At 36.0% G+C, this 57,671-nt stretch carries 51 protein-coding genes (1 of these 51 running past the window's edge); 32 read left to right on the top strand and 19 right to left on the bottom strand.

All coding sequences use genetic code 11. The features are described from left to right. From rplE to VB796_RS20265, 18 genes are all read left to right on the top strand, one after another. Nucleotides 1-314 carry the 3' portion of a 50S ribosomal protein L5 gene (gene rplE, locus VB796_RS20350; protein ID WP_109741980.1) on the top strand. 241 nt of this gene lie to the left of the window's left edge, so 314 of the gene's 555 nt are visible here — the last part of the coding sequence; the start codon falls outside the window, past its left edge; the stop codon is at nt 312-314. 88 nt (nt 315-402) lie between these two features. Next, entirely contained in the window at nt 403-672 is a 270-nt protein-coding gene (gene rpsN / locus VB796_RS20345; protein ID WP_109741979.1) for a 30S ribosomal protein S14, read from the top strand. A gap of 183 nt (nt 673-855) precedes the next feature. After that, complete coding sequence (rpsH, locus tag VB796_RS20340; protein ID WP_109741978.1) at nt 856-1,251, top strand: 30S ribosomal protein S8; 396 nt, start codon at nt 856-858, stop codon at nt 1,249-1,251. A gap of 87 nt (nt 1,252-1,338) precedes the next feature. Beyond that, complete coding sequence (rplF, locus tag VB796_RS20335) at nt 1,339-1,893, top strand: 50S ribosomal protein L6 (protein ID WP_323348426.1); 555 nt, start codon at nt 1,339-1,341, stop codon at nt 1,891-1,893. 127 nt (nt 1,894-2,020) lie between these two features. After that, complete coding sequence (gene rplR / locus VB796_RS20330; protein ID WP_323348425.1) at nt 2,021-2,368, top strand: 50S ribosomal protein L18; 348 nt, start codon at nt 2,021-2,023, stop codon at nt 2,366-2,368. A gap of 58 nt (nt 2,369-2,426) precedes the next feature. Beyond that, nucleotides 2,427-2,945 (top strand): 30S ribosomal protein S5, encoded by a 519-nt coding sequence (gene rpsE / locus VB796_RS20325; protein WP_323348424.1) that lies wholly within the window; start codon nt 2,427-2,429, stop codon nt 2,943-2,945. A gap of 88 nt (nt 2,946-3,033) precedes the next feature. Next, nucleotides 3,034-3,213 (top strand): 50S ribosomal protein L30, encoded by a 180-nt coding sequence (rpmD, locus tag VB796_RS20320; protein WP_323348423.1) that lies wholly within the window; start codon nt 3,034-3,036, stop codon nt 3,211-3,213. A 103-nt stretch (nt 3,214-3,316) separates the two neighbouring features. Continuing rightward, nucleotides 3,317-3,763 carry a 50S ribosomal protein L15 gene (gene rplO, locus VB796_RS20315; protein WP_323348422.1) on the top strand — a complete coding sequence of 149 codons (447 nt, stop codon included), beginning with the start codon at nt 3,317-3,319 and terminating at the stop codon, nt 3,761-3,763. Between the two features lie 173 nt (nt 3,764-3,936). Next, nucleotides 3,937-5,259 (top strand): preprotein translocase subunit SecY, encoded by a 1,323-nt coding sequence (gene secY, locus VB796_RS20310; protein WP_323348421.1) that lies wholly within the window; start codon nt 3,937-3,939, stop codon nt 5,257-5,259. Between the two features lie 30 nt (nt 5,260-5,289). Beyond that, nucleotides 5,290-6,096, top strand: coding sequence for a type I methionyl aminopeptidase (gene map, locus VB796_RS20305; RefSeq protein WP_323348420.1), 807 nt, complete (start codon nt 5,290-5,292; stop codon nt 6,094-6,096). Nucleotides 6,097-6,098: 2 nt separating this feature from the next. Next, nucleotides 6,099-6,317 carry a translation initiation factor IF-1 gene (gene infA / locus VB796_RS20300; protein WP_095160735.1) on the top strand — a complete coding sequence of 73 codons (219 nt, stop codon included), beginning with the start codon at nt 6,099-6,101 and terminating at the stop codon, nt 6,315-6,317. Between the two features lie 15 nt (nt 6,318-6,332). Continuing rightward, a complete protein-coding gene (gene rpmJ / locus VB796_RS20295) occupies nt 6,333-6,449 on the top strand; it encodes a 50S ribosomal protein L36 (protein WP_109324399.1) in 117 nt (38 codons plus the stop codon). Nucleotides 6,450-6,506: 57 nt separating this feature from the next. Then, complete coding sequence (gene rpsM / locus VB796_RS20290) at nt 6,507-6,884, top strand: 30S ribosomal protein S13 (protein WP_323348419.1); 378 nt, start codon at nt 6,507-6,509, stop codon at nt 6,882-6,884. Between the two features lie 115 nt (nt 6,885-6,999). Then, nucleotides 7,000-7,395, top strand: coding sequence for a 30S ribosomal protein S11 (gene rpsK, locus VB796_RS20285; RefSeq protein WP_323348418.1), 396 nt, complete (start codon nt 7,000-7,002; stop codon nt 7,393-7,395). Between the two features lie 128 nt (nt 7,396-7,523). Beyond that, a complete protein-coding gene (gene rpsD, locus VB796_RS20280; RefSeq protein WP_323348417.1) occupies nt 7,524-8,129 on the top strand; it encodes a 30S ribosomal protein S4 in 606 nt (201 codons plus the stop codon). Nucleotides 8,130-8,436: 307 nt separating this feature from the next. Beyond that, complete coding sequence (locus tag VB796_RS20275; RefSeq protein ID WP_109741968.1) at nt 8,437-9,426, top strand: DNA-directed RNA polymerase subunit alpha; 990 nt, start codon at nt 8,437-8,439, stop codon at nt 9,424-9,426. 161 nt (nt 9,427-9,587) lie between these two features. Further along, a complete protein-coding gene (gene rplQ, locus VB796_RS20270) occupies nt 9,588-10,130 on the top strand; it encodes a 50S ribosomal protein L17 (RefSeq protein ID WP_323348416.1) in 543 nt (180 codons plus the stop codon). A 217-nt stretch (nt 10,131-10,347) separates the two neighbouring features. Next, complete coding sequence (locus tag VB796_RS20265; protein WP_323348415.1) at nt 10,348-12,363, top strand: TonB-dependent receptor; 2,016 nt, start codon at nt 10,348-10,350, stop codon at nt 12,361-12,363. Nucleotides 12,364-12,532: 169 nt separating this feature from the next. Here the strand turns inward: VB796_RS20265 and VB796_RS20260 are convergent, their stop codons facing one another. Next, complete coding sequence (locus tag VB796_RS20260; RefSeq protein ID WP_323348414.1) at nt 12,533-15,004, bottom strand: bifunctional YncE family protein/alkaline phosphatase family protein; 2,472 nt, start codon at nt 15,002-15,004, stop codon at nt 12,533-12,535. Between the two features lie 89 nt (nt 15,005-15,093). After that, on the bottom strand, nt 15,094-18,318 hold the full coding sequence (locus VB796_RS20255) for a carboxypeptidase-like regulatory domain-containing protein (protein ID WP_323348413.1): 3,225 nt from the start codon (nt 18,316-18,318) through the stop codon (nt 15,094-15,096). 335 nt (nt 18,319-18,653) lie between these two features. On the opposite strand from VB796_RS20255, the gene VB796_RS20250 reads away from it, so the two are divergent. Then, complete coding sequence (locus VB796_RS20250) at nt 18,654-19,256, top strand: bifunctional precorrin-2 dehydrogenase/sirohydrochlorin ferrochelatase (RefSeq protein ID WP_323348412.1); 603 nt, start codon at nt 18,654-18,656, stop codon at nt 19,254-19,256. Nucleotide 19,257: 1 nt separating this feature from the next. Here VB796_RS20250 and VB796_RS20245 read toward each other — a convergent pair whose 3' ends face one another. The 3 genes from VB796_RS20245 to VB796_RS20235 form a co-directional block, all read right to left on the bottom strand. Beyond that, a complete protein-coding gene (locus tag VB796_RS20245) occupies nt 19,258-19,929 on the bottom strand; it encodes a TIGR04282 family arsenosugar biosynthesis glycosyltransferase (protein WP_323348411.1) in 672 nt (223 codons plus the stop codon). A gap of 306 nt (nt 19,930-20,235) precedes the next feature. Further along, a complete protein-coding gene (gene feoB, locus VB796_RS20240) occupies nt 20,236-22,356 on the bottom strand; it encodes a ferrous iron transport protein B (RefSeq protein ID WP_323348410.1) in 2,121 nt (706 codons plus the stop codon). A gap of 71 nt (nt 22,357-22,427) precedes the next feature. Further along, nucleotides 22,428-22,646, bottom strand: coding sequence for a FeoA family protein (locus tag VB796_RS20235; RefSeq protein WP_323348409.1), 219 nt, complete (start codon nt 22,644-22,646; stop codon nt 22,428-22,430). A 330-nt stretch (nt 22,647-22,976) separates the two neighbouring features. Here VB796_RS20235 and VB796_RS20230 point away from each other — a divergent pair, with 330 nt between their 5' ends. The 5 genes from VB796_RS20230 to ccsA all read left to right on the top strand — a co-directional run bounded on the left by VB796_RS20230 (nt 22,977) and on the right by ccsA (nt 28,012). Then, nucleotides 22,977-23,642 carry a heme exporter protein CcmB gene (locus tag VB796_RS20230; RefSeq protein ID WP_109741961.1) on the top strand — a complete coding sequence of 222 codons (666 nt, stop codon included), beginning with the start codon at nt 22,977-22,979 and terminating at the stop codon, nt 23,640-23,642. Nucleotides 23,643-23,798: 156 nt separating this feature from the next. Then, nucleotides 23,799-24,461, top strand: a complete 663-nt coding sequence (locus tag VB796_RS20225) for a cytochrome c biogenesis protein (RefSeq protein ID WP_323348408.1) — start codon at nt 23,799-23,801, stop codon at nt 24,459-24,461. 52 nt (nt 24,462-24,513) lie between these two features. After that, nucleotides 24,514-24,735, top strand: coding sequence for a CcmD family protein (locus tag VB796_RS20220; RefSeq protein WP_323348407.1), 222 nt, complete (start codon nt 24,514-24,516; stop codon nt 24,733-24,735). Between the two features lie 87 nt (nt 24,736-24,822). Next, nucleotides 24,823-25,263 (top strand): cytochrome c maturation protein CcmE, encoded by a 441-nt coding sequence (locus VB796_RS20215; RefSeq protein WP_323348406.1) that lies wholly within the window; start codon nt 24,823-24,825, stop codon nt 25,261-25,263. A gap of 178 nt (nt 25,264-25,441) precedes the next feature. Further along, complete coding sequence (gene ccsA, locus VB796_RS20210; protein WP_323348405.1) at nt 25,442-28,012, top strand: cytochrome c biogenesis protein CcsA; 2,571 nt, start codon at nt 25,442-25,444, stop codon at nt 28,010-28,012. A gap of 334 nt (nt 28,013-28,346) precedes the next feature. Here the strand turns inward: ccsA and VB796_RS20205 are convergent, their stop codons facing one another. Both VB796_RS20205 and eno read right to left on the bottom strand, forming a co-directional pair. Then, nucleotides 28,347-29,159 (bottom strand): ion transporter, encoded by an 813-nt coding sequence (locus VB796_RS20205; RefSeq protein WP_323348404.1) that lies wholly within the window; start codon nt 29,157-29,159, stop codon nt 28,347-28,349. A 111-nt stretch (nt 29,160-29,270) separates the two neighbouring features. Then, on the bottom strand, nt 29,271-30,548 hold the full coding sequence (eno, locus tag VB796_RS20200; RefSeq protein ID WP_323348403.1) for a phosphopyruvate hydratase: 1,278 nt from the start codon (nt 30,546-30,548) through the stop codon (nt 29,271-29,273). A gap of 249 nt (nt 30,549-30,797) precedes the next feature. On the opposite strand from eno, the gene VB796_RS20195 reads away from it, so the two are divergent. Beyond that, nucleotides 30,798-31,505: a thioredoxin domain-containing protein gene (locus VB796_RS20195; RefSeq protein ID WP_323348402.1), complete on the top strand. Its 708-nt coding sequence runs from the start codon at nt 30,798-30,800 to the stop codon at nt 31,503-31,505. Between the two features lie 40 nt (nt 31,506-31,545). Then, entirely contained in the window at nt 31,546-32,583 is a 1,038-nt protein-coding gene (locus VB796_RS20190; RefSeq protein ID WP_323348401.1) for an acyltransferase, read from the top strand. Between the two features lie 127 nt (nt 32,584-32,710). Here VB796_RS20190 and thiL read toward each other — a convergent pair whose 3' ends face one another. Then, on the bottom strand, nt 32,711-33,739 hold the full coding sequence (gene thiL / locus VB796_RS20185; RefSeq protein WP_323348400.1) for a thiamine-phosphate kinase: 1,029 nt from the start codon (nt 33,737-33,739) through the stop codon (nt 32,711-32,713). 115 nt (nt 33,740-33,854) lie between these two features. Further along, nucleotides 33,855-34,334 carry a hypothetical protein gene (locus tag VB796_RS20180; protein ID WP_323348399.1) on the bottom strand — a complete coding sequence of 160 codons (480 nt, stop codon included), beginning with the start codon at nt 34,332-34,334 and terminating at the stop codon, nt 33,855-33,857. A 144-nt stretch (nt 34,335-34,478) separates the two neighbouring features. On the opposite strand from VB796_RS20180, the gene VB796_RS20175 reads away from it, so the two are divergent. From VB796_RS20175 to VB796_RS20165, 3 genes are all read left to right on the top strand, one after another. Beyond that, entirely contained in the window at nt 34,479-34,706 is a 228-nt protein-coding gene (locus VB796_RS20175; RefSeq protein WP_323348398.1) for a cytochrome b5 domain-containing protein, read from the top strand. A gap of 103 nt (nt 34,707-34,809) precedes the next feature. Further along, nucleotides 34,810-35,655 carry an N-acetylglucosamine kinase gene (locus VB796_RS20170; protein WP_323348397.1) on the top strand — a complete coding sequence of 282 codons (846 nt, stop codon included), beginning with the start codon at nt 34,810-34,812 and terminating at the stop codon, nt 35,653-35,655. A gap of 142 nt (nt 35,656-35,797) precedes the next feature. Beyond that, the gene (locus tag VB796_RS20165; protein WP_323348396.1) at nt 35,798-37,225 is read left to right on the top strand and encodes a TonB-dependent receptor; all 1,428 of its coding nucleotides are present in this window, start codon (nt 35,798-35,800) and stop codon (nt 37,223-37,225) included. A gap of 60 nt (nt 37,226-37,285) precedes the next feature. On the opposite strand, the gene mnmD is transcribed toward VB796_RS20165, so the two are convergent. The 3 genes from mnmD to VB796_RS20150 form a co-directional block, all read right to left on the bottom strand. Continuing rightward, complete coding sequence (mnmD, locus tag VB796_RS20160; RefSeq protein WP_323348395.1) at nt 37,286-37,939, bottom strand: tRNA (5-methylaminomethyl-2-thiouridine)(34)-methyltransferase MnmD; 654 nt, start codon at nt 37,937-37,939, stop codon at nt 37,286-37,288. 91 nt (nt 37,940-38,030) lie between these two features. Beyond that, nucleotides 38,031-39,128, bottom strand: a complete 1,098-nt coding sequence (carA, locus tag VB796_RS20155; protein ID WP_323348394.1) for a glutamine-hydrolyzing carbamoyl-phosphate synthase small subunit — start codon at nt 39,126-39,128, stop codon at nt 38,031-38,033. A gap of 361 nt (nt 39,129-39,489) precedes the next feature. Beyond that, nucleotides 39,490-41,142 (bottom strand): fatty acid--CoA ligase, encoded by a 1,653-nt coding sequence (locus VB796_RS20150; RefSeq protein WP_323348393.1) that lies wholly within the window; start codon nt 41,140-41,142, stop codon nt 39,490-39,492. Nucleotides 41,143-41,598: 456 nt separating this feature from the next. Here VB796_RS20150 and VB796_RS20145 point away from each other — a divergent pair, with 456 nt between their 5' ends. The 3 genes from VB796_RS20145 to VB796_RS20135 all read left to right on the top strand — a co-directional run bounded on the left by VB796_RS20145 (nt 41,599) and on the right by VB796_RS20135 (nt 45,798). Then, nucleotides 41,599-43,998, top strand: coding sequence for a T9SS type A sorting domain-containing protein (locus tag VB796_RS20145; protein WP_323348392.1), 2,400 nt, complete (start codon nt 41,599-41,601; stop codon nt 43,996-43,998). Between the two features lie 215 nt (nt 43,999-44,213). After that, nucleotides 44,214-44,681 carry a hypothetical protein gene (locus tag VB796_RS20140; RefSeq protein WP_323348391.1) on the top strand — a complete coding sequence of 156 codons (468 nt, stop codon included), beginning with the start codon at nt 44,214-44,216 and terminating at the stop codon, nt 44,679-44,681. A gap of 82 nt (nt 44,682-44,763) precedes the next feature. After that, a complete protein-coding gene (locus VB796_RS20135) occupies nt 44,764-45,798 on the top strand; it encodes an oxidoreductase (RefSeq protein WP_323348390.1) in 1,035 nt (344 codons plus the stop codon). Nucleotide 45,799: 1 nt separating this feature from the next. On the opposite strand, the gene VB796_RS20130 is transcribed toward VB796_RS20135, so the two are convergent. The 7 genes from VB796_RS20130 to VB796_RS20100 all read right to left on the bottom strand — a co-directional run bounded on the left by VB796_RS20130 (nt 45,800) and on the right by VB796_RS20100 (nt 57,475). Next, nucleotides 45,800-48,607 carry a glycosyl hydrolase gene (locus VB796_RS20130; RefSeq protein ID WP_323348389.1) on the bottom strand — a complete coding sequence of 936 codons (2,808 nt, stop codon included), beginning with the start codon at nt 48,605-48,607 and terminating at the stop codon, nt 45,800-45,802. 275 nt (nt 48,608-48,882) lie between these two features. Continuing rightward, nucleotides 48,883-50,349: a RagB/SusD family nutrient uptake outer membrane protein gene (locus VB796_RS20125; RefSeq protein ID WP_323348388.1), complete on the bottom strand. Its 1,467-nt coding sequence runs from the start codon at nt 50,347-50,349 to the stop codon at nt 48,883-48,885. 11 nt (nt 50,350-50,360) lie between these two features. Continuing rightward, nucleotides 50,361-53,855, bottom strand: a complete 3,495-nt coding sequence (locus VB796_RS20120) for a TonB-dependent receptor (RefSeq protein ID WP_323348387.1) — start codon at nt 53,853-53,855, stop codon at nt 50,361-50,363. A 21-nt stretch (nt 53,856-53,876) separates the two neighbouring features. Next, the gene (locus tag VB796_RS20115; protein WP_323348386.1) at nt 53,877-54,869 is read right to left on the bottom strand and encodes a FecR family protein; all 993 of its coding nucleotides are present in this window, start codon (nt 54,867-54,869) and stop codon (nt 53,877-53,879) included. A gap of 87 nt (nt 54,870-54,956) precedes the next feature. Beyond that, entirely contained in the window at nt 54,957-55,634 is a 678-nt protein-coding gene (locus VB796_RS20110; RefSeq protein ID WP_323348385.1) for an RNA polymerase sigma-70 factor, read from the bottom strand. A 382-nt stretch (nt 55,635-56,016) separates the two neighbouring features. Beyond that, nucleotides 56,017-56,928 carry a DMT family transporter gene (locus VB796_RS20105; protein WP_323348384.1) on the bottom strand — a complete coding sequence of 304 codons (912 nt, stop codon included), beginning with the start codon at nt 56,926-56,928 and terminating at the stop codon, nt 56,017-56,019. Nucleotides 56,929-57,055: 127 nt separating this feature from the next. Further along, complete coding sequence (locus VB796_RS20100; protein ID WP_323348383.1) at nt 57,056-57,475, bottom strand: cytochrome c; 420 nt, start codon at nt 57,473-57,475, stop codon at nt 57,056-57,058. Between the last annotated feature and the right edge of the window lie 196 nt (nt 57,476-57,671).

Here is a 57,671-nt window from a genome sequence, read left to right as displayed (position 1 = left end):
TACGTGAAAATATGCCAATTGGTGTAAAAGTAACTCTACGTGGAAATAAAATGTATGAATTCCTTGATCGCTTAATGACAGTTGCTTTACCACGTGTACGTGACTTCAAAGGTGTTTCAGATAAAGGATTCGACGGACGTGGTAACTACACTTTAGGTGTTAAAGAACAAATCATCTTCCCAGAGATTTCAATTGATAAAGTAAGTAAAATCTCTGGTATGGATATTACATTCGTTACCACTGCTGAAACAGATGAAGAAGCAAACGCATTGTTAACAGCAATGGGAATGCCTTTCGCAAATCAGAAGAAATAATTAGGTGTGAAGAGTTAGGAGTTAAGAGTCACAACTTTTTAACTCATAGCTCATAACTCAAAACTCAAAAACATAGATTCTAAACACAATGGCAAAAGAATCAGTCAAAGCAAGAGAAAGAAAAAAAGAAGCAACAGTTGCTAAATACGCTGCAAAACGTGCAGCATTAAAAGCAGCAGGTGATTATTTAGGATTAGATAAATTACCAAAAAATGCTTCTCCAGTACGTTTACACAACCGTTGTAAATTGACAGGTCGTCCAAGAGGTTATATGCGTAAATTCGGTATCAACCGTGTTACCTTCCGCCAAATGGCATCTGATGGTTTAATTCCAGGTGTAACAAAATCAAGTTGGTAGTTTTAAAAAAGTGTGAAATTTAAAGAGTTAAAATCATTGTAGAATTTGTAATAACAAACTCTAATTTATTTGTCCTTATAATTTTCACAACTCTTTAATTCAAAACAACTTGTCTTTATAAATTTAATTCCGTAATTTTGCGAGCCTTTTCAGAAATAAGGCTCGTTTCAAATATCGAAAACAATGACAGATCCAATAGCAGATTACTTAACACGATTGAGAAATGCCATCAAGGCACGTCACAGAATCGTTGAAATCCCTGCTTCTAACATCAAAAAAGAAATTACTAAGGTTCTTTTTGATAAAGGATATATTCAAAACTACAAATTTGACGATACAACTGTACAGGGTACTATCAAAATTGCATTGAAGTATAATCCTACAACTAAGCAGTCGGCAATCGTTAAATTAGAAAGAATCTCTAAGCCAGGTTTACGTAAGTACAAAGGTGCAGGGGAATTACCACGTGTATTAAACGGTTTAGGTATTTCAATTCTTTCGACATCAAAAGGCGTTATCACCGACAAAGAAGCTCGTGTGTTAAACGTAGGTGGTGAAGTTCTTTGCCACGTTTATTAATAATCACATCGCTGAAAGAAGTGACTTTAGTTTAATGATAATTCAGAAAATTAAGTAACCTTCCATTTAAGCACAAAACACAAAGTCATGTCAAGAATTGGCAAAAAAGTTATTACTATTCCTGCTGGCGTAACAGTTACAGTTGATAAGAATAACATATCAGTAAAAGGACCTAAGGGTGCTTTAGCTCGTACGATTGACCCAGATATTACAGTTGAAATTGAAGGTTCAGAAATGACCGTTGTTCGTCCTACTGAGCAAAAACGTCATAAAGCATTACACGGTTTATACCGTTCATTAATCAACAACATGGTTGTTGGTGTAAGTGAAGGTTATAAAGCTGAAATGGAAATCGTTGGGGTTGGTTATAAAGCATCAAATCAAGGAAATATCCTTGAATTAGCTTTAGGTTATTCTCACGGTGTATTTGTTCAGATTCCTAATGAGTTGAAAGTTACAACTGCAATGGAAAAAGGACAAAATCCTAAAGTTACCTTAGAAGGTATTGATAAAGAATTAGTCGGTCAAGTATCAGCAAAAATTCGCTCATTACGTAAAATCGAACCTTACAAAGGTAAAGGTATACGTTTTGTTGGTGAACAAATTCGTAGAAAAGCTGGTAAAACTGGTGGTAAGAAATAATCATAATTTGAAAATTCTTCGATTTGAAAGTTTGAAGATTAATTTGTTTAGTTTTCAAATTTTCAAATTATTTTATTTCCAAATTGAAATCGTGGGTCGGTAATCCACAAAACATATAAACATTACAATGGCTACGCAAAAAGATTCAAGAAGATTACGTATCAAGTTGTCAATCAGAGCAAAGATTTCTGGTACAGCTGAAAAGCCAAGATTATCTGTTTTTCGTTCAAATTCAGGTATCTATGCTCAAGTTATTGATGACGTAAAAGGACATACATTAGCAGCAGCTTCTTCAAAAGAATTAGGATTGACAAACGGAAACGTTGACAATGCTAAATTAGTAGGAGCAAAAGTTGCTGAAAAGGCTTTGGCAGCAGGGGTTTCAACAGTTGTTTTTGACCGTAACGGATATTTATATCATGGACGTGTTCAAGCAGTTGCTGAAGGTGCAAGAGAGGGAGGTCTTAAATTCTAATGAGTTAATTTGAAATTGGAGACAGTTTCAAATCCACAAATTTTCAAATTCAGATAAAATGTCGCAATTAATATCAAAACCAATTAAGGTTAACGAAGGCGAATTAAAAGAAAAAGTTGTTGCTATCAACCGTGTAGCGAAAGTTGTTAAAGGTGGACGTAGATTCAGTTTTTCAGCTATCGTAGTAGTAGGTGATGGTAAAGGTGTTGTTGGATTCGGTTTAGGTAAAGCAAACGAAGTTACTGATGCTATCGCAAAAGGTATTGAAGATGCTAAGAAAAACGTATTCCAAGTAGCTCTTTTAAAAGCAAGTGTACCTCACGAACAAATTGGTAAATTCTCGGGTGGTTTCGTATTGTTAAAGCCTGCAGCTCCTGGTACTGGAGTAATTGCTGGTGGTGCGATGCGTGCTGTATTAGAATCTGCTGGTGTTCATGACGTATTAGCAAAATCAAAAGGTTCTTCTAATCCACACAACGTGGTTAAAGCAACAGTAGACGCTCTTGTGAAAATGAGAAATCCTCATACAGTTGCCTTCCAAAGAGGAGTATCATTAGCAAAAGTATTTAACGGATAGTTACTCTAATTATTAGTTATGAATTATGAGTTATGAGGTCTAATGCCAATACGAATTCATAACTCATAATTTAGAATTCAAATAAGCCATGTCAAAGGTAAAAATTACACAAGTTAAGAGTACAATCAAACGCCCTGAAGTTCAGAAACGTACAATGCAAGCATTGGGTTTAGGTAAAATCAACAGAAGCGTAGAAAAAGAGTTGAACCCTGCAATCGAAGGAATGATTCGTGCGGTAAAACACATGATTGTTATCGAAAAAATCTAATTGCACTCCAGCTCTTAAGCTGTTTAGAAGCCCCATAGGGTTGAGTACAAGCGAGTTACTTCACGGTGAAGTAGCGTTTAGCAAACATTTAACAAATATTACAATGAATCTTTCTTCATTAAAACCCGCACAAGGGTCTACTAAAATTAGAAAAAGAGTAGGTCGTGGTCAGGGTTCTGGTATTGGGGCTACTTCTGCTCGTGGACATAAAGGTGCTAAATCTCGTTCAGGTTATTCACGTAAAAGTGGTTTTGAAGGTGGTCAAATGCCTCTTCAACGTCGTGTTCCTAAATTCGGTTTTAAAAATATTAATCGTGTAGAATACAAGGCTATAAACCTTGATACTTTGCAAGCATTAGCTGAGTCTGTTGGTGTATCGGTAATCAACCATGATGTATTATATCATAATGGTTTAGTTTCTAAGAATGACTTAGTTAAAATTCTTTCTCGTGGTGATGTTAAGTCAGCATTAGAGGTGACAGTAAAAGGTTTTTCAGCATCAGCGAAGGCAGCTATTGAAGCGGCTGGTGGAAAGGCAATTGTTGGATAAAATACTTATTTCCATAAGTCGAAAACCTTCGATTTATGGAAATTTTCAAATTAATCAGGATAGGCAACAGAAATATTTAAGTAATCGTGCGAAAACTGGCAACAGATTTGTATTTAAAGAAAAAGTTGAACAATTTGGATTTTTATTCCTTAACGATTATTTAAACAGATAGCATGAACAAGTTTATTAACACTATCAAAAACATTTTCTCAATAGAGGAATTAAGAGGTAGAATTCTTAATACCCTGTTGTTTATTACCTTTTTTCGCTTAGGTTCATACATTGTATTGCCAGGAGTAGATGCCAATAAATTGGATGCCAAAGGAGATGGAGGTTTATTAGGATTATTAAATATGTTCTCTGGTGGAGCATTTAATAATGCTTCAATATTTGCCTTAGGTATTATGCCTTATATTTCTGCGTCGATTGCTATTCAGTTATTGACAATTGCATTGCCATATTTTCAGAAGATGCAAAAAGATGGAGAGTCAGGACGTAAGAAACTTAATCAGATTACTCGTGTTTTAACAATATTAGTAACTGCAGCTCAAGCAACAGCTTATTTACAAACAACAATTCCAGCAGAAGCCATTATCGTGAGTGCTTGGTCATTTCGTATTTTCTCCGTGATTATTTTAATTGCAGGAACAATGTTTTGTATGTGGTTGGGGGAGAAAATTACTGATAAAGGAATTGGTAATGGTATCTCAATGCTAATTATGATTGGAATTGTGTCTCGTTTTCCAAGTTCAATTATTGGTGAAGCTCAGTCTCGTGGCATGTCAGGTGCTTTATTGTTCGTAATTGAAATGGTTGCTTTATTCTTTGTTGTAATGGGTGCTGTTATGGTAACACAAGCTGTTCGCAGAATTCCAGTACAATATGCCAAACAAGTAGTAGGTAACAGAGCATCTACAGCTGTAGGTGGTGAAAGACAATACATTCCCTTGAAACTTAATGCAGCAGGTGTGATGCCAATTATATTTGCTCAAGCATTAATGTTTGTACCCGGTTTGTTAGCAGGACAATTTGCAGATAAAAGTGAGTTTGCACAATCAGTGGTTCAGAATTTTGGTGATCCAAGTTCATGGGGGTATAATTTACTTTTTGCCTTTTTGATTATTGTGTTTACATTTTTCTATACTGCTATTTCTATTAACCCAACACAGATTTCTGATGATATGAAACGTGGTGGTGGATTCGTTCCAGGTGTTAAGCCAGGAGAAGCTACTTCCAGTTTTATTGCAGATATTTTAGATAGAATTACTCTTCCTGGAGCTATCATGTTAGCAATAATTGCAATTTTGCCAGCAGTTGCAGGTTTATTTGGAATTACACGTGGTTTTGCTTCATTTTTCGGAGGAACTTCATTGTTGATTTTGGTAGGGGTTGTGTTAGATACGCTCCAACAAATTGAAAGCTACTTGTTGATGCGTAAATACGAAGGATTGATGCAATCAGGTAGAGTACAAGGTAGAGCTCAAGCTACCGCATAATTCAAGAGAGTTGAAAGAACTCTTTACAAGATGATTTTTTTAAAAACAAATACTGAGTTAGATATAATCAGAGCAAACGGAATTATCTTGGGTCAAGCTCATGGTGAAGTTGCAAAGATTATAAAACCAGGAATTACAACAAAGGAGTTAGATAAAGTTGCTTACGAATTTATTAAAGATAATAATGGACATCCTTCATTTTTAAATTATAATGTAAGTGGCAATAAGTTTCCAGCCTCACTTTGTATCTCGGTAAATGATATTGTTGTTCACGGAATTCCGGGTAACTATCAGCTAAAAGATGGTGATATAGTTTCGATTGATTGTGGTGTTTATAAAAATGGTTACCATGCTGACAGTGCTTACACTTATGCTATTGGAAACGTAAAAGATGAAACACTAAGATTATTAAGAACTACCAAAGAATCACTTGCACTTGCAATTGAACAAGCTATTTTCGGTAAACGAATTGGCGATATTGGTTTTGCTGTCCAAAATTATTGTGAAAATTTAGGTTTTACAATAGTTAGAGAATTAGTCGGACATGGTGTTGGGAAATCTTTACATGAAAAGCCTGAAGTCGCAAACTATGGTAAACGTGGAGATGGACCAAAGTTAAAAGAGAATATGGTTATTGCTATCGAACCTATGGTAAATCAAGGTAAAAAGAGCATTCACCAAGAAAACGATGGTTGGACAATTAGAACACAAGATAGAAAACCTTCTGCTCATTTTGAACACACCGTTGCGGTTAAAAAGAACAAAGCTGATATATTGACCACTTTTAAATATATTGAAGAAGCAATTAGTAAATCTGAGTATATTGTTAAAATTTAATTATGGCAAAACAATCATCAATAGAGGTAGATGGAATCATCATTGAGGCTCTCTCAAATGCTATGTTTAGAGTAGAGTTAGAGAATACCCATCAAGTGATTGCCCATATTTCAGGAAAGATGCGGATGAATTACATCAAAATCTTACCTGGTGATAAGGTGAAATTAGAAATGTCACCTTATGATTTGAGTAAAGCAAGAATAGTGTATCGTTACAAGTAAAAAATAATTACTAAAATGAAAGTAAAAGCGTCTATAAAGAAGCGTAGTGCTGAATGCAAAGTAATTCGTCGTCACGGAAAACTTTACGTTATTAACAAGAAAAATCCAAAGTTCAAACAAAGACAAGGATGATAATATAGTAGGGTAGTTGTGAAACTTCCTTATTTAAAATCTAAAAGCTAAAAAAGTATGGCTCGTATTGCAGGGGTTGATATTCCCGATAAAAAAAGAGGCGAAATTGCTTTGACATATATTTTTGGTATAGGTCGTAGCACTGCTCAGAAAATTTTAACACAGGCTGAAATTTCTTTCGACAAAAAGGCTGGCGAATGGAACGATGAAGAAGCAAGTGCCATCCGTGCGATTATCGCTGGAGAGTTCAAAACTGAAGGTCAACTTCGTTCTGAAATCCAGTTGAACATCAAACGTTTAATGGACATTGGTTGTTATCGTGGATTACGTCACCGTAAAGGTCTTCCATTACGTGGTCAGAGAACGAAGAATAACTCTCGTACTCGTAAAGGTAAGCGTAAGACTATTGCCAATAAGAAAAAAGCAACTAAGTAAAAATTAAGCTGAGATTGAGGATACAGAGTGATTCCCAATTCGCTAAGATTCTAAGATGAGAAGGTTATTTTTTAAATGTACGTACTCAAAACTGGAATAGAAAACAAAAAAACAGATGGCACAGGCTAAAAGAAAAGACAAAGCAAAGAAGAGAATTGTTGTGATTGAACCAGTTGGTCAAGTTCACATCAAGGCTTCTTTCAACAATATCATTATCTCTATCACGAATACTCAAGGTCAAGTTATCTCTTGGGCATCTGCTGGTAAAATGGGCTTCAAAGGCTCTAAAAAGAATACTCCTTATGCTGCACAAATGGCAGCATCAAACTGTGCAGCAGTGGCAGTTGAGGCAGGTATGAAGAAAGCAGAGGTTTTTGTAAAAGGTCCAGGTGCAGGTCGTGAATCAGCTATTAGAACTGTTTCTAATGCGGGTATCGAAGTATTGTCTATCAAAGATATTACTCCACTTCCTCACAACGGATGTCGTCCTCCAAAACGTCGTAGAGTATAATTTCAGAATTTGTTCTGAATGTAAAAAAATAGCGAAGGGTAATTAGTAATTATTGCCCTTCGTTTCTTTATGTTTCATAATTACTTCATTAGTCAGAAGAGGACTAATGACTCAATTTTTATAAAATAATGGCAAGATACACAGGTCCAAAATCAAAAATTGCTCGTCGTTTCGGTGAGCCAATCTTAGGTCCAAGTAAAGCGTTAGCTCGCAAAAACTATGGTCCAGGTCAACACGGAAAAGGCAAACGTGGTAAAGTTTCAGAATATGCTTTACAATTGAAAGAAAAACAAAAAGTGAAATACACTTATGGTATTCTTGAAAAGCAATTTGAAAATTTATTCCATAAAGCGGCTGTTAGAGAAGGTATCAAAGGTGAAAACTTATTGAAACTTTGTGAAGCACGTTTAGATAATACTGTTTACCGTTTAGGAATTGCTCCAACTCGTCGTGCTGCACGTCAGTTAGTTATTCACAAGCATATCATGGTTGATGGAGAGATTGTAAACATCCCTTCATATTCATTAAAGCCAGGTCAATTAGTAAGTGTTCGTGAGAAGTCAAAATCTTTAGAAGTAGTTACAAACTCATTGACTGGAAAAGCAGGTAAACGTTTTAATTGGTTAGAATGGGATGCACCAACAATGACTGGCGTATTTGTTTCTTACCCTGAGCGTTCAGATATTCCTGAAAACTTTAATGAGCAGGCAATCGTCGAACTTTACTCGAAGTAATCATAATAATATTATTCTTCGGAATTTTATTAGCAATATACATTCTGGAATTAGATTTGACAGCATAGTTTTATGCTGTCAAGTCTGTTTTAAACAATATTTCCCAAGTTGTCAATTCGCTAAATTTATTAGTGAAAAATGAAACTAAAATTTTTTCAAACTTGTAATATAAACGATAAGTTTATGATTGTCAAGTTATTTTTGTAAATATTTTATGGAATATTCGTTGAATCACAGAGTTTATTTGTAAATTGCGAATCGGTTACTCTATTCTTAATACATTCCAAGGTAAATTACGCTACGAAATATGTCAATATTAGCATTCCAAATGCCCGATAAAGTTGTCATGGAAAAAGCCGACGACTTTCACGGGTTATTTGAGTTTAAGCCACTCGAAAAAGGCTATGGCGTTACAATCGGTAATGCACTTCGTAGAATCTTATTGTCTTCGTTAGAAGGCTACGCTATCACAAGCGTTAAGGTTGGAGGAGTTCAGCACGAATTTTCAGCCATTGAAGGCGTGATTGAGGATATGACTGAGATTATCTTGAACTTGAAGAAAGTTCGTTTTAAGAAATCTCAAGAAATTCTCGAAAACAAAATTAACGTTAGAGTTAAAGGTCAGACGACTTTGAAGGCGGGTGATATTTCTAAATTTACTAACTACTTTGATATCTTGAATCCAGATTTAGTTATCTGTAATCTTGATGAATCTAAAGAGTTTGAGATGGAAATCATCGTTGAGAAAGGTCGTGGTTATGTTCCTTCTGACGAAGTTAGAAATTCTGAACCTCCGTTCGGACACATCCCAATTGATGCTATTTATACGCCAATCAAAAACGTAAAATTTAGTATTGAAAACACTCGTGTTGAACAAAAGACAGATTACGAAAAGTTAGTTATTGACATTGAAACGGATGGTTCAATCCACCCAGAAGATGCCTTGAAAGGAGCTGCGTATATCTTGATTCAACACTTCATGTTATTCTCTGACCAAACAATGACTTTCGAGTCGATGAAGGCAGAAGAAGACAATGTTGTGGATGAAGAAATGTTACACATGAGAAAATTGTTGAAAACACCATTGGCAGATTTAGATTTGTCAGTACGTGCTTACAACTGTTTAAAATCAGCAGATGTGAAAACATTGGGTGATTTAGCAAGATTAGAAATTTCAGATATGATGAAATTCCGTAATTTCGGTAAGAAATCATTGACAGAATTAGAGCAATTAATTGAAGATAAAGGACTTCATTTTGGTATGGACGTTGTTCGTTACCGTTTAGATGAGGACTGATTCTGACTTGAAAAGATAAGGTTAATGTAATATTTAACCCTATCTTTTTATTTTTTAACTATAAGTAGTAATAGGTGAGTTGATGTGAATTAACTTAACCGCAGTGATAGGTACTTTTCCGATGGGGAAATTATTAGTCATTTTAAACTTACTCCAACACAATGAGACACGGTAAAAAAAACAACCATTTAGGTAGAACTGCTCCTCACAGAGCGGCTATGTTGTCAAACATGGCAACTTCATTGATTCTTCATAAAAGAATCGAAACTACATTAGCGAAAGCTAAGGAATTAAGAAAATACGCAGAGCCTTTGATTACAAAAGGTAAAACTGATGATACAAACAATCGTCGTGTTGTATTCTCTTATTTACAAAGCAAAGAGGCTGTAAAAGAACTTTTTGGTGTAGTTGCTGAGAAAGTGGCAAATCGCCCAGGTGGTTATACAAGAATTATTAAGTTAGGTAATCGTCTTGGTGATAACGCTGAGATGTGCTTAATGGAATTAGTTGACTTCAATGAGACTATGTTAGCTGCTACTGAAGAGAAAGCTGTTAAAACACGTCGTAGTCGCAGAGGTGGTGCTAAGAAAGAAGAAACTGCTGTTGAAGCTGTTGCTCCTGCTACTGAAGCTCCTTCTGCTGAGGTTGTTGAAGATGAAACTCCAGCTACTGAAACTTCTGAGGAAGAGAAGACTGCTGAGTAATTCTAAGAAAACGCATATTAAAAAGGTCTTGACTTCGGTCGAGACCTTTTTTTTGTCCCAAAATTGGTGGTTGGCATTGTTAACACATATAAATTAATTATTTAGTAAAGCTTATTAATTGGTGTTATGATTAAAATACTGAAAATTTGTGGTTCAAAATTAATTTCCATTTGGTTTTATACCGGGAAATAATCTAAACGCATCAACAAAACGTATAATGAAAATTTTTACTTACCTCATACTGAATCTGACAACTCCGTCTGATTCGGTTCTTAAAATTCATAGTACCTCATTGGATGAAGTAACGGTGATAGCTCAACGAAACGAACAGCAAGTATTTAACACGATGGGTTCAGTATCTGTTATTAATGCAAAAAATCTTAAAAACTATCAAGTTAGAAGCACTCCTGAGAGCTTATTTGGTACAGTTGGTACTTTTATCCAAAAAACAAATCATGGAGGTGGCTCTGTATTTATGCGTGGTTTGACAGGTAATCAAACTTTGTTGTTAATAGATGGAATACGTTTGAATAATAGTACATTTCGATATGGGCCTAACCAATATTTGAATAGTGTTGACCCTTTTTTGATTCAAGGTCTGGATATTTATCGTGGTGGTGGTTCGGTACAATATGGTTCAGATGCTTTGGGAGGGACATTGCAAATAAGGACTGCTGACCCTGTTTTTGCTTGTGATAAACCAATCATTCGTGGAAATGCCTTAGTACGTTATGGAACGTCGAATTTAGAGAAAACATTGCGAACAGAATTAAATTTTGCTACTCAAAAAATGGCAATTAAAGGCGGATTGAGCCTAAAAAAGTTTGGCGATTTAATTGGTGGGGATACAACGGGCGTTCAAACACCTTCAGGATATAACGAGATAGGTTATGATTTTAAGGCTAAATTTATCCTTTCGAGGAGAGTTGATTTGACCGTTGCTCACCAGTCTTTAGAGCAAAAAAACGTTCCTGTTTACCACAAAGTTCGTTTAGAAAATTTTAAGATTAATGAGATGTCTCCGCAGAAAAGAAGTCTTTCTTATGCTCAACTTGATTTTGCTCCTGATAATAAATTGATGAAAAATATTGCTTTGAATTTATCTTACCAAGGCACGGAAGAAGGGAGAAACTCTCAAAAAAATGGCTCAAGTGTTTATAGAATTGAAAATGACCAAGTAAAAACGTTTGGGTCATTTGTAAATGTACAGTCGGATATTTTACCAAATTGGACAGCAAGTTCTGGTATTGAATACTATGCAGATAAAATTAATAGTACCAAAAGTGATATTGACCAAAAGACTAATTTGGCAACTAACGGTAGAGGATTGTATCCAGATGGTTCAAGTTTTCAGAGCTATGCTTTTTATTCGTTGCATGATGTTACTATTAATCAATGGGATTTGGATGTTGGTACTCGATTTAATGCGTATTCAATTGATGTAAATGACCAAACTTTGGGGAAAGTGAATGTTAAACCACAAGCATGGGTTGGGAATTTGGGATTGGGCTATCATATTGCTAATCATTCGCTAACTTATTTGACGTTTAATACAGGTTTTAGAGCTCCTAATATTGATGATATGGGAACATTGGGAATTGTTGATTTTCGTTATGAATTGCCGACTGCTTCGTTGAAACCTGAAAATTCATATAATCTTGAGTTTGGGTATAAATTGAAAACCTCAACATTTGCTTCAACGCTTTCTTTGTATCATAATCAGCTAAGAAATTTGATTACAAGAGTTAAAGTTGAAGGACAAAAAATAAATGATTATCAAGTTTACAGGAAAGAAAATGTTGAAAAGGCTTACATTCAAGGCTTTGAGTGGAGTACAGAATGGTTTGTTAGTGACAATTTGAGAACTTATACAGATTTGACTTATACTTATGGTCAGAATGAAACAAAAAATGAGCCTGTAAGAAGAATTCCACCATTAACAGGACGAATAGGCTTACATTATCAAGCTGGAAAATCATTTTTCGTTAAATTGGAAGATATTTTTGCAGCAAAACAAGACCGTTTGGCACAAGGTGATAAAGATGATAATAGAATTGCAAAGGGTGGAACAAACGGTTGGAATGTCGTAAATATTTATTCGGGATATGAATATGAAAATTTTAGTTTGATTGGCTCATTTCAGAATTTATTTGATGTTGATTATCGAACGCATGGCTCTGGTATTAATGGCGTTGGAAGAAGTTTAATCACGACATTGATGTATAAGTTTTAAAGAAATTCACCTCAATAAAAAATCCCCATAAAGCGATTTATGGGGATTTTTTATTGAGATAAATAGGTTAAAATATATTTTTCAAAAGTAACCAATCTGGTAATTCTGTGAAATGTAATAGATGAGGAATAAGTATTTTACCATTTTCTAATCACCAATAACCACGTAATTAATCGTCATCATCTTCTTTTTCTACTTTCGCAGGGATTTTGACGAAAGCACTTCTTTTAGGAGCAGGCATTTTGCTTTTTTCGCCTCTCATTACCTTCCAAATATCTTCATTAAAAGCTAAGTCTGGAGCAGCATCTTCGTGCGAAAAGTCGAAATTAACTCGTCTTTTTCCTGTGTTGAGGGCTGTGTTTCTTTCATTTATATCCACATTTTCAGCCAATGCAATGTATGGTGTTAAGTCGATATTCTTTGAAAAACACTTAAATAATGGCGTAGCAGCGGCATCATATTGACTCATTGGCGGAATACCTAAAATTAATTCCATTGTTCTCAACATTCCCGAAGTTGAATACATTGTGTGGTCAACAAATTTTCTTTTGGTGTAAGGACTAATGAGATAAGCCGTTGAACGGTGAGCGTCCACATGGTCTGAGCCATTTTGAGCATCATCTTCTAAAATAAATACGGCAGATTCTTTCCATATTTTAGACTTTGAAAGGTGCTCGATGAATTTTCCAACTGCCAAATCATTGTCTGCAATGGCTGCCTCGACGCTAAATGCACCTTTTCGAGAGCCAGAAGTATGGTCATTTCCCATGCGAAGACTATTGAAACGTGGAACGGCATTAATGGCTAGTAATGAATCAAAATCGGCTTCCCACTGTTTTTCACGGTCAGAATCTTTGAAATTCATATCCCAGCCTCGATATTTTTGGCAAACGTTTCCTTTTACGCCTGCATAATTTCCAATTCCACCATCTGCGAATTCACCATAAGTTCTAAACGGAATATTGGCTCTTTGGCAAAAATCCCAAATAAAACCATTTTTAGGATAGGCTATTTCTCTTTGACCTTCGTAGTCGTAAGAACCACCACGACCGCCGTAACTTGTAACCCAGTTTTTTTCAACATAATCATTAGCATAAGCCGCAGTTGACCAGTTATGTCCATCGGCTGAAACTTCTGCGTCTACGTAAAAATTATCCAATAAGACAAAATCTTTCACCAATTTATGTTGATTTGGCGTTAGTTTTTCAGGGAAAATACAAAGCTGAGGGTCGCCATTGCCTTCTTTTATGTCACCCAAAACTTGGTCGTAAGTTCTATTTTCTTTAATGATATAAAAAACGTATTTGATAGGAGATTTATCACCAACTTTCATTGGAATTGGGTTTCCTGCTTCGCCCATTGCCAAAGCCTCTTTTTCTTTGCTATAAGGCGTATTCTGGAAAACAACTTGCGAATAAGTTGCTAATGTTTGCTCGTCGGGCGAATCAATGATAGAAAGTGTCCCTTTGAGTAAACCCGCAATATATTCAACTACTTCTTTATTGGCTTCTGGGTTTGCTCCAACTTCTTGCGGTTTCTTTTTTGCCAATGGATTTGGCCCTTTCGGGTTTGGTTTTGAGCTAAAACCTTTACCATTTGTTACATAAATTTTATTGCCAATTGTTTTCACTGAAGTCGGATACCAACCCGTTGGGATAAATCCTTTTGAAATACTTTTTCCTTTTTGAGAAATATCAAAAACGGCTAAACAATTATTGTCCGCATTGGCAATGTAAAGCGTGTTTTCGTCGGGAGAGAGAGCTACACCATTGGGAGTTGAACCAATAGGAGCGTTTGGAAATAGGGAAGCTGAAATATGCTCAATGGTTGAATGGGAAGCCGTTTCGATAACTGAAACTGTATTATCATTACCATTTGGAACGAATAAATACTTGCCATTTTTCGTGAAAACCATATCGTTGGGGTGACTATTGGTTGGTATTTCAGCCGTTAATTTTTCCTGTTGCAAATCATAAACTACAACTTTTGAACCACCCCAAAGCGTAATATAAAGCTCGTTGCCTTGTGGAGTGAGCATACACGTGTAAGGCTCGGCCGTTAATTTTTCTTCTTTCAAAACCTTACGTTCCTTCAAATCGCAGATGAAAAGAGATTTTGAATCTTTAGCTACAACGTAAAGACGGTTATTTTTTGAATCAACGCATAAACCCGCAGGAGAAATTTTACTTTTAGGGAAAACTTCACCTAATTTGATTTCACCATCTTGGATTAATTTCTGATTTTCAATTTTATAAATCACGATAATATTGTCGTTTCCACCCGAAGCATAAATATATTTTTCATCTTCGCTAAAAGCTAAACCAACCCATGATTTTTTGATAATTACATCGTCAAGTACCTTTTCTGTGGCAACGTCAATTAAGGTAATGCTTTGGATACTTTGCCCGTTGTTGGTTACAGCCATTAATTTCTGAGAAGGCGAAACAACCAAATTTAAAGGTAAGTCGTTGAGTGGAAGGCTCGTTCCCACGGGCGTTAGCGACCAACCGTTGGGTAATGTGACACGTTTTGCTGTTAGATTTGCTAATAAAGGGTCGTTGCCTTTGGATAAATTACTTTGTTTAGGATTACAAGCCCAAAAAAAGCAAGCAATCAGGGAAAGAAATAAAAATTGTTTCATTTGTTGGAAGGGTTCTTTGTTATAGACAATAAACAGCAAAAAACGGCTACCGAAGCAACCGTTTTTTTATATAAAAATTTAAAGAGATTTTAGAATGAATATCTTAAACCTAATTGGATTCTCCAAGGAGTTCCGCCAGCAGTAGAAAGTTTACGACCAGCACCTGTTTCAACATTGTAGTTATAATTTTGTGTTGTTTGGTTAAAACCTGTCATTGAAACTAAGTTAATATTTCCGTGATTATAACTTACACCTTGTTCTTTATTTAGTAGGTTCATAAAGTTAAAACAATCGGCAGAAAGAGCAATATTATGTTTATTGAACAAACGGAAGTCTTTCGTTAAACGTAAGTCAATAGTATAATAGAATGGATTTACACCTCCATTTCTTTGAGCAACTTTACCAATATTTTCACGAATATAAGTTTTCACACTTTGCGTTACGTCTGGATTATCCAATAAACCTTGAATCCCTTTTTTTACTGCTTCTGGAACATTCGCACCATTTGGGTCGAAAACATAAGCTAAATCATTCGTTAAAACAAAGTCTCCGTTGATACTTTTGTTTCCACCTACTAAAAATGAATAACGAGTTCCGCCAACGCCATTAAAAATGGCACCTAATTGAAAACCTTTTACCGTTGGTGTAGCTGCCGAAACGACTAATTTATCAGAAAATTGGTCATCAGAATAAGAAACAGTTTGGTCTCTTGGGTCATCCACAACAGGACGGAAAGTAGAAGTATTAGCAACACAGCAGTTGAATGAAGAATTATCTTTTGTGTCATTTTTAGTATAGCTAATGGTAAAATATCCGTCTCTACCAATTTTCATACTGGCATCAATTACTACCGCCATTTGGTCTAATTTTCCAGACGATTCTAATTCAAGCACACGTCCTAACTCAGTTGTTTTACGTCCTTTTGTCCAGTCTGTTGAACCATTGGCAGGAATTGTATTGGCAGGAACATAAACACCACGATTGGCTTCGTTGCTTAATGTAAAATAAGGTTGGTCAACGATATTTCTGTCGTAATAAACATAATTATTCACTGTTTTCGACCACAATAAATTGATACCTGCTCTGAATCTTGAATTGAAGAAACGGTTATAGGAGAAGTTCAATTTATAAATTGATGGAACTTGGAAATTGTCACTTACCGCATTGGTGGTTGAAATATAACTTGTCCCCGCAGGAATACCTGGCGTTGTAGCAGGATTGTTGCGATATGATACAAAATCAGGAGTTGGTACACCCGTTCCAGATACGTCAATTGAGCCTACAATTGTTCCACTATTTTGGATATTGTTCAACTGTAAATACGAAACTGGCTGAGCTGAAAATATACCCCCACCAAATTTAACTAAGTCTTTTTGACGACCTTCCACATCCCAAGTTAATTGGAATCTTGGTTGAATATTGTTGAAATCAGCTAAAGAATTATTGGTTTTGATTAATAATTTACTTTCGGTAACGGGGTTTTTATCACCTTGTTTAAAGAAAATTGTGGCATCATAACGTAAGCCTGCCATAGCCGTAACATTTTTAAAAGGTTCAAAATCTACTTGAGCAAAAACCGCTAAATCAAGTAAAGATTGTTGAACGGCAGGATTTACCAATGGCACTTCACGAGCGTAACGGCTTGGTTTCATATCAACAAAATCCTTTAAACTCGAAAAGAAGAAACGTCCGTTCATTTCGTTTACAATTTTAGAATCCAAGAATGTCAACATATTATCCGTTCCGAATTTGAAATTAAGATTTCCCTTTCTCCAATAAGTTGTATTGGCTAATTGAAAAGTTTTATCTTTAGCGTATTCTGTACCAAAACGCTGACCTCCAAACTGAACCGTTCTTGTTTGTGTTGCATTGGGATTTGTTGCCGTAGGAATTACCGAACTCACGGTAATAATGGCTCTTGGAATATTTTCAGAAGGTAAATCTGGATTGACAATATAATTACGAGAAACCGTTTGAAATTGAAATTTCAATTCGTTTGTTAAATCAGGGGCTAAATCAGAACGTAAAGAAAGTAATGAACTATTTTCAGTTGATTTAAACCCAATCCAACTTTCTAATAAATTGACATTTGAGTTATCACTTGTTGACAAGGGACTTAACCAAGTAGTTAAGTTGTTACGAAATGTCAATTTATTTTTCTCATTTATCTGCCAATCAATACGAGCAAAAATAGCATTAGCTTCAGTTTGTCGTGAAAAATCTCCGTATTGAGGTGTATTTTTCATGCCGTATTTTTCTCTGGCAACGGCAATCAATTGGTCTAAATTTGCTTTTGAAATTCCAAAATTTTGTTCTTGTAAAGCATTAAAAACAGGAGCAATTTGAAAAGGAATCGTTTCATTTTGACGGTCGAAAGCGACAAAATAATGTAGTTTGTCTTTAATGAAAGCTCCTCCTAAAGAAAAACCGTACTGTTTTTGGTCAATATTAGTTGTTCTTGGCGTACCGTTGGCATTGTATTCACTGTTCAATGGAAATAATTTATTGCCAAATAAAGTAGCTTGGCTGGCACGTTGATAGAAAAACGCTGAACCTTCCATCGTGTTTGTACCGTTTTTGGTAACGGCATTTAACGAACCTCCACCCTGACGACCCTGCGTAACATCATAATTATTAGTTGAAATTTGATATTCACGAATGGCTTCTTGCGAAATGGTGTAAGGGCCATTCCCAACGGCTCCGTTGGTGTACATACTTCTTGCATTTACACCGTCCATAGTAACGTTGGTGGACGAACTTCTTTGTCCACTAAAACTACCATTTTTCCCTTGCAAAGGAGAAAGAGCCGTTAAAGCAGTAAAATTTCTGCCTTCCATCGGTAACTGTTTCATCTGTAAGGAAGTCACGGCAAGAGCCGCTCCTGCACGTTCTGTTTCCTTATTGATGAAAGAATTTGCATTGACCGTTACTTCGGATAATTGGGTATTTCCTTGTAATAATTTGGCATCAACTTTCAGTTTATCGCCTTGATTTAAGGCATAATTTGAGAATTTTTGTGTTTGATAGCCCACAAAAGAAATGGTGATGGAGTAGGGTTTGCCGAGAGGAAGCTGTTGAAGTTGATATTCACCTTGTACATTCGTGACAGTTCCAGTTTGAAAACCAGTCGATTCGTTTTTAACTCGAACCGTGACACCTGGAATAATTTCGCCTTTTTCGTCAGTAATTTTTCCAGAAATGGTTGCATCAGTACCTTGCCCAAAGGATTGACTGCTTAAGAATAATACTAAAATAAGGGGGAGTATTTTCCTTATTGGATTTTTATCAAAGAATAAGAGCGTAAGCGTTTTCATGATATGAAGTTTGTTTTTTGAATAAATGAATGCAAAACTACCTTCGTTATTTTAGATGAAATAGGTATAAATATTATCAAATTATGAAGTGCAAAAACTTTAAATACAGGTAATTTATCTTGTTAAAAAAGCTCAAACGTTAATTTTTAGCTCATAATGAGATTACCTGATGTTAATAATTAAAGTATCGAAAAAGTTAGTATGAGTTTATGATTAAGTAGATAAATGGATTTCTTTTTGGAAAGAATGTTTTAGGAAGCGGATGAGTGATAACTTTACGGCAGGAATTGATTTAAAAAAATCAAACTAAAATATCATTAAAGAGTTTTGGAATAATGCAGACAAATCAAAATATAAAAAACCGTCTTTTTCCCGTCTTTTTGAAGTTGGAAGAACTAAACGTGTTGTTAGTAGGGGGCGGAAATGTTGGCTTGGAAAAGCTATCAGCGATGTTAAATAATAGTCCAGATTCAACTGTGACAGTGGTTGCAGATATGTTTCGAGATGAAATCAGAGAATACGTTAAAGATTATCCAAAGGTAACTTTGGTAGAAAGGAGATTTGATTTTAATGACCTGAATGATAAAGATTTGGTTGTTTTGGCGACAGATAATCCTGATTTACACGCCAGTATCAAACGAGTGACGGCTGAACGTCATATTCTGTGTAATGTAGCAGATACGCCCGATTTATGCGATTTCTATTTGGGTTCAATCGTTCAGAAAGGAGATTTGAAAATCGGGATTTCTACCAACGGAAAATCGCCAACGATGGCAAAACGAATGCGTGAATTTTTAGATGATATTATTCCCGAAAATATTCAACAATTGTTAGATAACCTTCGAGAAATCAGAAAGTCCATTAAAGGTGATTTTCAAGAAAAAATTCGAGTTTTGAATGAAGTAACCGAAAAGATGGTAAATGACCGAAAGCCGTAAGTTATTGTTTTGAATTTTGGTCTTTGATATTGATTAATTCTGTGTCCGACATAATACCAATATCAATCAATAATTTTGAAAACTGGGGCGTAAAATGTTCAATAGAATTAATATCCGAAAGGTATGGGAGTAAATAATATGATTTGCGTAATTCGTGCATTCCGTCACAAGTGGAACGAATAATGTTAGGATTTCCCCAAGTTTTATTTTGAAAAACCTCTTCGATAACGGATTTCATGCCCAATAAATAATAAGTGCCACTATTGGTCGGTCCAAGTACACAATCGTGTGTATTGAGGGCATAATATGATTTTGTAAGATGCCAAAGAGTTAATTCTGTCACATCTCCCCAAATGATACAAGCTTGTTTAATGGGCTGTGTTTCTAAATTAAAGACATACTCAAACGCATTTTTCATACGTTCGCCCATATTTTTACCTTGTTGTAATTGCTTTTCATACTCAGTATTACTCCAATTGTCATTTTGGTCGATGTAGTCAGAATAAAATATGATTTTAGTATGTAATAGTTGGTCAGTAATTGACTGAGTAACCTGTGACAAAACCTTTTGGATAGCCAACGTTTTTTCAATGCCAATCTCTTGAGCAAGGTTACTATTTTCTCTCTTTTGTGAATTGTCAATAAAAATAATTAGAGCGTGTTGATGAGACATTACTTTGTTTAAGGCTTGTTTAACAGAAAATGATTTCTTGTTTTTGTCCTATTTCAAGATAGGTAATGAACATTAATCTCACAAATAATAAAAAATATTTTTGATAAAACAGGGCTTTGAATGAGCTTATGAACAGTATTTTCGAAAAAAAGGATTGAATTTATAAATACAGGTTTAAATATTTAATTATAAATTCTCAAAAAATAAATAGGAGGAGGTGAATTTTGTGGAACTTTCTCTTAGACAAAAATAAAGCCTGTAAGATTTCAAAATCTTACAGGCTTTATTGAGTTATAATCAGAATAACTATTTCAATAATTGATAAACAATGAATGCTGAAACATAAGCTAAAGTAGTCATGTAAAAGAATTGAATGGTTGGATATTTCCAAGATTTGGTTTCTCGATAAGTGGTTGCGAGTGTACTCATGCACTGCATAGCAAAAGCATAGAAAATGAGTAGTGAAAAACCTAAAGCAGTATCGTACAAAGGTTTACCAGTTGCGGGGTTGATTTCTGCCCGCATTCTGTTCATCACAGTGGCGTTTTCGTCTTCAACTTCGCCACCCAAACTATAAATAGTTGACATTGTACCCACAAAAACTTCACGAGCGGCGAAAGATGTTATTAAAGCAATACCAATTTTCCAGTCATATCCTAAAGGTTTGATAGCTGGCTCAATGAACTTACCAAAATGTCCTGCATAAGAATTTTCTAATTTTTGGGCTGCAATTTTATTTTCTAAATCTATTCCAGAAAGAGTTGGATATTGCATTTTGACATTAATTTCAGCCTGTTCGATGGCATCACCTGGGCCATAACTGGCAAAAACCCAAAGAACAATTGAAATGGCAACAATAATTTTTCCTGCTTCAAAAACAAAGGCTTTGGTAGAATTCCAAATGGTAAACAAAACGTGTGAAAAACGTGGACCTTTGTATGAAGGCAATTCCATGATAAAATAACTTCTTTCTTTTACTTTCAGAAGGATTTTCATAACCCAAGCTGAAAACAATGCCATGAAAAATCCTAATAAATACAAAGCAAATAAGGCAACTCCTTGTAAATTGAAAATGCCAAAAAGAGTGCTTTTTTCGGGAACAACTAAAGCAATAAGAACGGTATAAATAGGTAAACGAGCTGAACATGACATCAGGGGCGTTACCATGATGGTGATTAATCGGTCTTTCCAAGAAGTAATACTGCGGGTACTCATAATGGCAGGAACGGCACAGGCAACTCCAGAAATGAGTGGCACTACCGATTTCCCATTTAAGCCAAAACGTCGCATGAGTTTGTCCATAATAAACATTACTCTCGACATATACCCTGTTTCTTCCAAGAGTGAAATAAACAAAAACAAAAAGGCAATTTGAGGAATGAAAATCAAAACACCGCCAATACCTGCAATCAATCCGTCGGTCAATAAATCGGTTAGTTTGGTAGGAGGGAGTTGAGATTTTAAGAAATCATTTAATTGAGCAACTCCGCCATCAATCAAGTCCATTGGGTAGGTTGCCCATGTGAAAATGGCTTGGAACATGATGAATAATATTCCCAAGAAAATAAAATATCCCCAAAAACGGTGTAAGAATATTTTGTCTAAACGGTCAGTCCAAGTGTTAACGACTTCATCTTCAACAGGCATTTGGTGGAGGCAATTATCCACAATTTCGTTGAGTTGAGCGTATCTTGCCATTGTCTCTTTCGACTGTGCATTTTGCGTATTCCAACCGTATTTTTCTTGTAATTTATCAAAGCCTACTCTTTGTTGTGTATTAAATTGCTGTAAATTATCGTGTTCTGAAAGCCATAAAAGAGCGTGATAGTCGTCCGTTTCGCCATATTTCTGCTTAATTTCTGATACCAATTCATCAGAATATTCCATAGGTAGCGAATCATTTGAATTATAGCCAGATTCTAAGGTTTTGTTAACCGCCAAACGCAAACCATTTAAGCCAATTCCTTTTTTAGCATTCACTTCGGCAACTTCTACGTTGAGTTCTCGGGCTAATTTTACAGAATTGATGACAATACCTTGATTTTCAGCAACGTCAATCATGTTTAATGCCAAAACAGTAGGAATCCCTAAATCTCGTACTTGACTAAATAACAAAAGGTTACGTTTAATATTAGACGCATCAACTACCACAATGGCTAAATCTGGATAATCAGGGTGTTGAGGGTTTGCCAAAATATTGATAACCACTTGTTCATCAACTGATTTTGGGTAAATACTATAAATTCCGGGTAAATCCAGAATTTCCGCATCTCCACCATTATCCAAGTGCCACTTGCCAATTAGCATATCCATTGTAACACCAGGGAAATTACCAGTTTTTTGGCGTAAACCCGTTATAGAGTTAAACAGTGAAGATTTTCCTGCGTTTGGATTGCCGATAAGGGCTATTTTAGGTAATTTTTTCAAAATTTTTAATCCGTTTTATTGGCTATCGTTTATAAGTGATTAGTAAAGTGGATAAACCAATAGTTGAAACTCTAAGCTACAATAATTGTTGCGGCTTCGTCCTTTCGCATAGAAAGAACATACCCCGATACTTTGACCGCAATAGGGTCGCCGAAGGGAGCAATGTGCGTCATGGTAACTTGTGTACCGGGTAAACAGCCCATTTCTAATAATTTTAGAGAAAGACCTTCATCGGTAAAATTCACGATGATTCCTCTTTCACCTATTTTCAAATCTGCTATGGTTTTCAAATTCAGTTATCGGTTATCAGTAAACAGTTATCAGTGCTTAAAAGTTATGCGAGTCGTCTCGTTGCTGTATAACTGAAAATACTCTTATTTAGATTTATTCAAAACAAAACAAAATTACCAAAGAGTTCCTTCATTGTAAACTATTCGGGAGGAAAACATTTTCCATTATCAAAATATTATTTTGTTTACGTGCGTGAGGTTTGTTTGTGTCGTAACTTTGTGGGTGAGTTAGGGCTTGAGTTTTAGGGTTTGGGCGTTAGATATTTCCATGAGAGAATTTCTGCCATTTGTTACCTATATCCTAACCCCTAAAACCCAATCCCTAATAAAATGCTAAAAGAAATAAAAGCACTGATTGATAAAGAAATAAGGCTGGAACTTCGGCAGAAATATGCACTTAACGGAATGTTATTGTATATCGTAAGTACCGTTTATGTTTGTTATTTATCATTTAGGTTGAAGTCGAATCAAATAGATAAGCTTACGTGGAATACCTTATTTTGGATTATTTTATTGTTTACAGCGATGAATGCCATTGCAAAGAGTTTTACACAAGAGCGTTTTGGAAGGTTATTATATTATTATACGTTGGCAAGTCCAGTTGGGATAATTCTTTCAAAAATTATTTACAATACAATTTTGATGTTGGTTTTGGCATTAGTCGGCTTTGGCGTTTATGCCGTTGTAATGGGCAATCCTGTGGAAGATATGGGAATTTATCTGTTAAGCATTGTTTTGGGAGCAGTTGGGTTTTCGAGTACGCTAACAATGGTAGCAGGAATTGCCTCAAAAGCAGAAAATAGTGCCACACTCATGGCAATTTTGAGTTTCCCGATTATTATTCCGATGTTAATAATGCTCTTGAAAATCTCCAAAAATGCCCTTGATGGATTAGACAGAGGAAGTAGTTTAGACGAAATCTTGACGCTTTTAGCAATTGATGGAATTGTATTGGTTTTAAGCGTGATTCTGTTCCCGTATTTGTGGAGGAGCTAATTCAGTTTACAATTATCAGTAAACAGTTAATAGAAAATAGAGATTAAAAAGTATAGTGATATAAAATAGACTTATCAATGAATGTTTTAGAGGTTTACAGGCTAACTATTTGCAGTCCGACTGATAACTGATAATTGTTTACTGATAACTGGTATTATGAAAAACAATTGGTATAAATTCTTAGCCGTAGGGCTACTTTACTATGTATTAATTTGGGGATTTCTTGGTAGAATTCCACGTCAGCCTGTTTTGCATGAGACAGCACGTAATTTGTATTTTCACGTACCCATGTGGTTCGGGATGTTTACGATGTTGAGTGTGTCGGTTTGGAATTCAATCAAATACCTACGTAGTCCACAAACGTTATTTGATACAAAAGCTGCTGAATACGCCAGTACAGGAATTTTATTCGGAATTGTTGGGATTGCAACGGGAAGTATTTGGGCAAGATATACGTGGGGAGCTTGGTGGACAAATGATGTAAAACTCAATGGTGCGGCAATCGGATTGTTGATTTATTTCGCTTATATCATCTTGCGTGGTTCATTCAACGATGAACAACAAAGGGCAAGAATTTCTGCCATTTACAATATTTTTGCGGTAGCCTTGTTGATACCTTTATTGATTATTCTTCCAAGAATGACCGATTCTCTTCATCCAGGAAATGGTGGAAATCCAGGTTTTAAACCAATGGATACCGAGCATACCATGAGAATTGTATTTTACCCTGCGTGTCTTGGTTGGATTTGTCTGGGTTATTGGATTACTAATTTGAGATTGAGACTGAAAAAAATTGAACAGAGTTTAGCTGAAAATTAGTCCATATTGAATCAATCTTAAAATAATTTTGAAGACTTTATAATATTTTAAAATGAAAAAATTACTTTCCCTAATCACGTTTTTATTAATCTCGGTAAGTTTGTTCGCCCAAGATAATGCTTCTAATGAAATAGACATGGCAGACAAATTGTATGCTGATGGTAGAATTTATGTAGTTGTAGCTGTCGTTGCAACCATTTTTACGGGCATCATCGTTTATTTAATAAACCTTGATAGTAAAATTTCAAAGTTAGAAAAACAATTAAAAAAATAGGTTTTAGGTGTTGGTTATTAGGTTTTAGTATTTACAAACTTACATACTAAAACCTAATCACTAACCCCTAAATCCTAACAACTAAATATGAAAAAGACACATATTTTTGGACTTATCGTGATTGCTATTGCTGTTGCAATCCTTGTTTCAACGGGTACAGAAGCAAGTACCTATACTGATTTTGCAGATGCAGAAGTGAAGGCTAAAAGCGGTGATGTAAATCAAGTTCATGTGGTAGGTAAACTAAAGAAAAGTGCTACTGGTGATATTGAGGATTTGATTTATAACCCAGCCATTGATGCCAATCACTTAGAATTTACGTTAACTGATAACAAAGGTCGTTCACAAAAAGTAGTATATAATGCTCCTAAACCACAAGATTTAGGTAAGGCAGAACAAATCGTTATTATTGGTAGCATGGAAGGACAGGTTTTCAAGTGTGAGAAAATTTTGTTGAAATGTCCTTCAAAATATCAAGACGGTAATGCTGAATTTAAAGAAGTAGAAAAAACAGCAAAACAGTCATAATTATAAACTCTTAGCAATTATAAGAGACAGTAGTTTGAGGCTACACAGAGAACCACAGAGGTTAGAAATGAGAGCCACAGAGGTTTTTAAAGTATATTTTCTGTGGCTCTCATTTTTCACTGTGGTTCTTTGTGTAGCCTCATTTTCACAAGTATTAAATTAAGTACCCAAAACAAAAATGTTTCATACAACCATCGGAAATATAGGTCATTTGTTTATTATTCTGTCATTTGTGGCATCAGTAATTGCAACTTTTGGCTATTTCAAATCTGTACAAACCACTGATTTAGACCAACAAGAATCTTGGAAACGCTTTTCTCGCTATGCTTTTTATGTGCATGGTGCAGCAGTTGTGGGAGTGATAATTTCTTTATTCTCAATTATTTATAACCATTATTTTGAGTATCATTACGCTTGGTCGCACTCGTCCAAAGCATTGCCTGTTTATTATATTATTTCTTGTTTCTGGGAAGGGCAGGAGGGAAGTTTCCTCCTGTGGATATTTTGGCACGCCGTTTTAGGCATTGTACTTATCAAAACTAATAAACATTGGGAAGCTCCTGTAATGGCAATTTTTGCAGCAGTTCAAACATTCCTTTGTTCGATGATTTTGGGTGTAGTTTTACCTGTAATCGACTTGAAAATTGGTTCATCACCATTCTTGATGATGCGAGAAGCCATGCCTGATTTACCCATTTGGCAAATGAAACCCGATTTTATTGCCGAAGATGGTAGAGGTTTGAATCCTTTGCTTCAAAATTATTGGATGGTAATTCACCCGCCAACGCTTTTTTTAGGTTTTGCGACTACTTTAATTCCTTTTGCCTATGCAATGGCAGGTTTATGGAGACGTGAATATTCAGCATGGATTCGTCCAGCTTTGCCTTGGGCTTTGTTTTCGGGTTTGGTTTTGGGTGTAGGAATTATCATGGGTGGATATTGGGCTTATGAAACTCTAAACTTTGGTGGATATTGGAACTGGGACCCCGTTGAAAATGCGTCGTTTGTGCCTTGGTTGGTATTGGTAGCAACCATTCACTGTATGATTATTTACAAAACGAACCAGACGGCTTTGAGAACCTCATTTATTTTGGTGATAGCCACGTTTATTTTGGTTTTATACTCCACATTCCTGAACAGAAGCGGTATTTTGGGAGAGGCCTCAGTTCACTCATTTACAGATTTAGGACTTTCTGGTCAGTTATTGATTTATTTACTTTTCTTCCTGTTTATCGCCATTGGTTTATTGGTATGGAGGTGGAAAGAAGTACCATCAGACGAAAAAGAAGTGTCAACTTATAGCCGTGAATTTTGGATTTTCATGGGGGCAACGACGCTCTGTCTGTCTGCTTTTCAGATTATTGCGGCAACCTCATTACCTGTTTATAACAAAATTGTGGAAGGGTTAGGCTTTGTTTCAAAATTAGCTCCTCCTGCCGATGCTGCCAATTATTATTCTAAGTTTCAGTTATGGTTTGGCGTTGGAATTGCAGTGTTTTCGGGCATTGGACAATCATTTTGGTGGAAAAAAATCAAGCAAGAAAACTTCGCCAAATACTTTCTTATGCCTTTATTAGCAAGTTTGATTTTGACCTTTGTTGTGATTTTCTTTACAACAAAATCTCAAACAGGCGATTTCTTTGATTCGCCAACATATATCGTTTTATTGTTTGGTGGAATATTCTCCATTTTGACAAACGGCTCAATTTTGTTTGATATTTTCAAAGGGAATTACAAACTTTCGGGCGGTGCAGTTACACATATTGGTGTAGCAATGATGCTTTTGGGAATATTATTTTCTTCGGGATATTCAAAAGTTGTATCAATCAATACCGCAGGTTTTAATATTTCTAACGATAAATCATTCACAGAAAACAACGGAAAAGAAAATAAAGAAAACGTGATGTTGTGGCTGAATACGCCTCAGAAAATGGATAATTATACGCTCACTTACAAGGGTGTGCGTGTAGAAGGACGTGAATTGCCTGATTATCTTCGTCCTGAGCAGGTAGAAATTATTGAAAATGATTTCCATGCTATTGCTTTACAAGACATTGAACAGAAAGGAAAGAAATACTATTCAAAAGGTGATACTTTGCCCGTTTTCCCAGAAAATAAATATTATGAAATTGATTTTAGAGATAAAGACGGACGAGTAACAACGCTTTACCCACGTTTTCAAATTAATAAGAAAATGGGTAATTCTGTGTCTCCAGCTCTCAAACGTAATGTTGGGACGGATTTATACACTTACGTTGCCCTTGCACCAGACTTAGACCAACGTGAATGGAGCAAAACGGAAGATTATACCATTGCAGTAAAAGATACTTTTTTCTTGAACGATTACGTAGCGGTTTTGGATAATGTTACTCGTGTCAATGAATTTGAAGGAAAACCATTAGGACCAAACGATGCAGCGGTTCAGGCTACGATAAAAGTAATGGGTAAGGAGTTTATCCAATATGAAGTGAAACCAACTTTTGTAATTCGTGATGGAATGGTAGCGATGCCACCGATTGAAAATAACGAAGTAGGCATCAGAGCAAAATTTACTAATATTGACCCTAAAACAGGTAAATTTGGTTTTGCCTTCAATACAACACAAAGAGATTATGTAGTTTTAAAAGCAATTGAAAAACCATTAATTAATCTATTATGGATTGGTACTTTGGTATTAATGGTTGGCTTCACAATGGCAATTATCAGACGTTATCGTGAGTTTAAATTGATGAGAGATAAAGGATTATAAGGATTACAATATTATTTGTAGAGACAAGGCACTGCCTTGTCTCTTTTTTGCATTAGGATGTTACTATTTTCGTCCTTTAGAGAAGGCAGTGATTTCAAACATCTGTTAGACTGTTGTCCTATTTTCGTCCTTTAGATAAGGCTGTGCTTTCACAATATCTGTTAGACTGTTGTCCTATTTTCGTCCTTTAGATAAGGCAGTGCTTTCAAACATCTGTTAGACTGTTGGCCTATTTCCGTCCTTTAGACAAGGCAGTGCCTTCAAACATCTGTTAGACTGTTGTCCTATTTCCGTCCTTTAGACAAGGCAGTGCCTTGTCTCTACCAAAAAATAATCAATGTTTATGCTCATGAAAATCTTTTCCACAATGAGGACATTTAATTTTTCTTCTTTCTCCCTGTTCACGAATTTGTTCTGCAAATCCTGATGCTAAAATACCCGTTGGTAAAGCAAAAAATGATACACCCAAAATGGCAATGATTCCACCTAAAACTTTCCCTAATGGCGTGATTGGTTTTAAATCTCCATAACCAGCAGTAGTCATATTATTGACACCCCACCACATCGCTTCTGGAATACTACTAAATGCTTCTGGTTGGGCAGGATGTTCTACATAATACACCAAACTCGAAGAAATAATAAGGGTAAAAAGGATAAAAACCATACTCAAAACTAACTCTTCCTGTTTATCTTTTACTACTCGCTGAATTACAATTAAGGCATGAAAATACTTGCTTACTCTGAATAAACGTAACATTCTCAATAATCTCAATATACGGATAAAGCCTAAATCTTTGATGAAATAAGAAGCAAAAAAAGGTAGAATTGCCAGTAAATCAATAAGTCCCCAAACAGAAAAAATGAATTTTAAACGACCTCTTAGTGGGTGTTTATATTTGTCATTTTCCACACAAGACCAAATCCTAAGTAGATATTCGATGGCAAAAACGGTAACGGAGAATACTTCAAATTCATGAAAAAAACGCTCATATTTTTCTCTGATTGAAGGAACTGTATGCAAAATAATAGAGAGAGTGTTGAGGAAAATAACGACTGTCAAAAAGAGGTTAATGACGAAACTAATGCCGCTTTTTCGTCGGATAGAGATTTCGAGAATATTGTGTACACGTTTTCTAAAAGAAGTCATATAATCAGCTTTTGTACAAAAATAGGGAATTATGTGTGCTGATAAAATTTGTATAACAAAAAACGCCTTGCAGAAAGATTCTACAAGGCGTTTTTAATGTTTCAATCAAGATTACATATTCAATCCTGGGAAGTAAGCGTTTGCTCCTAATTCCTCTTCGATACGAAGTAATTGATTGTATTTTGCCATACGGTCTGAACGTGAAGCCGAACCAGTTTTGATTTGACCTGTGTTCAATGCTACTGCTAAGTCAGCAATGGTAGCATCTTCAGTTTCACCTGAACGGTGAGACATGATGTTTTTGTATGAATTACGTTTTGCTAAGTTGATTGTGTCGATTGTTTCAGTTAAAGAACCAATTTGGTTTACTTTTACCAATACAGCGTTTGCAACGCCTTGCTCGATACCCATTTGTAAACGTTTTACGTTAGTTACAAATAAATCATCACCAACTAATTGACATTTGTTACCAATTAAGTTAGTTTGTTCTTTCCAACCTGCCCAGTCATCTTCAGCCATACCGTCTTCGATAGAAATGATTGGATATTTGTCAGCCCAAGTTTTCCAATAAGCAGCCATTTCCATGTTGTTCAATTGCTTACCATCAGATTTCTTGAATGTATAAAGACCCGTTTTTTCGTCATAGAATTCAGAAGCAGCAGCATCCATAGCGATGAAAATTTCTTCACCTGGTTTGTAGCCTGCTTTTTCGATTGATTGTAAAACGATTTCGATAGCCTCTTCGTTAGACTTGATGTTTGGTGCAAAACCACCTTCATCACCTACGTTAGTTGAATATCCTTTAGATTTCAATACGCCTTTCAAAGCATGGAAAACCTCAGTACCCATACGCAAAGCGTGTGAGAATGATTCAGCTTTCGCTGGCATTACCATAAATTCTTGGAAGTCGATTGAATTATCAGCGTGAGAACCACCATTCAAGATGTTCATCATTGGAACTGGCAACGTGTTAGCATTAACACCACCAATGTAACGATATAATGATAAACCTGACTCCATAGCTGCTGCTTTAGCTACTGCCAAAGAAACACCCAAAATAGCGTTTGCTCCTAATTTGCTTTTGTTCGGAGTTCCGTCCAATTCAATCATCAAACGGTCAATCATGTTTTGTTCAGAAACTTCTAAACCCCACAATTCTTGAGCGATGGTAGTGTTTACGTTTTCAACGGCTTTCAAAACGCCTTTACCCACGTAAGTGCTTTTGTCCTCGTCACGTAATTCAACTGCTTCGTGAATACCTGTTGAAGCTCCAGAAGGCACTGCGGCACGTCCAAAAGCACCGTCTTCGGTACGAATATCTACTTCTACAGTTGGATTACCACGTGAATCCAAAATTTGTCTTGCGTGTACATACTGAATTGCACTCATTTTTCTTAGATTTTGTTTTTGATTATAAATTATTAGCCGAAGACTTTACGCTTTAGGCAATAGGCTATTAACTTACTACTCAAATGGTTTATTTTTGGGTAATTTTATATGCTCATAATTCAAGCATTGCCTAAAGCGTACAGCATATAGCTCATAGCTTAGAAATTCTAAACAAAATTAATTCTTTTTTCAAGATTGTTTGTACTTTTCTAATAGTTTCATGTCATAATTGTTTTAATCCCCTTTAAAATGAAAAATAATATTTGTTCAATCATATTTTTTGCCATAGTATATTTTGCAAATACCTTAATTGGCTTCTCACAAGTTTTGTCAATTGACGATTTTGAGAAAAAATATGCAGAAATGCCCTCCGCACAGTTGGTCGATGTACGTACAACGGGCGAATATGGTGGCGGTCATTTGCCAAAATCCCAAAATATTGACTACCGAAGTACGGATTTTACCCAAAAGATTCAGACTTTAGATAAAACCAAACCCGTTTTTGTCTATTGTCTTTCAGGTGGAAGAAGTTCAGAAGCTGCCAATATAATGAAGCAAAATGGTTTCTCTCAAGTTTATGAAATGGGCGGAGGATACTTGAAATGGACAACCAAAATGAAACCTGTTGAAGGGGTAAAGATAGTTGAGAAATCAAATGCTTTGTCAAAAGAATATATGGATAAATTGCTGAAAGACAATAAGATAGTTGTACTTGATTTTTATGCTACTTGGTGTGGGCCTTGTATTAAGATGATGCCAACCGTGGATAAATTAAAAGCAGAAATGGAAGGGAAAGTAGCTTTTGAAAAAGTTGATTCAGACGCTAATAAAGCATTAGTTGCTGAATATAAAATTGATGAAATTCCTACGTTTTTGATTTATAAAAACGGTAAATTGACAATGCGTGCAGTGGGTTTTCAGACTGAAAAGGGTTTTAGAGAAATGATTGGAGAATAATTTTAAACTAATTTATAGTAATACATTAACCACTGATAAAATGCCCAAAATTTATTGGATAAGCAATCTCAGAGTATTTGCAACCCTAATTGTTGTATTGCTTCATACTGCCAGTAATGGTGTCTATCACTTTGGGAAAATGCCCGTAGATTCTTGGTGGATTTGTAATATAATCAATACTTTTGGGCGTTTTGCTGTTCCTGTTTTTGTGATATTGTCGGGATATTTGTTATTAGACCGTTATGATAATTTAGCAACATTTCTTTCCAAGCGTTTTAGTAGAATCTTCGTTCCTTTCTTGATTTGGCTTTTCATTTACATGATTCACGGAACTTTTAAAGGCATAAAAGCGGAACAAGTAAACTGGTTGTCAGTCGATTGGATTGTGAGAATTTTAACCAATAATGCCAGCGGTTCGGGACAATTATGGTTTGTTTATATGCTTTTGGGTTTGTATTTGTTTACGCCAGTTTTGAGCCGTTGGTTTGTGGCTGCCCCCAAAAATGAAGTGTTATTTTTCTTAGGAATGTGGTTTGTGGCAAATTCTTGTTTTTTAGTTTTAGAAAAAACAATGAATATAAAACCTTATTTCGATTTCCGTTATTTTACGGGTTTTGCGGGATATTTTGTTTTAGGAGCTTATCTGAAAAAATATCCAATTTTGCCTTCTGCTCAAATATTGCTTTTAGCCATTGCTTTATTCCTAATCGGCTGGATTTCAACCATGTTTACCGTAGAATTTTTCTCAAAACAAGCAGGAAAATATATGGATTTATTAGGCTATCATAGTCCTTTGGTAGTCATGATGAGTTTGGGAATTGTGTTGTTTTTTCAACAAATACTCAATAAACCCTTTGCCGAGAAAATAATCGGAGAGATTGATGCGAGTAGCTACGGAATTTTCTTGTTTCACTGGTTAGTGATGAAAATTCTTTCGAGAGATTTTAAAATTAATTTTTCTATGTACCCAAATCCGATTCCAGGAATGTTACTTCATTTTATTCTTACGACGGTTATCTGCATTATTGTCATCGGAATTATTAGACGACTACCGAAAGGACATTGGATTACGGGGTAGAGATGGAGTTTATGAGTTAAGGGTTTATGGCTGAGTTTGTATAGACTCTTAACCGAATAAACTTTTAGGTACTAAATAGGTAACCCCATAACTCATAAACTTTTAACATTACACTCATAAACTCATACTAAAAATGTTCATAACCAGGGGCAGTAATTTTTACTAACGTTCCTGATTTCATCATCATTTGTGGTTCTAAAACTTCATTAGTCATGTAACCAATGATGCTTATATCGTTCATGTTCTTGATTTTTTCATAGTCTTCCTGCTTCACCGTAAAGAGTAGTTCGTAATCTTCACCACCGTTTAGGGCTGCCGTCATTGGGCTAAAATTCAGTTCAGTAGCAGTTAAATAAGTTTGGTCTTCAATCGGAATTTTATCTTCAAAAATCACGGCACCGATATTTGAACTCTTCGAAATATGCAAAAGTTCAGCAGCCAATCCGTCCGAAACATCAATCATCGAAGTGGGTACAACACCCAAATCACGCAATTCATACACTACGTCCATGCGGGCTTGTGGTTTCAACTGACGCTCAATCACATAATCTTTTTCTTTGTCAATTTGTGGTTGCATATCAGGATTTGCCAAGAATACTTGTTTCTCACGCTCAAGCGTTTGTAAGCCCATCAAAGCTGCCCCAAAATCCCCTGAAACACAAATAATATCATTAACTTTTGCCGTATTTCTATAAACGATTTTCTCTTTTTCAGCAAAGCCTAAAGCCGTTATCGAAATGACTAATCCAGAGCGAGAAGCCGAAGTATCGCCACCTACCAAATCTACTTTATATTCATCACAAGCGGCTTTGATTCCTTCGTATAATTCTTCAACAGCTTCTACCGAAATACGATTACTCAATCCTAAACTCACCGTAATTTGTTTCGGAATGGCATTCATGGCTGCAATGTCAGAAATATTAACCGCAACAGCTTTATAACCCAAAAGTTTGAGGGGTGAATACGATAAGTCAAAGTGAATACCTTCAATCAATAAATCAGTTGAAACGACCAATTCTTTTCCTGCCGAATCAATCACAGCGGCATCGTCGCCAATACCTTTAAGTGTTTCTGGATTATTGATTGGAAATTTAGCATTGATTAATCTTATCAAGCCAAATTCTCCAATGGTGCTTAGTTCTGTTCTTTGTTCCATGCTACAAAGTTAGTGAGTGATTGAGTGATTGGGTGAATGAGTGATTGTTTTTTTAGTATACAAAACAAAAAAGCCGTCCTTTTCAGAACGGCTTTCGTAATTATTTATATTTGGTTTACGGATTCACTAATTGTAAATTCACGGTTGTATTACCAGCTTTAAGGTCTGGCTGTGCAGATTCTAATGTTACCGCCGTAGCAGTTACAGTTGAGGTAATATTATAAGCAATAGTGCCAGTTGTTCCAGTTGGTGGAGCACCAGCCGTATTTTTTAAACCTGATAATGTTAAAACTTTGTCACTGCCCGATAACGCCCAAGTACCAGAGAAAGACGTACCATCTTGAGCTGTTAAGCTGGCAGAACCCGAACCATTTGTAATAGCTCCTAATGTAAGTTTGTAGCTACTATATCCAGCTTTAATATTAGAAGTAGCTCCTTTTTGGTAAACTTGAGTGCCATTTTCTTTCGCAATACTAACAGTCCAAGTTTTTGTTAAATTTTCGGCAGCAGTAGGTTCTGGAGTAGATGTTTTACCACAGCTTAAAACCAACATAAAAGCAAATAGAATAGGTAAGTAAAAAAATATTTTTTTCATAATGATTGTACGATTTTTATTTTGAAAGTTAAAAATGATAAATTAATTTGAAACGAGCAAATCTAATTGAAAATTTGAGATTCTAAAATCTACTATTTAGTGTTAAAGTGTTGATTGTCAATTGTTTTGTAAAATTTGTAAAAAATGAAAGAATACACGAAATCTCAATTGTCCTTACGTAATGGTCAAGACCGAGACGAAATTTGGGTGGCTTTTCAAGGACAGATTTATGACGTTACAAAATCTCGTCTTTGGAAAAATGGCAAACATTATGAACATTGGGCAGGGCAAGACCTTACCGAAGAACTCGCCGATGCTCCGCATACAGAAACCGTTTTTACTAAGTTTGAAATCGTAGGGAAATTGCTTTGAACCTTTAGACTTTCATTCTTCACAATGGTTTATTTTCTAATGACAAAGACGCTAAAAACCTGTGAAAAGGTTGCATTATTAAAAAAGATTCTGACATAAAATCATGAAATTAATCGCCGAAAGTGGCTCAACTAAAACCGATTGGCGGACAATTTCTGCCGACGGACAAATTTCTCAATATAAAACGGTTGGTTTTAATCCTTATTACCAAACGGCTGAGAATATTGCTGAAGAATTACGTACAAATCTTTTACCAAATTTACCTAACACAAATATTGACGAAGTATTTTATTACGGAACAGGTATTACTAACTATGAAAAAGCGGAGGTAATTCGTCAGGCAATAAGAATGGTATTTGATAATGTCAAAACCATCGAAGCTCATTCTGATATGCTTGCCGCTGCCCGTTCCTTGTGTGGACGTGAGGCAGGTATTGCGTGTATTTTGGGAACAGGGTCAAATTCTTGTTTTTATGATGGAGAAAGTATTGCCTTTCAAGTACCACCACTTGGTTTTTGGTTGGGCGATGAAGGCTCGGGTGGGTATCTGGGCAAACAACTTATTCTGAGTTATTTACATAAAGAATTGCCCGATGATTTACGAACTAAATTTGATAAGCGTTTTGGTATAAAAGACCGTCTTGACATTATTGACAATGCTTATCAAAAGCCTTTTCCAAATCGGTATTTTGCTTCTTTTTCTAAGTTTATTTTTGATAATCGTCAACATCCATTCATGTATCAATTGGTGAGCAATACTTTTGGTTTATTTTTTGAAAAATACGTCTTGAAATACCCTGAATATCAAAAAAATAAAATTCATTTTACGGGTTCAGTGGCATTTTATTACTCTGATATTCTGCGACGAGTAGTAACTGAAAAGGGTTGTACATTGGGCGTAATTATGGAAAGCCCAATTGCGGGACTTACCCTTTTTCATCGAGATTAGAATTTTATAATTTACTAATTCTATGAAAAAATATTATTTTTTCAATACAATTAAAACAATATGACGTTATGATAGTAAATTGTAAACGCTTACAATAAGTGTACAATTGAATAGGAAATATTAAGACAACTGTTTACCGAATATGATTACTTACGATAGAAACATTGGAACCAAACAGAAGGCTCTACGCATCAATCTCGACCGCCGTATTTATGGTTCATTTGCTGAAATTGGAGCAGGGCAGGATGTAGCCGCAAACTTTTTTAAGTCAGGTGGAGCATCTGGAACTATCGCTAAAACTATTTCTGCCTACGATATGGCTTTTTCAGATGCCATTTATGGAGAGGAGGCATCGGGAAGGTATGTGGTAGAAGCACGTTTGCAGAAAATGCTCAATCGTGAATATAAATTGCTCAATGTTCGCTTGACCGAAATGGCTTCAGAGCGAACATTTTTTGCTTTCGCTGATACGGTTTCTGCCTTAAATTATCAGAAAACAAATGACCCTCATGGTTGGATTGGCTTACGTTTTCAACTTGAACCAAATGGGCAGCCAAATGATGTGGTAATTCACGTTAGAATGAAAGACAATGACAATGTTTTGCAACAACAAGCATTGGGAATTATTGGTGTAAACTTGATGTTTGGCTGTTTTTATTATCACGAGCAACCTGAAATTTTGCTTCAATCATTAATGGATGACCTTTCGTCTGACCGTATTGAGATTGATATGATTCGTTTTAGTGGACCAGATTTCAAGGATGTTGACGACCGAGTAATGTCTTTACACTTAGTGAAAAATGGTTTTACTAATGCTGCACTTTTTGGGCCAGACGGCAATGTGATGCAACCTTCGGAAGCCTTTTATAAAAAGCATATTGTAGCAGTGCGTGGGCGTTTCAGACCTGTTACAAATGTGTCTTTAGATATGATAAAAAAGGGTTTAAAGCAGTTTGAAAGCGAACCTGATGTTGATGATGATAAAGTGGTTTTGTTGGCAGAATTAACACTCAAAAATCTTCAAGCCAGTAGTAATGAACAAATCAATGAAAAAGACTTTTTGGATAGGGTTGATATTTTATGTTCGTTGGGACAAACAGTATTGATTTCTAATTTTCATGAATATTATCGTTTGGTTCAATATTTAGCAGGTTTTACTAAATTAAGAATGGGATTGATTTTGGGAATGCCAAACTTAGACTATATCTTTGAGGATAAGCACTATACAAATATTTCAGGGGGGATTTTGGCAGCTTTTTCAACGCTTTTTGCTCCCAAAATTAAGTTATATTTACACCCAACTATGAATGCTGATGGAGAAACCGTAACAACCAAAGAGTTTACGCCTCCAACACATTTAAAAGGACTTTTCCAATATTTGCAGGATAATGATAAATTTGCTGATATTAAAGATTATGACAAAAGATTATTGAGCATTAAAACAGATGATGTGTTGGCTCAAATTCAGTCAGGAGAAGAAGGTTGGGAAGAATTAGTACCGCCAACAGTTGTGAAATTGGTGAAAGAAAATTGTCTATTTGGGTATCCTTGCGAGGTTACGCCAGTTTAAAATAAAAACGTTGTCAGCGTTCAAAATGCTGACAACGTTAAAATACTTTCCATTTACTCATCACTCATTTATTGCCCTAACAACCTCTCTCTTTCCCCACATTCCTTGGTGTTTTTGAACGATAAAACCAGCCGTTTCCATGGCTTTTCTGACGACTGTTTTAGAACAATAAGTTGTTAAGAAACCACCTTTTTGCATGACTGAAGCCACTTTTGAAAATGTTTCTTCCGTCCAAAGTTCAGGTTGCGAAGATGGTGCAAACGCATCATAATAGACTACATCAAAAAGTTTGCTGGATGAAAAATTCTGTAAAGTTGTGTTGATTTTTGTTAGGTAGAAATTGGGATTTATTTCTACTTCTTCTCCCCATTTTGCTTCGTGAAGATTTTTTAATATTTGCCTGTGCAATTCATCTTGATAATTCAATAATTGAACATCCTCATTTGAAATCGGGAAAGGTTCAAGCGTAGTGTAGTGAATTATTAAATCATGTTTTTGAGCTTCTAAGACCGTTACCAAAGCATTTAATCCTGTACCAAAACCAACGTCCAAAACATTTATCTCCTTGATTTTTTGGGCTTTAGCCAATAATCCCAATTCAATATAAACCAATTGTGTTTCAGCCATTGCTCCACGTACTGAATGATAAAACTGCCCAAATTCAGAGCTATACAACGTGGTAAAACCATCGTCAGTAATTCTTAGTCTTTCCATAGTAAATAAGGGGATGTTTTTTAGGATTTAGTTGTCAAGCAAAATATCTAAGCAATTCAACTAAATCCTAAAACCCAGCCCCTAACCCCTGTTACAACATTCCAACGAAATTATCGAATAAATAACGTGAATCATGTGGGCCTGGAGAAGCCTCTGGGTGATGTTGTACCGAAAATGCAGGTTTATCAGTTCTTCTTAAACCTTCTACCGTTTTATCATTCAAGTTAATATGAGTCAATTCTACGTTTGAGGCTGCTTCCAATTCTTCCATTTTCACGGCAAAACCATGATTTTGAGAAGTGATTTCTGAAAGCCCTGTAATCAAGTTTTTTACAGGATGATTCAAGCCACGGTGTCCGTTTTTCATTTTGTAAGTTGAAAGTCCAGACGCTTGAGCCAAAATTTGGTGTCCCAAACAAATTCCAAACGTTGGATTGTCATTATCCACAATTTGTTTTACCGTTTCAACAGCGTAAGGCATTACGGCAGGGTCGCCAGGGCCATTTGAAACAAAATATCCATCAGGATTCCAAGCTTTCATTTCTTCAAAAGAAGTTTTGGCAGGGAAAACTTTTAAATAACAACCTCTGTCGGTTAAGTTGCTCAAAATGCTTTTCTTAACGCCCAAATCTAAAACCGCTACTTTTTTTTCAGCCTCAGGATTTCCCAAGAAATAAGTTTCCTGTGTACATACCTGAGACGATAATTCCAACCCTTCCATTGGCGGAACTTTTGCCAGTTCTTTTTTCAATTCTTCTACATCTAAAATTTCAGAAGAAATGATGCAGTTCATCACGCCAGCTTCACGGATATGACGTACAATTTGGCGAGTATCAACTCCAGAAATACCTACAATTCCAGCTTTTTCAAAGTAATTTTGAAGAGAGTCATCTGCAGTTTTACGAGAATGAATAGGTGAAAATTCATTACAAACCATTCCCGAAATTTTTACAGATGAAGATTCTGCTTCCAAATCTTCAACAATACCATAATTCCCGATGTGAGAAGTAGTATTAACGACAACTTGCCCAAAATAAGAAGGGTCAGTATAAATTTCCTGATAACCCGTCATACCTGTATTGAAACAAATTTCTCCGCCATGTGTCCCGATTTTGCCGAGTGCATTTCCTTTAAAAACTGTACCGTCTTCCAACAATAAAATAGCTGGTTGGCTTTGTGTTACTTTCATTATATCCTTGCTTTTTATGTAAGTAATAGGTTTTGGGTTTTAGGTTTTGGGTTTTAGAGCAATAGTTATAAGTGATTTTACTTATTTTATTGCTTTCTACCTCATACCTGCTGCCTCATACCTCTAAAAAAAGGAGGTCAATGAACTTGACCTCCTAAAATATTATTAAAAACTGGAAGATACCCTTCTGTGAAGGTAAATCTTCGGTCATTTTCCAGTTTTTGCACATATCAGATTTTAATTTTTTGATTAACGATGCAAAGATAGGGCATAAATGAATTTTTGACAAATTATTCAGTAAACAAAAAACCTTGCTCAGAATCTAAGCAAGGTTTGAGTAATCAAGCATTTATATAAAATTTTACTGAGTCAACAAGGTGGCTCTGATAACTTTTTTGTCAATTTTACCGACAGAAGTCTTTGGAATAGCAACAGCAAACTCTACTGAACTCGGAATGGTCCATGCCGTAATTGTTTTATCATCTACATAACGTTGCATAAAAGTTTTTAAATCGTCTTTTGTCATACTTTTTCCTTCCTTCAATACAATCATGGCGTGTGGGCGTTCACCCCATTTCGCATCTGGAATGCCCACAATGGCAACTTCTTGTATGGCTTCATGTTGTCCGATGATATTCTCTAAATCAATTGAACTTACCCATTCTCCTCCTGTTTTGATGACATCTTTTATTCTATCGGTAATTTTTAGCGAATTATTTTCATTCATCGTAGCTACGTCACCAGTGTGTAACCAGCCATCGTGCCATAGTTCTTCTGATTTTTGTGGCTCATTAAAATATCCTTGTGTAAGCCAAGGCGTACGAGCGGTTACTTCTCCAATAGTTTCTCCATCTTTTGGTGCAACTTTTCCTTCGTCATCTAATAAACGTAAATCCACAAACATAGCAGGCGTGCCAGAGCGTGTACGAGCTTCTACTTGAAAATCAACATCGGGATTCAGTTTATCTTTTGGACTTACATAAACTGTTGATAAAATCGGACAAGTTTCAGACATTCCATAACCCGTAATTACATCAACTCCACGCAAAATGGCTGCTTTTGCCAACGTCTTTGGCAGAGCAGAACCACCAATAACGACTTTCCATTTTGAAAGGTCAATATTTTGTGTGGCAGGATGCGAAACAAACATTTGTAAGATAGTCGGAACACAATGTGAAAATGTCGGTTTTTCTTTAATAAAGCACTTTAAAACCGTTTCAGGCTCAAATTTTCCGATATAAACCTGTTTGGTATTGCATAAAGTTGCTACATACGGAAACCCCCAAGCGTGAACATGAAACATTGGGGTAAGTGGCATATAAACATCCGAATTATTGAATCTACAAGCACCATCAATTGCACTAAAAGTTAATCCAACAGAAAGCGTATGTAAGACCAATTGGCGATGTGTAAAATACACTCCTTTGGGATTGCCAGTTGTGCCAGTTGTATAAAAAGTAGTTGCAACGGCATCTTCATCAAAATCTTCAAAATCGTATTCCTCAGAAGCTTCAGCTAAAAGGTCTTCGTATTCGCCCACAATTGGCAATGACGAATCTTTTGAATATTCTCCTCCATCGGCACAAACAATAATACTTTTTACGGTTTTCATTTCCTTAGATAATGACTCCAATAAAGGTAAAAAGTCTGAATGACAGATAATTACAACATCTTCAGCATGATTGATGGTATAAAGAATTTGAACGGGAGATAAACGCCAATTGATAGTATGAAGAACATTGCCTGTCATTGGCACTCCGAAAAATGCTTCTAAATATCGGTGAGAATCATAGTCTAAAACAGCAATAGTTTGTCCGCCATCTAAACCTAATTTTTTGAAAACATTAGCCTGTTTCCTCACACGACGATTCAGTTCGAAATAGTTGTATCTTATTTGGTCTTTATAAACAATCTCATTCTCAGGCTCTAACATTACTGAATATGCCAAAATACTCTTAATAAGCAGTGGATATTTGAATGCCTTGCTTGCTGATGGCAATCTACGAATATTCATAGAATTATTATAAAAAATATAAAATGATTAATAGTTTTCAAAGATAATACATGAAGATTAATTAAAATGCTTAAAGCTTCGATATTTTTCAAAATGACTAAATCTTAAACAAATCGTACCATTACAAACAACCCTTTTGGATTGATAACCGTCTATGGGATAGTAAGCAATAGAGACAATAAAATGGTATTAAGGTTAAGTGTCTTTATATCAGTCAGTTATGGTTTTTTGAGTTTTTTTTGCTAAATATATTATTCCTAAAAAGAACTGACCGTTTAAAAAGTTTGAACACTTTTGTATGGTTTATAGCCGTTCTTAACTTAAATTTACTTGTCATTTGATAAAGTTTTGATTTAGCCAAAATCCATCTGGTAAAATCAATTTGTATTTTGCCATTTTGCAATAACTTTTGGCATCAATCTTAACCTAAAAATTCTTATCCAAATATTATTAATTATGAACAACCTTACTCATAAGATTTTTTTAGTCCTTTTATTCGTTGCAACGTCCGTATCTGTATGGGCGAAGGAAAACGATACTCCGACTTCTAAAAAAACGACTTCAGTAGCTATTCCTCCCGCAGCACCCGCTGTTGCATATTTAGGTGTGGACAGATGTGGTTATCAAGCGGCTGGGGATGCCAGAATGGTTGCACAACTTCAAGCAAAAGGTTGTGGTAATGGATTTATCCAGTGGTACGATTCTAATGGAGCAAATCTTGGGGTAAACCTACCGCAATCTGATTTAAAATATTTAGATGTAACAAGTGATATAGTTGTTTATGCTACTTGTACAGAATTTGGAGAAGAAAGCCCTCGTTCACAAAGTTTGTTTATTAGATATTTGGCTGCTCCGAGTGCAGTTCCATTTATTACTCAAGATAGCAAAGTGGTTTGTGAAGGACAAGAAATTACTTTAAAATCAAGTCTTACGGATACTAAGCTTATCTATTCTTGGGAAAGAGGTATTACCCAAACAACTTATGGTTATTTGATTGATGAATCAACAAAAGGACAAGGTTCTCCAGAATTAAAAGTTACAAAATCTGGATATTATTTTCTTTCAGTAACATCTCAAGACTGTCCTAATGTTCGTGTATTTGCACAAGGTCAAGTTTATGCAGAGTTCTTTTCTGTTCCAAAACCAAAAGTTACGGCAAGTGATAGTACATTTTGTGAGGACAAATCAATTTCTTTAAAATCAGATTCAACACAATTTGTAACTAAATACGAATGGTATGTAAATGGTACTAAACAAGATAGCTTAGGTTCGAAAAGTTTTATAAAATCCTTCAATAAAACTGCTAAAATTCAGGCATTAGCGATTGGAACAATATTAAGTTGTAAATCACCTTTATCAGATGTTGTTTCTGTAAGAGCGTTAAGAGTTCCTGCAAAACCTGTAATCACTCCTTCAAAAACTGGAGCTGCCATTTGTCAAGGAGATACACTTTCTTTGGTTTCGAGTTTAGGCTTTAAATATAAGTGGAGTAATGGTGCTACTACGCCAAGTATTAAAAATATTTCAGCAGTTGGAAAATATGCTGTACAAGTAATTGATACAAGCGGTTGTGTGTCTAAACCTTCAGATACAACAACAATTACTGTTTTTAGATTGCCTGCTAAACCTGTAATTTCTGCTGATGGTCCACTTGCATTTTGTAGTGGAGGAAATGTTAATTTATCTTCTACTCCAAACACCGTTTATATTTGGAGTACGAAAGCAACAACTCGTGCCATTAATGTTAATACTTCTGGTGATTTTACAGTTGCAGTAAGAGATATTAATAACTGTCTTTCTCCAACTTCAGACCCTGTGAAAGTTACAGTATATGCTTTGCCAGCAAAACCAACAATTACTGCAAGCGGTCCACTTTCATTCTGTGCCGACCAAAGCGTAATTTTGACATCATCTGACTTAATAAATGGAGAAAGAACTCGTTATCGTTGGAGTACAACAGATTCAACAAAATCTTTGACTGTTAAAAATTCTGCAACATTTACTGTACGTGTGCTTGACCCTCGTAATTGCTTATCTCCTGTATCTGAGCCAGTAACTACCATTGCATTGCCTTTACCTCCTGTTCCAACGGTATCGGCTGACGGTCCATTGGCTTTTTGTGCAAGAAGTAATGCGGATTATACAAAACCAAATAGTGTAAATCTTATTGCGATAAGCCAAAATGAAGTAACTTGGAGTACAGGTTTAGTTGCTAAAACATTAACATTAACCGCAATTGGTGCAGATGGTAAGTTTATTGATATTTCTCGTGAATATACAGCCACTGCTAAAGATGCAACAACAGGTTGTATTTCTCCAAAATCACTTCCATTAGCCATTATTGTTAGAAATAACCCAGATGTATCTGCATCAAGTATTGATAAAGATGGAACGTTTACTTTGAAAGCAGTTAACTTCCCTGACGGAACAGATTATGAATGGAAATATGGAACAGAAGTATTGAAATTTACTGAAGGAGTTATCAAAGCGAATCGTTATGGTGATTATACTGCTCGTAAAAAAACAGTATTTACAGTGCCAGCTCCAACAAATACATTAGCTTGTTTCTCTGATTTTGTAAAACCATTTAATTTCAAAGAAGACCCAGATTTCAAAGGTTTATCAATTTATCCAAACCCAAGTAATGGTTTGTTAACTATTGAAACTTTAGCAGATTATGAGAATCCAGAAGTCATTATTTATGACCTTTTAGGAAGATTAATCTATACAGGAACTGTTCCTTCAATTAAAGGTAAATTAATTGTAGATTTAAGAAATCAGCCAGAAGGAGAATATATGCTTCGTTTTAAAGCATCAGGTTTTGATTTAGCAAAACGTATTATTATCAACAGATAAAATATTTCTGTGTATAAAATTTCAAAAGCCTTCTTTAAGAAATTAAAGAAGGCTTTTTGTTTGTATTTTAACGAGTAAAATCTGCTATATACTGTTGATTTCGGCAGTAAAATAAATGTTTTCCATTCCCTATAAATACCGTAAAACTACCTTAAAATGAATTGAATTTTTATTTTACCTTTGACAAGTTTAAAACAATTTAACCATACATACCAATGAAAAAAATATTATTAAGTATCATTTTGCTAATGATTATTAGCATTTCAGCTTCAGCTCAACAGCAGTTTGTTTGGAATTATTACAAAGTAGCAATGACCTTGCACGATGATTTTAAAGTCACTAAAAATACGGATGAAGAGTTTAGAGCAGAAGGTGAAGGTATGGAGGTTTATGTAGATGTTTGGGAGGAAAATATTGCGGTTGACGATATGGATGAAGCGGTGGCAAGCTATGCCTTGAAATTGAAAATGACAGAAGTTGATGCTGCTCACGAAGTGCATATTAATGGATTAGACGGTTTCTATGTTGAAGGATTTAAAGATGGTGACCGTATCATGTTAGCAGGTTTGATTGTCCCAAATTCACACACAAATATTGTAGTAGAAATTAATTTTGATGATAAAGATGCTACTGCTGAAAAAGATGCTTTAGAAATACTCAATAGCATTAAAAAATTAAGATAGAATCGACCTAAAGAAGATTAAAAGGCTCAAAATATTAATTTTGAGCCTTTTTTGTTATTTTCGTAAAAGTAAAATTTATAATATGAAAAAGATTCAAAAGGTTTTATTGGGGATATTCATTACTTTTCAAGTAAATGCTCAATGGCAAAAACAGGCATCAAATACCGAAGTAAGTTTTAGGGCTATTTGTGCTGTTTCAGATAAAATTGTTTGGATAGGAGGGGCAAAAGGAACATTTTTAAAAACAAATGATGGTGGGAAATCTTGGGAGACACATCAAGTTTTAGGTGCTGAAAAGCTTGATTTCAGAGACGTTCATGCTTTTGACGATAAGAATGCCATTTTGATGAGTGCGGGTGAAGCAGAACAAGGAAATGCGAAGTTTTATAGAACAGAAGACGGTGGTAAATCTTGGGAAATTGTTTATGAAACTACTCAAAAAGGCGTATTTTTTGACGGAATAGATTTTTGGGACAAACAAAATGGTATTGCTTTTAGTGACCCCATTGAAGGTAAGTTTTTCATCATAAAAACAAAAGATGGCGGTAAATCTTGGTCGCCAATCAATGCGGTTAATATTCCTAAAAACCAAGAAAATGAAGCGGCTTTTGCTGCCAGTGGAACAAGTTTGATTATAGTTGGAACGAAGCAAGCTTATATCTGTACGGGCGGAGGAGAGTTTGCTCGTATTTTCAGAACCGAAAATCAAGGTGAAACTTGGTCGGTTGTAAAAACCGATATGCCAGCAGGGAAAACCAATGGTTTATTTGGATTGAGATTTTGGGATAATCAGCACGGAATAGCTGTTGGTGGGGATTATCAAGAAGTTGAAAAAGCCATTCCTAATGTTTTATTAACTGCAGACGGTGGGAAAACTTGGCAAAATACAACGCAAACAAATCCTGTTGGATTGAAAGAATGCATTGGTATTTATAAAAAGAAAATCCTGATAGCCGTTGGGCCATCAGGAACTTGTTTTTCAAAGGATTTTGGTAAATCTTGGATAATGATTGACAAAACGCCTTTTCATTCCATCAGTATTGCGGGGAATGGCATTTGGGCAGTTGGTGGTAAAGGGTCAATTGGGAAATTAGCCATTGATATTTTCAAAAAATAGCTTAATCTAACAATCTTACAGGTCCCAAAAGCCCCGAAGGTTGTAATTGCCAATCTGGTTTTACGGTTACATTGGTTTTCGTAAAACGTTCATTTTGTGGTTTTTCACGGTCGCCAATTAAGCGATTTCGCCATGTATTTACGACTTCTATTTCTATAATATTTCCTTTTTCTTTCAATAAACCTGCAACTAAAATTTGATAAGGCGGACACCACAAAATGCCAAAATCTTTCCCATTCACTTTTACTTTGGCAATGCCAACGTCTTTTACTTCGCCCAAATCAAGTATTTTTACGTCTTTTATGGGTGTATTTACATCGAATGTTGTCGTATAAATTGCCTTTCCCGAATAGAATTTAATGCCGTCTTCGGGTCTGTCTGTCCAACTGATTAATTTATCAAACTTAACCGATTTTGGACCTCCCCATTTGGGGTCAAAACTTACGTTCCAAGTATTGTTTATTTCTTGTAATGATTTATAAATCAATGGGTTATTTTTAGATTTTGCGGTTGTGCTATTGGGAATATCTTTTCTAAAAACCACAAAAATTGACCCGTTTGGATTAAAAGATAAATCAACGAAAGTTCTGCCATTTTCTTGGTAAAAATTCTTAGCAGGACTAATTTCACCCGTAACCGCATTCCATAATTCGGGTTGTTTTCCCGTAATTCTGAATGCCGCTGTCAACGAAAGTGATTCTTTTTGTTGGTTACTGATAAAATAATACTCAACGTCTTCAGCGGTGCGGTGAATATAGTCGAATGTCTTGCCTTCGGGTTTGTTGATAAATTGGCAATCGGCTAAAATACCTTTATTTATCAAGGCTTCTTTGGCAGTTAGTGGGCGAATTTGATTCGCCCCCACGCCATTCCATAGTTGTTCAGTAATATTTTTGAGTTCTTTTTCTGCGTCATTTCCGCTTACCAAACTGGCAGTTGCTAAGGGCTTTTCACCGATAACGGTTGCTCCATTTTCTACTAATTCTTTGATTTTGCGTAAGGCTTTCAAAGACATTATTTGATGATTGGGCAAAGCTAAAACCTGATAAGAAACGCCATGCGGAAGATAAATTTTGCCATTTTTTACCGATAAATCCATCAATTTATCTTCATTGATTAAGTCATAATCATAATCGGGCAAGGCTTTGGCGGGGTCATCATCTTTAAATCGTCCGATGTTAGGAATGTGGTCGCCATAATAATATAAAACGTCCGCTTGCGATGTTCCCGTTTGCATTAAATACTGAATTCGGGTTAAATATTGAATAAATCCCGTTGAATAATCCCACCAAGTTACATTGGGATTGAAATGCGTTCCTGCAAAATATTCTTGCCCTGGCAAACCCATTTCTTTGGGCGAACAAGTGAAGGTATGCAAATAAACGAGGTTCAATCCCGCACAAAATTCGTGGTCGGCTGAAGGTTTCATATCCGCCCAAATAACATCATTCCAATGGGGACCAATGGTCGTAAATGATTCTGCTCCGACCAATGTTTTATTGAAGATTTTAGCTGCACTTGCCGCCTGTTTTACAAAAAAGCGGTCAATATCTTTGGAACGGTGAGGCGAAGGCGACCAAAATTCCGACATCATAATTTCTGAATGTCCGTAGTTTTTGAGTCCGTCGAAAGGTCCTGCGTGAGGCCCTGCAGATTCGGGTTGAATACCCATACCGTATTCTCTGGCACGTTTTGCAAATACTCGGTAGTGATTATCGGAAATACAATCACTCAAAGTTTTGCGTAAATCCGTTAAAAAACGGTTACTTGTTTCACGATTTTCAATGATTTTTCCTGCTAAAATGGGCAAATAAGGCGTTGGGTCATAACCACGACGTTTTTTAAATTCGTCTTCAAATTTATCCGACCAATTCATGCCACCCGCTTCAAAACTATCTGTTTGTAGGTATTTCAACGTTTTGCCTGCTTTATCACCAATCATTTTTAATAATGGCTCAACGTTGGTATCCCAATAACGATTAAAATGTTTTTCGCTCGTGTAATCAATCACTCGCCCTTGCCATTTTCCACTGGATGTTGATACTTCCGCACCCGTTGGGGCATAGCCAAAGCGAATTATTGTCCATTCACCTGCGGGAGCCTCCCAGTCTAAAATACCCTCTTTTACGAATTTAGACAGGTTGGAGACCTGTCCTACGCTTGCATCTTCTTCGCCTTCGGTTGCTGGAATATCCGTTAAAAGTGGACGAGTTTCGGGAACAGACCAACCTACTTCTTTGGTAGCTGCTTTGTTCTGAAAATCTCTGATTGACTGACGATTTGGGAAGTTTTTTGTCGGAATTGCCAATACGACAATATCTTGATAAAAACCGTCGTGTCCTTGGGGTTGGGGCAAAATTTGTTGGATTTTAGTACCGCCTTGTACTTTTATTTCTGAAAAAACGACTTGTTTGGCGGCTTCGGCAGGACTAATGTCGGGACCGCCCAAATTCCAACCACTTTGAATACTCAACGACATGACCAAACCCAAACGGTCGGCTTCGTTGATGGCATGGAGGTACAATTCACGCCAAGCGGGCGAACCCCAAAGTGGGCCTTCGGGAACATCGCCATTGCCTCGCTGATTTTGTCCACCTGCATCAAAAATACACGCCCCACTAAATCCTTTGGCTTTCATTTCGTGTAAATCTCGGGTAATTGCTTCTTTGGTTACATTGCCATTGAGCCACCACCACCAACACCGAATCCCGTATTCTGAGGGCGGATTTTGGAAGGTTTTATCTGAGATTTGAGCAAAAATATTGTTCCATAGAAAGAGGAAAAAGAGTATTTTGATGAGTGTTTTCATATTTTGGATACAGAATTATCTTGGAAGATAGACCACAGATTTTACGGATTCAGCAGATTTACACAGATTTTATTTCAGATTTGATGATTTTTATACATCATTTAGGTAGGGATGAATAGCATTCATCCAATTCCCAAATTTAAAAGGGGGAATGCTATTCACCCTTACCTAACAATAAACCACAAATTAGACGAATTTTTAGCTTCAAACAGATAAATTAAAAATCTGTATAAATCCGCTAAATCCGTACAATCTGTGGTCTATTGTAAATTTATCTATTTCGTTATTTGTACCTCTCTATACGGATAAGGAAATTTTAAGTTTATCGTTGCGAAAGAACTTGGTAAAATATAACTTTTCAATGTTTTCTCAGCCGTTGCGTGAGCCGTCATTACTGAAACTGCTTGTCCTGTACGAACCAAATCAAACCAACGGTGATTTTCAAATGCTAATTCAATTCTACGTTCTTGGGCTATTGCCATTCTGAATTCCGCTTGCGAAGAAATTTTCAATTTTGCATCACTATTATCAGCCGTTTTAGCTGAAAGTCCTGCTCTGGTGCGCACACGATTGAGCAAGGTAAACGCATCAGCATTCGGAAAACTTGCTTCATTTAACGCCTCAGCTTGCATCAATAATACATCTGCCAAACGAGAAACGATAAAATTATCACCCGTGTTAAAACGCTCTAAATAAGGTGGATTCGAGTATTTTTGAATAAAAGGTACTATTTTTTTAGTCGTTGGGTCTGTGAAACTCGTATTAATAGAAGCTGCCAAACGTTTATCAACAGGTTCATAAGCATTGATTAAATCTTGCGTAGGAATGTTCCAACCTGCTGCCGCACCCGAACCCAAGGCATAACCCGTAGCCAGTGTTCCAGAATTATAAGGAGCAAAAGAATAGATAAAATTACTAACTTTTCCGCCTACGCCTTCTACAAATTGCACCTCAAATATTGATTCAGAACCGTTTTTCTTTTTGAAATTATCCGCATAATTTGCTACTAATGAATAACCACCTTCGGCTTCAATTCCTTTCAAAACTTCCGTTGCCAAAGTATAATTTTTCTGAGTTAAGTAAACTTCGCCTAACAACGCTTTTGCTGCTCCCGAAGTGGCTCTACCAATGTCCGTTGCCGTATATTTTGCAGGGAGTTTTGTAATCGCAACCTTAAAATCATCAATAATTGCGGCTAACACTTGTGCTTCGGCTACTCTTGGAGCAGTGGCGAAGGCTTCTTCGGGTGAAGTTACTTCTTTCAAAATCAAAGGCACATCGCCAAAAACTCTACTTAAATTAAAGTAATAATAGGCTCTTAAAAAACGGGCTTCGCCTTCAATTTGATTGCGAGAAGCTTGGTCGAAAGTAGCCGATTGAATTTTGGTTAACAGTAAATTACACCGACTAATTCCTAAATAACTGGCATTAAAAAACGACTGAAAATTGGCGTTTTGGTCGTTTTCACGGAATTCGTCCAATTCTTCCCGAATCGTTCCTGAGCGGTCAGCGGTATTTTGTTGGTACGAAGTATTGTCCGAACGCAATTCCGCAAAAAGCCAAATCGTGTTATTATGAATGCCCTGCAAAGGTGAATAAGCAGCGTTGATGGCTTGGATAAATTGGTCTTTGGTTTGGTAAAAACTGCCCGCTGACCCATTGGTGTCGGGTGTCAATTCAAGGAAATTATCCTTGCATGAAACCAACGCAAATGTGAGTAAAAGTATCGTTAATTTTTTCATTTTCGTCTTGATTAAAATTTACAGTTAAGTCCCACAGTGTAAGTGGCGGCAATTGGATAACTTCCGTAGTTTACGCCTGGTGCTAATGAATTATTTCCATTAAATCCAACTTCTGGAAATGCCCCTTTGTATGGCGAAACCGTCAATAAGTTTTGTCCAGAGAAGTACAAACGAAGCCCTTTTACGTATTTTTTAGGTTTGAAATTGTAGCCTAATGTTACATTTCTAACTACCATATACGAGGCATCCTGCACCCAAGCATCGCTGGTATTTCTTGAAAATGAATCACCTGATAATGCCGAACCTGTGCTTTGAACATTGCCATTTCCTTGATTATTAACGTCTTTATAGGCGTTCAATACGTCGGAATGAAGATTGAAAACACCATCTTGATTATAAGTAAAACGCTTGTAAAAATCGAGAATTTGTCCGCCTTGCGAACCATTTACCAAAACAGAAAAATCTAAATTTCCGTAGGTTACTCGGTTGGTCATGCCCCACGTAAAATCTGCGTAAGGACTACCAATTACGGTTTGGTCATTGCCGTCAATTTTGCCATCTCCGTTGATGTCTTCAAAGCGAATACTACCAATTGTTTGCACCGAAGCACGTGGATATTTGGCTAAATCATCGGCAGTATTGAAGAATCCACCTGCTTTTTTATAGCCATAAAATAAGCCCATCGGTTGGTCAACTAAGGTAATACTACCATTATCGCCTGATTGAATACGAGTACGATTTCCCAAATTGATAACTTTATTACGGTTAAACGAAATGTTAAAATCAGTATCCCAGTGGAATTTTTTCGTGCTAATATTTCGGCTACTCAAAGAGATTTCAACGCCTCGGTTACGTACATTTCCTAAATTGGTAATGGCAGTGGTAAAACCAGAAGAAGCGGGAATATCAACGCTTTGGAGCATACTTTGCGTAAAACGCTCATAAAATTCGAGTACCAAACTGAGTTTTCCTTTGAACAAAGACGCATCTAAACCAATATCGGTTTGTTTTGATTGTTCCCAACCTAAATTTGAATTTCCGAGTGAATTAATGGCTTGTCCTGTAACAATTTTTCCACCAATTACGTAGTTATCCAAACTCAATAATTGCAAAGCCGTGAAATTTCCGATGTTATTATTTCCTGCTAAACCATAACTTGCACGAAGTTTTATGTCTTCAACGATGTCATTTTGTGGGAAAAATTTCTCTTCTGAAATTCTCCAACCCACCGAAGCCGAAGGGAATGTTCCCCAACGATTATCCGCTCCAAATTTTGAAGAACCATCACGACGAACTGCCACATTGACCAAATATTTATCTTTGAAAGCATAGGTTGCACGACCAAGATAGGAAAGTAATGAAGCTTTTCCACCGCCTGCACCAGCCGTTACGCCCGTTGCCAAAGCCGAGTTAATCGTTTGAATGACATCATCAGCATAGCCACTACCATTGACAGAAGTATTCGTATTTACTTCTTTTTGAGCCGAATATCCCGCCATTACGGTAAAACGGTGTTCTTTTACACTTTTTGAGTAGGTAAGCGTATTTTCAGATAACCAGTTATAAGTACGAGCCGTAAAGTTATTTCCAGTTGCTAAGGTTGGCGGTGGATTACGGAAACCACCCACATAAGTTGGCGTGAATCTGTCTTGCGTATCAAAAATAATGTCAGCATTAAAAGTTGTTAAAAACTTCAAATTTGGCATAATTTCAACCCCTAAATACACATTGGCAAGGCTACGAATATTATTGGCGTTATTGGTGGTATTTACCAACATATTCACTGGATTGGCATTGACAAATAAGCCTGCTGAGGTAATACTTGGCGTAAAAGTACCGTCTGCCTGATAAACACTTGGTAAAGGACTGTTCAAATACGACTGCGTAATGATGGCATTATTAAAATGCCCTTCGGTTTCGGCTAAATGTCTGATTGAGAATGATGGAGCAACATTTAAGCCCACAGTTACTTTTTTGCCTAAATTGGCATCAATATTTGCTCTTACCGAAAAACGTTGAAAATCTGTATTCATCAATGTTCCTTGTTGGTTGAAATATCCAATTGAAATCATTGAACGGAGGTTTTCAGTTCCTCTACTGATGCTCAAATTATAATTTTGCATCGGAGCGGAACGAGTTAATTCTTTAAACCAATCTGTTCCTGTACCCAAAGCCGACGGATTTCTGTATGCTTCTGCTACACTTGAAAGATTAAAAACCGTACCTCTAATTCCTGCGAGTTGCATTTGTCCATCAATTCTATTTTGAGCAAATTGTTCAGCCGTCATCATTTGTACACGGTTACGGTCTGCAATAACTTGCGTGCCTGTATAAGCACTAAATTCAACATTCGTTACCCCTGATTTCGCTTTTTTAGTAGTAATCAAAATAACGCCATTTGAACCTCTTGAACCATAAATTGCCGTAGAAGACGCATCTTTCAAAATCGAAATAGATTCAATATCATCGGGTGAAAGTGTACTTAATGGATTTGAAAATTTACTGTAATAATTAGTTACAGGGAAACCATCAATGACATACAAAGGGTCGTCGCCTGCCCCTAATGAACCTGCTCCACGAATACGGATAACAGGCCCAGCCCCTGGAGCTCCCGAAACCTGACTCACTTGTACGCCTGCTACTTGTCCTGCCATTTTTTGGTCGATACTTGTAACGGGTAAATCTTTGATATTCTGTGTTTTAATGCTTGAAACTGCCCCTGTAACATCCTTTCTTTCTTGGCTACCATACCCAACCACAACCACTTCCGAAAGCGTTTTGGTATCTAAAACCATTGCCACATTTATTTTGGTACGATTGCCAACGCTCACTTCTTGGTTTAAATATCCCACGTAGCTAAAAACCAATACCGTTTTTTCGTCAGGAATAGACAAACGGAAATTGCCATTGCCATCTGTACTTGTGCCTGTGGTGGTATTTTTAATGCCAATACTTACGCCTGGCAGACCTTGTCCACTTTCAGAATCAGTAACTGTTCCGCTGATTGTTTGAGCAATTGACTCGATTTTCGACGTATTTTTTACTGCCAAAACCTCATTTTCATTAAGTTTTCCGTCATTAAACGACGTGGCTATATTAGTCGTTGTTTGCGAAATGGTTTCTTGAAATCGGGCATCAACATCGGCTGTTTGTTTGGATTTTTTTTCCGCTAAAATTAAATAAGAATCATCCTTTATTTTCTTATAACGTAAGCCTAACGGACGTAAAATACTTCCCAAACTTTTCTCAAATTTTAGGTCATAATGAATAGCATTACTCGAAACATTAAAGCCTTGAATAACTTTGTCTTCAAATAAAATATCAATTTTATAATGAGATTTTAAATTGCGAAGAGCATCTTTTAAGCTAATGCTTGATACACTTTCGGAGTGCGATTTTTGGAGTTTGGCATAAGCCATCATCTGTGCAAAACTGGAATTTTGCCACAAAAATAGGAGAGTGAAGGCAAAAAAAGTTTTGCCAACCATTCGTAGTTTTTGTTTCATAACTAAAAAGTCGGGTTTAAATTATTCAAAAAAAGTAACGTTATTATCTTGTCTATTAAAGTTGATTTCTAACAATTCGGAAATGACTTGGAGGAGTTCATCGGCATTTTCAGCATGAAAAGCACCTGAGATAGTTCTTTGTGATAGGGCTTCATCTCGGAATTCAATTTTTACTCCAAAATTCTCTTGAATCATCGTTGCGACCTCTTTTAAAGGCGTTTGTTCAAAGACAAAGCGGTGTTCTTGCCAAGCAGAATAGTTTTGAGGTTGTTCAATTTGTTGAACTTTTGCCTGTCCAATACGGTTAAACGTAACCAAATCACCAGGTTTCATGGTCAATTGTTTTGCCTTTTTCCCAACGGTGTAATTCAGTTTTACTTTCCCCTTGTTCAAGACAACTTTCGCCTCTTTCTGACGAGCATATACGTTGAATTCGGTTCCTAAAACTTCCACCTCAAAATTCTTATCAGTTTTGACAATAAATCGCTGATTATCAATGGTATGTTTGACTGAGAAACTGGCTTCACCCGTCAAAAATACCTCACGAGTTTTTGTTCCAAAACCAAAACGAGCCACTTTCAAGGCAGAATTGGCATTAAGCGAAACTTGGCTACCATCGGGTAATTGTATCTTTTGAATTTCTCCAAAAGCCGTTTGATAGTTTTTATAAAAAATATAATCTCGGGTGATAAAAACGCCAAAAGAAACCAGCAAAACAACCGCCGCAGCCGCCAACCAACGAAAATTTTGTTGGAAAAAATTAGGTGTAGGCTCAACGAAAATGGGCGTTAAATACGCTTCATTCTGAGCAATTTTTTGCAGCGATTTTTGGAGTGCATCCTCCGTATTTGGTAAAATCTGAATAAACTGGTTTTCCCATTCGTCTAACCATTCGTAGTATAATTCTCGATTTTCGGGTTCGAGAAGCCATTGTTCAATTAATTTTTTTTGTAGCGGAGTTGCTCGCCCCGAAAAAAGCTCAAACAATATATTTTTATTTACCGATTTGTCCATTTTTAGTTTGTTCTACTGTTAATAGTAACACAGACTTTAGTCTGTAATAGAGTAACACAGACTTTAGTCTGTATCCAGTAATTTTACTTACAGACTGAAGTCTGTGTTACTGAAAATTAGAAAAATAAAAAGCGAAACTAAATAGCCATCTAATGATTTTCGCATTTGAGACAAAGCCTTCATAATGTGTGCTTCCACGGTTTTTAGGGCGATTTCTAATTCTTCGGCTATCTCCTTATTTTTCTTATTTTCAAAGCGACTCATCAAAAATACTCGCTGACATTGGGGTGGGAGAGAGGTTATGCTATGTTCTATTTTCAAAAAAAGTTCATCGTATTGAAGCATCGTTTGAGGTGTTTCTTCTAAAACTTGGTTCAGGACGTTTTCTGGAATTTCATCAATGTCAGAATCATTTTTAAACTCCCATTGCAGATAATTGTAGGCTCTATTACGGACGGATGCGTACAAATACGAGCGAAAAGAAGTTGTGATTTTTGTTTGAACTTGATTTTTCCAGAAGGTCAAAAAAACGTCTCCCACAATATCTTCCGCTACTTCTTTGGAATACACAAAGCGAACGGCATGGCTACACAAAGCACGATGATAACGCCTAAAAAGTAGTTCATAGCCTTTTTTTGCATCCTCTTGAAATGCTTGTCTAATAAAAACCTCAGCATCTGCGATTTTCCCCTGAACACTATGTTCATCAACCACTCGAATTTTTGGCAAATTCCCGTTGAATGCGTATGCAACATTTTCTGACATGATAAAAGACTTTTTTGGGAAGTCAATTAATTGATATTGAGATAATTGTCTGTTTTTGGAAAGTAAGCGTAATTAAAACATAAAGACAGTTGTTACGTCGTGTCTAATTATTATGACAAGAATTAATTTTACTACCCTTAGTGTATTTGTAAAAAATGTTCATTTTTTTGTTTAAAAAATTATATTTTGAAAATAGGGGTATTTTATTCAGAAGAAAATGGAAGGATTTTAATACTCGAAGAATGAATTATATGTAAAAACAAAAACGTCATAAGTTTCAAAACCTATGACGTTAAAATAAGGTAGTGCGAATAGCATTCGCCAATTGTAATTCACCAGTTCTAAATTATAGTTGGCGAATACTATTCGCCACTACCTGTTCTTACTTTTTCCCTTTCCAAGAAATCATCAAAACACCACCCAAAACGATGAATGTACCGATAGTTTGCCAAGTAGAGATATGTTCATCCAAGAAAATATTTGCCATAATTATCGTAGCAATTGGTCCAATACTGCCAATAATTGAGGCATTACCAGAGCCAATTCTTTTAATTCCTTCCGAAATCATAAACGACGGAATCACCGTTGTAAAAACCGCCATCGTGATTGATAATCCATAAACTTCGGGTTGGTACGACCATAAACCTCCGCCAATCGACACGGAATAATGGACGATAATCATGGCGGTAGAAATCAGCATGGCGTAGCAAGTAAATCGTAAAGCTCCAATTTTAGGAATCATCTCGCCCGAACCAATCAAGTACAAGGCATACGTGAGCGAACTCAAAAATATCAAAAATGAGCCTGTCACTAAATCCTTTTGCAAACCCATGCGAAGGTCTGGAATAAAGGCGAAAATTACGCCTAAATACGTAATAATGAGGGCAAAATATTGAATTTTATGAATTTGTTTTTTGAGGAAAATCCCCGAAAGAATTACTACCAAAGTTGGATAAATAAACAAAATGAGTCTCTCAACACTTGCGGTAATGTAGTTTAAACCCCAAAAATCAAAAAATGCCGCTAAGTAGTAACCCACCAAACCGATTACTAACATCCAAATCCATTCTTTACCATTTAATTTTGGAACTTCCGCCTGATTTTTATTCTGAAAAAAGAGAATAATCAAGTAAAACGGAGCAGAAAATACCATTCTGAGAGTGAGTAAAGAAACCGTATCCACATGATAATGAATGTAATTATATTTGACCAAAACGGCTTTCCCCGCAAAACATATCGAACCAACAATTACCAAAATTGCCCCGATGAAATACTGTATTTGTGATTTTTTCATAATTGCAATACGGTAATATTTTACCGTGTATTTGCTATACTAAATGAATGGCAAAGGATTGCCGTACTACATAAAAAAACCTTTCCAAAAAGTTTTGGAAAGGTTTTTAAAGATTTTATAAACAAGCTTATTTTTTAGCTCTTTGTTTTTTTACATCTTCGGGACTAATTGCCCCTGCCTTATTTCCAAAACTTTTACGCACGTAAGTGAGTACATCCGCAATCTGATTATCCGTCAGAAAATCATGAGATGGCATTTCGTTAGAAAAACTATCACCATTGATTTCTGTATTTTTCAGACCTTTCAGAATAACATCAATCAGTCGGAGTGAATCACCCTGAACCCAGTCTGTATTTACCAACGGAGGGTTCATATTAGGCACGCCGCTTCCATCCTCTTGGTGGCAAGGGAGACAGTAAGTTTCGTAAATAATCTTTCCAGAATCTGCTTGAAAATTAGCAGATTTGGGTTTAGAAACGGTATTTTTTTGCATCATTGCCGAACTTAAAAATAATGTAAGCAATGATAAAGTGATGATGTATTTCATTTTGTAACTCGATGCTTCCGCATCAGACAATAATTATAACAAAACTGTAAAATCCGATGTGGAAACGTCGGGATACAATTAGATAACTTTCCTAAATAATATATAATTATTCAAAGATTTAGGTTTACAAGACCACATACGATAATCCAAACTTGTGCAATATTTTTTAGTCTGTTACGAAATGTCTCTTTTACCA

This window comes from Arcicella sp. LKC2W (assembly GCF_034931005.1).
GTDB lineage: Bacteria > Bacteroidota > Bacteroidia > Cytophagales > Spirosomataceae > Arcicella.
Note: the sequence above shows the minus strand (reverse complement) of the source record. Positions and strands in the feature narration are given on the sequence as shown.

Bases quoted from the DNA above. Each gene is read 5' to 3' on its own strand.
- VB796_RS20115 (WP_323348386.1), bottom strand. From the start codon at position 54,869: ATGGACAAATCGGTAAATAAAAATATATTGTTTGAGCTTTTTTCGGGG.
- VB796_RS20100 (WP_323348383.1), bottom strand. From the start codon at position 57,475: ATGAAATACATCATCACTTTATCATTGCTTACATTATTTTTAAGTTCG.
- VB796_RS20125 (WP_323348388.1), bottom strand. From the start codon at position 50,349: ATGAAAAAATTAACGATACTTTTACTCACATTTGCGTTGGTTTCATGC.
- VB796_RS20265 (WP_323348415.1), top strand. From the start codon at position 10,348: ATGAAAATTTTTACTTACCTCATACTGAATCTGACAACTCCGTCTGAT.
- rpsK (WP_323348418.1), top strand. From the start codon at position 7,000: ATGGCACAGGCTAAAAGAAAAGACAAAGCAAAGAAGAGAATTGTTGTG.
- VB796_RS20260 (WP_323348414.1), bottom strand. From the start codon at position 15,004: ATGAAACAATTTTTATTTCTTTCCCTGATTGCTTGCTTTTTTTGGGCT.
- VB796_RS20205 (WP_323348404.1), bottom strand. From the start codon at position 29,159: ATGACTTCTTTTAGAAAACGTGTACACAATATTCTCGAAATCTCTATC.
- ccsA (WP_323348405.1), top strand. From the start codon at position 25,442: ATGTTTCATACAACCATCGGAAATATAGGTCATTTGTTTATTATTCTG.
- rpsE (WP_323348424.1), top strand. From the start codon at position 2,427: ATGTCGCAATTAATATCAAAACCAATTAAGGTTAACGAAGGCGAATTA.
- rpsD (WP_323348417.1), top strand. From the start codon at position 7,524: ATGGCAAGATACACAGGTCCAAAATCAAAAATTGCTCGTCGTTTCGGT.
- rpmD (WP_323348423.1), top strand. From the start codon at position 3,034: ATGTCAAAGGTAAAAATTACACAAGTTAAGAGTACAATCAAACGCCCT.
- thiL (WP_323348400.1), bottom strand. From the start codon at position 33,739: ATGGAACAAAGAACAGAACTAAGCACCATTGGAGAATTTGGCTTGATA.
- VB796_RS20165 (WP_323348396.1), top strand. From the start codon at position 35,798: ATGATTACTTACGATAGAAACATTGGAACCAAACAGAAGGCTCTACGC.
- VB796_RS20140 (WP_323348391.1), top strand. From the start codon at position 44,214: ATGAAAAAAATATTATTAAGTATCATTTTGCTAATGATTATTAGCATT.
- infA (WP_095160735.1), top strand. From the start codon at position 6,099: ATGGCAAAACAATCATCAATAGAGGTAGATGGAATCATCATTGAGGCT.
- VB796_RS20190 (WP_323348401.1), top strand. From the start codon at position 31,546: ATGCCCAAAATTTATTGGATAAGCAATCTCAGAGTATTTGCAACCCTA.
- rpsN (WP_109741979.1), top strand. From the start codon at position 403: ATGGCAAAAGAATCAGTCAAAGCAAGAGAAAGAAAAAAAGAAGCAACA.
- rpsM (WP_323348419.1), top strand. From the start codon at position 6,507: ATGGCTCGTATTGCAGGGGTTGATATTCCCGATAAAAAAAGAGGCGAA.
- VB796_RS20245 (WP_323348411.1), bottom strand. From the start codon at position 19,929: ATGTCTCATCAACACGCTCTAATTATTTTTATTGACAATTCACAAAAG.
- rplO (WP_323348422.1), top strand. From the start codon at position 3,317: ATGAATCTTTCTTCATTAAAACCCGCACAAGGGTCTACTAAAATTAGA.
- VB796_RS20150 (WP_323348393.1), bottom strand. From the start codon at position 41,142: ATGAATATTCGTAGATTGCCATCAGCAAGCAAGGCATTCAAATATCCA.
- VB796_RS20130 (WP_323348389.1), bottom strand. From the start codon at position 48,607: ATGAAAACACTCATCAAAATACTCTTTTTCCTCTTTCTATGGAACAAT.
- rpsH (WP_109741978.1), top strand. From the start codon at position 856: ATGACAGATCCAATAGCAGATTACTTAACACGATTGAGAAATGCCATC.
- rplR (WP_323348425.1), top strand. From the start codon at position 2,021: ATGGCTACGCAAAAAGATTCAAGAAGATTACGTATCAAGTTGTCAATC.
- VB796_RS20180 (WP_323348399.1), bottom strand. From the start codon at position 34,334: ATGAAAAAAATATTTTTTTACTTACCTATTCTATTTGCTTTTATGTTG.
- VB796_RS20220 (WP_323348407.1), top strand. From the start codon at position 24,514: ATGAAAAAATTACTTTCCCTAATCACGTTTTTATTAATCTCGGTAAGT.
- VB796_RS20110 (WP_323348385.1), bottom strand. From the start codon at position 55,634: ATGTCAGAAAATGTTGCATACGCATTCAACGGGAATTTGCCAAAAATT.
- secY (WP_323348421.1), top strand. From the start codon at position 3,937: ATGAACAAGTTTATTAACACTATCAAAAACATTTTCTCAATAGAGGAA.
- VB796_RS20225 (WP_323348408.1), top strand. From the start codon at position 23,799: ATGAAAAACAATTGGTATAAATTCTTAGCCGTAGGGCTACTTTACTAT.
- rplQ (WP_323348416.1), top strand. From the start codon at position 9,588: ATGAGACACGGTAAAAAAAACAACCATTTAGGTAGAACTGCTCCTCAC.
- VB796_RS20120 (WP_323348387.1), bottom strand. From the start codon at position 53,855: ATGAAACAAAAACTACGAATGGTTGGCAAAACTTTTTTTGCCTTCACT.
- VB796_RS20275 (WP_109741968.1), top strand. From the start codon at position 8,437: ATGTCAATATTAGCATTCCAAATGCCCGATAAAGTTGTCATGGAAAAA.
- VB796_RS20255 (WP_323348413.1), bottom strand. From the start codon at position 18,318: ATGAAAACGCTTACGCTCTTATTCTTTGATAAAAATCCAATAAGGAAA.
- mnmD (WP_323348395.1), bottom strand. From the start codon at position 37,939: ATGGAAAGACTAAGAATTACTGACGATGGTTTTACCACGTTGTATAGC.
- VB796_RS20215 (WP_323348406.1), top strand. From the start codon at position 24,823: ATGAAAAAGACACATATTTTTGGACTTATCGTGATTGCTATTGCTGTT.
- VB796_RS20175 (WP_323348398.1), top strand. From the start codon at position 34,479: ATGAAAGAATACACGAAATCTCAATTGTCCTTACGTAATGGTCAAGAC.
- map (WP_323348420.1), top strand. From the start codon at position 5,290: ATGATTTTTTTAAAAACAAATACTGAGTTAGATATAATCAGAGCAAAC.
- VB796_RS20250 (WP_323348412.1), top strand. From the start codon at position 18,654: ATGCAGACAAATCAAAATATAAAAAACCGTCTTTTTCCCGTCTTTTTG.
- VB796_RS20105 (WP_323348384.1), bottom strand. From the start codon at position 56,928: ATGAAAAAATCACAAATACAGTATTTCATCGGGGCAATTTTGGTAATT.
- VB796_RS20170 (WP_323348397.1), top strand. From the start codon at position 34,810: ATGAAATTAATCGCCGAAAGTGGCTCAACTAAAACCGATTGGCGGACA.
- VB796_RS20230 (WP_109741961.1), top strand. From the start codon at position 22,977: ATGCTAAAAGAAATAAAAGCACTGATTGATAAAGAAATAAGGCTGGAA.
- VB796_RS20195 (WP_323348402.1), top strand. From the start codon at position 30,798: ATGAAAAATAATATTTGTTCAATCATATTTTTTGCCATAGTATATTTT.
- VB796_RS20145 (WP_323348392.1), top strand. From the start codon at position 41,599: ATGAACAACCTTACTCATAAGATTTTTTTAGTCCTTTTATTCGTTGCA.
- VB796_RS20135 (WP_323348390.1), top strand. From the start codon at position 44,764: ATGAAAAAGATTCAAAAGGTTTTATTGGGGATATTCATTACTTTTCAA.
- eno (WP_323348403.1), bottom strand. From the start codon at position 30,548: ATGAGTGCAATTCAGTATGTACACGCAAGACAAATTTTGGATTCACGT.
- rpmJ (WP_109324399.1), top strand. From the start codon at position 6,333: ATGAAAGTAAAAGCGTCTATAAAGAAGCGTAGTGCTGAATGCAAAGTA.
- rplF (WP_323348426.1), top strand. From the start codon at position 1,339: ATGTCAAGAATTGGCAAAAAAGTTATTACTATTCCTGCTGGCGTAACA.
- carA (WP_323348394.1), bottom strand. From the start codon at position 39,128: ATGAAAGTAACACAAAGCCAACCAGCTATTTTATTGTTGGAAGACGGT.